This window comes from Granulicella rosea (assembly GCF_900188085.1).
In the GTDB taxonomy this organism is placed as follows: Bacteria; Acidobacteriota; Terriglobia; order Terriglobales; family Acidobacteriaceae; genus Edaphobacter; species Edaphobacter rosea.
The window spans coordinates 1-57,671 of sequence record NZ_FZOU01000004.1 but is presented as its reverse complement, the minus strand read 5'-3'; the positions used below and the strand labels follow the sequence as shown (position 1 = coordinate 57,671).

The following is a 57,671-nucleotide window of genomic DNA, read 5'->3' as shown; positions in this document are numbered from 1 at the left end:
ATAGACTTAACGGAAGCCTATGCACGATGTCGCCTACAAGCCCCACGAAGAGCAACATTTCGAGTCGACCGAGACCGTCCGTGACATCGTTATCGGGCTCTCGGATGGACTGACGGTTCCGTTCGCCCTGGCGGCCGGACTTTCGGGCGCGGTGGCGAATGGACGCCTCGTGGTCCTGGCCGGATTGGCGGAGATCGCCGCCGGGTCGATCGCGATGGGGCTGGGCGGATATCTCGCCGCGCGAGGCGACGCCGAGCACTACGCCTCCGAGTTGCGGCGGGAGCGGGAAGAGGTCGTTTCACGCCCGCAGGACGAGGCCGAAGAGATCTACGAGATCTTCGAGCAGTACGGCGTCTCGCGGGAAGAGGCGACCCCGGTGCTCCAGGCGCTCGAGCGCAATCCGCCCGCTTACGTCGACTTCATGATGCGGTTCGAACTCGGTTTGGAGAAGCCGGCGGAGAATCGCGCGCACCGTTCCGCGCTCACGATTGCGGGCAGTTATATCGCCGGAGGCATGGTTCCGCTGCTGCCCTACATGCTGGTCGATGACAACGCTGGCGCGCTCCGGCTTTCGGTGTGGATCACGCTGCTGGCGCTGGCCGTCTTCGGCGCCCTGAAGGGCCGTCTGGTGGGAACCGGAGCGTTGCGCAGCGCGGTGCAGACGACGCTGATCGGCGGCGTTGCAGCCGGCGCTGCCTATGGCCTTGCGCGGCTGCTGAACCACGGATCGTAAGCTATTTCGCGATGACGATTTCCAGGTACTCGCTGGGGAGCACCATCGTGCCGTCATGCGCGACGTTCAGCGAGGCGACGAGCTCCATCAGGTCGGCGGTCAGGGCGGCCTGGCCTGCCGCGTCCAGTGCGGCGAAGGTCCGGTTCATCGGGCCGTAGTAGGCCTTGAAGACCTCCAGCCAGTTCTCGGGCGAGGGCGAGCGGAAGTGGAAGTTCTTCGTCGTGGCTTCGATGGAACGGGCCCCCGGAAACAGCTCCTTCAGCCGCGCCTCCGTACCCCAGAGCGACGGCGGGTTGAGCCCTGCCGGTGGCGGCACGTACTTGCCGATGCGCTTGAAGATCTGACCGACGAAGCCAGCCGGCGTCCAGCAGGCGAGGCCGATCCTGCCGCCCGGCCGGACGACGCGGAACATCTCGGCGGCGGCGGCTGTCTGGTTCGGCGCGAACATGACCCCGACGGTCGACAGCGCGGCGTCGAACTCGCCATCGGCAAACGGCAGGTTCTCGGCGTCGGCGACCTGGAAGTCCATGGTCAGGCCCTCCGCCGCCGCGCGCAGTTTGCCGCGTTCGAGCAGGCTGGGGACGTAGTCGGTCGACGTGACGAGGCAGCCGCGCCGCGCCGCCGCGAGCGAGGCGTTGCCGCTGCCGGCGGCCACGTCGAGCACGCGCCATCCGCTGCGCACGTCCATCGTTTCGCAGAGCAACTCGGCCATCAGGACGATCGCCGTGCCGACGACGGCATAGTCGCCCGTGGCCCATGCGGCCTGCTGGCGTACTTTGATGGCGTTGAAGTCGGGCGTTGGACTTGGCGTTGTGCTCATGGTGACGCTCCGTTCGCGGGTTTGGTGAATCCGCAGATTCCGCAGAAGATGCCGGTTCAAAAAGGGAAGCGGATCGCGACCTTTATATCATTCAAAAGTTTCTCCCCTTCTGTCGTGTCGCCGTGGCAAACTAATCCATCGCGAAATCGCTTGACGCATCCAAAGCATCAGACCTTTTGCAGAAGTGAAAAGGGAGAGGATTTCAAAGGCATGCCGACCCAAACCAGCGTCTCCAATACCGTTGCCGCCGATCTGCTCGACCGCTTTCGCGCGGTCCGCGCCGCCACGCTTGCCTTTGCCGCGCCGCTCTCGCCCGAGGACATGATGGTGCAGTCGTGTCCGGAGGCCAGCCCAGTCAAATGGCACCTGGCCCATTCCTCGTGGTTCTTCGAAACCTTCGTCCTGGCTGACTTTGCCGCCGGTTACGAGCCCTTCCACCCCGACTTCCGCTGGCTCTTCAACTCCTACTACAACTCACTGGGCGATATGCCGGAGAAGAAGCTCCGCGCCAGCTTTTCCCGCCCTCCGCTCGACCAGATACTGGCCTTTCGCGCGCATGTCGACGCGGCCATCGAGCAGCACCTGGAGAGCAATCCTCCGGACGAAAGCCTGCGCCGCATCCGGCTCGGCCTGGAGCATGAGCAGCAGCATCTGGAGCTGATCGCCACCGACATCAAGCATGCGCTGTTTACGAATCCGCTGCACCCGGCCTACCTGCCGTTGTCTGAACGCAGCGAGGAAAAGATCGCCCCGCCGGTGGAGTACGTGAACTTCGCCGGTGGCCTGACGCAGATCGGCGTCAGCCCCGATCCGGCCGCGCTCGACCAGTTCGTCTTCGACAACGAGACGCCCCGCCACACCGTGTATCTGCAACCCTTCGCGCTGGCCTCGCGGCTGGTGACCTGCGCCGAATACCTGGCGTTCATCGAGGACCACGGCTACACCCGGCCCGAGCTGTGGCTCTCCGAGGGCTGGACGGCGATGCGCCACGAGGGCTGGCAGGCGCCGCTCTACTGGCGTCGCGACGAGCATACGAACGCGGGTTGGAGCATCTACACGCTGCATGGCTTTCAGGCGCTCGACGACCTCTCCGAGACGCCGGTCTGCCACCTGAGCTTCTTCGAGGCGGACGCCTTCGCACGCTGGGCGGGCAAGCGCCTGCCGACCGAGTTCGAGTGGGAGCATGCGGCTGCAACCTTGCCGTTGACCGGAAATATGCTGGAGTCCGGCGCGCTGCATCCGGTCGCGGCCGGCTCGGGCGAGGGCTTGCAGCAGATGACTGGCGATGTGTGGGAGTGGACGGCGTCGGGCTACACCGGCTATCCCGGATATCGCCCGCTGCCGGGCGCGCTGGGTGAGTACAACGGCAAGTTCATGTCGTCGCAGGTGATCCTGCGGGGCGGCTCGTGCGTTACGCCGGCGAGCCATATCCGCGCCAGCTATCGCAACTTCTTCGGGCCGGCGACGCGCTGGCAGTTCTCCGGGCTGCGGCTGGCGCAGGACGTCTGAGCATCCAGCCCTGCCATCCTGAGCGAATCTATCTTCGCCGGGCAACCATGAATGTTCGAGTCACCTACGCCCGGAGCCAATGTGTCGTCTTTCACTCAGGAAGTTACCGCTGTAAACGCCGCCGTCGCGCACGAAGCCTACACCGGACTGACCGCCAGCCCGAAGACCCTGACGCCGTGGCTCTTCTACGACGAGGCCGGATCGCACCTGTTCGAACAGATCACGGTGCTGCCGGAGTACTACCTCACGCGCACCGAGCGAGCGCTCTTCGCGGCGCATGCGGACGAGATTCTCGAGGCCGCGGGGGGCGTCCAGCCGGTGACGCTGGCCGAGCTGGGCGCGGGCACGGCGACCAAAACGGGCATCCTGCTTGCGGCGGCCGTGCGGCGGCAGGCGTCGGTGCTGTACCAGCCGATCGATGTCTCCGAGACCAGCGTCGAGGAGGCGCGCGAGAATATCGAACGCAACATTCCGGGCGTGGTCGTCGAGCCGCAGGTGGCGAATTACATCACCGAGCCGATCCGGATCGAGCGGCCTCACGATGCGCGGGTGCTCGCGCTCTACATCGGTTCGAGCATCGGCAACTTCGCGCCGGATGAGGCTGTGGCGATCCTGCGCAACCTGCGCGGACAGTTGCAGGTGGGCGACTCGCTGCTGCTGGGCACGGACCTCGCGCCGGGCGGAACCCACAATGGGGGCAAGTCCGTCGCCTCGCTGCTGGCCGCCTACGACGACGCGCAGGGCGTGACAGCCGCCTTCAACCGCAACGTGCTGGTGCGGCTGAACCGCGAGCTGGGAACGAACTTCGACCTCGATCGCTTCCGCCATCGCGCGCGTTGGAACCCGCTTGCCTCGCGGATCGAAATGCATCTGGAGTCGGTCGGCCCGCAGACCGTGACGCTGCCCGCTGGAGCGGAGACGCCCGCGGTGCCGATGCGATTCGCCGCGGGCGAGACGATCCATACGGAGAACAGCTACAAGTTCACTCCGGCCATGATCGCCGCAATGCTGAAGCCTGCCTGTTTTGCGACGTCGCGAACGTTTATGGATGCGCAGAATCTGTTTGCAGTGACGCTGGCGACGGCTGTTTAGTTCGGGCGATTTGCCTTCGGTGGACGCGTGGGCTTTTCGTTAGAAGTTATGCCCGTTCGACCAGTCCCGCGCGCGGTCGTAATACTGCTTATCGCGCCAGACGCCACGCGCCCAGTCATCGCCGATCGAGGCGAAGAGCTTGCGCGCGGTGCTTGCGTCCTTGTACTTATACGCCATGTAGGCGAGCACATTGGCGGTCTTGCGCGTTGCGCCGAACTGGGTCTGCAGCACCTCGGCGCCGCGCTGGATGCGTTTCCAGTCCATCTGCTCGACGGGGAATTTTCCGTTGCTCCGGCTGATGAGGGTGGAGGCGATCTGGAAGTAGAGCATGTCGCCCGCGTCGCCGCCGCGTTTATCGGCCGAGCGTTTCGCGAAGGCGGCGGCCTCGCCCGGTTTGCCGTCCCACTTGGGCAGCAGGTAGTTAGCGTACTGCTTGTACAGGTAGTAGTAATCGGGTTCGAGCTGGATGCCGCGCTCGAAGGTGTCGCGTATGCGGGCCTCGTCCCAGCTCTGCGCCAGGCCGACGGTCATCATCTCGGAGTACCACTGCGGGCACATGGCATGCAGGTTGGCGGAGTTGGTCAGCACCATCTGCGACTCGGCGATGCGCTTGTTGAAGAGCTCCCAGCCCTCGGCCGTGACCGTGTTGGCCATGCCGTTCCCGCGCGCGACCCATGCCCAGCGGTGCAGGCTGGTCGAAAGCGCGATGCGCGGCGTGATCGACTCCGGCCGCTTCAGCATCCAGTGTTCGAGGTGAGCGATATGGTCGACGCTGTCCTGGTCGGTCAGTTGCGGGGCATCGAGCGCGCCGTAGAAGACGCGGAGCTTCCACTCGCCGCCGGGCAGGCGCGTGCGGTCGCGGCGGTACTCGTCGGCCATGCGCTCCAGGTCGTCGAACTTCTCTTCGATCAGGTCGGCTTCGACCTCCTTGATCCAGCGCTTCTCCTGCTTGTTGAACGCCTGCTCGTCGGCGTCGGATGCAGGCGGCGCCGCAGCCTGCGCGCGAGCGCGGCTCGGCTGCAACAGCAGAATGGCGGCGAGTGGCAGAAGGAATCGGGCAGAACGAAGATTCAGCATGGCAGCGCTCCAGCGAACGCAACCAGCCTACGTTGGCCCCGGCAGCCAGGGCAAGCAAAATCTAGCGGCGGTAGTCGCCGCTTTTGCCGCCGCTCTTACGCAGCAGCACGACCTCGCGGATGCGGATGCTCTTGTCGAGCGCCTTGGTCATGTCGTAGACGGTGAGCGCGGCGATCGATGCGGCGACCATCGCCTCCATCTCGACGCCGGTGCCGGCCGTGGTGGCCGCGGTGGCTTCGATGGCGACGCCGCCCGCCACGACCGTGGCCTGCACGTCGACGAAGCTGAGCGCGAGCGGGTGGCACATAGGGATAAGCGTCGAGGTCTGCTTTGCGGCCTGGATGCCGGCGAAGCGCGCAACCTCGAGCGGGTTGCCCTTGGGGTTCTGCGGCAGCGCGGCGAGCACGGCGTCGGAGAGCTCGACGAAGGCGCCGGCGGTGGCCTCGCGGCGGGTGGCGGCCTTGGCGCTGACGTCGACCATGTGGGCCTGGCCGGCGTCGTCGAAGTGGGAGAGTTTGTCCATGGGTTCAGGGTAATTCAATGGCAAGACGAGATGCGGGGATCTCTCCACTGCGCTTCGCTTCGGTCGAGATGACGGCAGTTCTGGCCAGCCTGTCAGCGCAGCAGCACGCGGACGAAGTCTCCAGCGGCGTAGGTCGCGCCGGGCCGCAGCTCCACGTAGCAGTTAGCGTGGGCGTTCGCGGTCAGATCGCCCGAACCCTGCCAGCCGACGAGCCGGACGCGGGTCAGGTCCATGCGGGCCGGAAGCAGGCGGGTGAGACCGGGTTTCGCAGGCACGGCGTCCGCCAGCGTGGCGAGGGCGAAGCCCGGTCCGCGCACCTCGCCGCCGCACATCGCGCGCAGCAGCGGCTCGACGAAGCAGTGGAAGGTCACCTGGGTGGATATGGGGTTGCCGGGCAGGCCGAAGAGGTACTGCTTGCCGATCTGGCTCTCGATTTGGCCGAAGACGACGGGTTTTCCGGGCTGCATACGTACGCCGGTGAAGTGGAACGCAGCGCCGGCGGCGAGCAGAACCTCTTCGACCAGGTCGTATTCGCCCATGGAGACGCCGCCCGAGAAGACGATGAGGTCGCACTGGCGCGCGGAGTCGAGCGATGCCGCGACGGCCTGGCGGCGGTCGGGCGTGATCGGCAGCCGGACAGGTTCGCCCCCGGCTGCGGCGACCAGCGCGGCGAGGGTGTAGCTGTTGGAGTTGCGAATCTGTTGCGGGCCGGGAGCGCGATCGACCTCGACGAGCTCATCGCCGGTGGCGACGATAGCGACGCGCGGGCGGCGGAAGACTCTCAGCCTGGGGCGTCCGCAGGCCGCGGCGAGCGCGATCTCCGCCGCGCCGATGCGCACGCCGGCGGGCAAAACGGCGGCGCCGGCGCGAGCCTCGCTGCCGCGCGGGACGATGTTTTCGCCCACGGCGACGCGGCGGCCTTCGGCGGCATGCACGATCGCTTCGCCGGGTACGACGTGCTCGACCATGGCGACAGAGTCGGCGCCGGCGGGGATGGGGGCGCCGGTCATGATCTGGATGGCCTGGCGCTCGGCGAGCGGTTCGCCGGCCCATAGCTCGCCCGCGCGCAGCATGCCCACGACGGCAAGGCGCGTGCCGGAGGAGAAGGCGCCCGCGCGCACCGCGTACCCGTCGCGGGTGGAGCGGTCGAAGGGCGGCTGATCGCGATCGGCCGCGACCGGCTGGGCGAGGATTCTGCCCTGCGTCGCCAGCAGCTCCAGCTCTTCGAACTCGACCGGCGGCGTCAGGGTGCGGGCGTGCGCCTGAATCAGGGCGACCGCAGCTTCAAAGTCCAGAACGACGGAGGGGGAGGAGGTCATACGGTACTCCGGGGCAGGTACGAAAAGCGAAGCCCCGAAGCGGTCCACGCCTCGGGGCTTTTATTTAGAACATGGAAGCTACTTCTTGCCTGCCTTGTAGCTCGACTTGACCGTCTGGCCGAAGCCGGTGAGGATGTCCGAGACGTCCTTGGCGTGGGGGCCATCGGGCGCCAGTTCCAGGTACTTCTGGTAGGCCTCCATGCAGCCCGGAGGTGCGACGATTTTCTGCGTCTTCGGGTCCACCGAGGCCTTGCCGACGAGCGACTGGCCCTTGATGAAGTAGGCCTCGGCGCGCTTCGGATCGGCGGCGATCGCCTTGTCCGCCGCGACCACGGCTTCGTCCGTCTTGCCCGCGTTGAAGAGCGTGGCCGCCTCGTTGAAGTAGTACATACCGGCCTGCGTGGGCTGCGCGACGACCGCCTTCTCGTACGCCGCGGACGATTCGGCCGTCTCACCCGCCTTGCCGTAGCACTGGCCGAGCTGGTTGTACGCCACGCCGACGAGCTCCGCGTTCGGCTTCTTCGAGGCTGCGTTGGCCGCGATGCCCTTCTCATAAGAGGCTGCGGCGATCTTGAACTTCTCGACGATCGCCACGTCCATCGTCGACGTGTGCGCGTCGCGCGCGGCCTTCTGGGCTGCGTTGGCCGCGCCCAACTGCGCGTCGCCCAGCGTCACCCACAGGACGGCTTCGTCCGGCTTCTGCGCGGTCGCGTCGCTCATGGTCTTGATCGCGTTGTCGTAGTTGCCGGCCTTGTTGTCGGCGCGGGCGGAGGCGAGCGCCGCATTCAGGTTGGCGACCTTACCGTTCGCCGCCATCACCTCGGCGTTCTTCTTCTTGAACTCTTCGAGGTTCTTCTTCTCCTCGGGAGTCATCTTGTCCGTGTATTCCTTGCGGGTCTCGTCAAGGTTGATGTCCTTGTCGTCGCCGGCGGCCAGGGTGACCTCGGTGAAGTCGACCGTCTTGCCATCCACGAAGACGACCGCGACGTAGTCGCCGGGCGCGAGGCCCGTACCCTTGAAGCTGCCCTGTGCATCGAGCGGGAAGGCGTAGGGGTACTTGCGATCCTTGGGGTCGCTGGTCTTGTCCTTGGTGAAGCGGACCTCGCCGCCCACGGGAAATGCGATGCCGGCGGGGTTGCTGGCGTGTCCATGGACAGACGCGGGCGCCGGCTGAGCCAGCATGATGGAGGGCATCGCCAGCGTTGCGGCGGCTGCCAGGCTCCAGGCCTTGAATCCAGATATCTTCTTCACAGTCATTCTCCCGCGCTTTCTCTGCGCTTCTCTCTCGAAATCACTTCAAAGACAACCAAAAACGGATTAGATGCGGCCTGCTCCGGATGCGTATGGAATCGGGTCGACGCCTCCGGCCTCGCGGAACGCGCGCAGCCTGAGAGCGCAGCTCTCGCACGCTCCGCAGGCCTCTCGCTCGCCCGCGTAGCATGACCAACTTACATGGAAGGGGGCGCCCACTTCAACTCCGAGCTCCACGATCTCTTTCTTGCGCAGCGCGATCAGCGGCGTCTCGACCTGAATATCGCCCTCTTTCGTTCCCTGGCGGATGAGTTCGTTGAAGGCCGCGTAGTACGCCGGCCGGCAGTCGGGATAGCCGGAGCTATCCTGCTCGACCGCGCCGATCAGCACCTTTTTCGCGCCAATGACCTCCGCCCAGCTTACGGCGGCGGAGAGGAAGTGCGCGTTGCGGAAGGGGACGTAGGTGACGGGCACCTCGGCGCCGATCTGCGTCTCGTCCTCCGCCGCGTCGGGCACGGCGATATTCGCATCCGTCAGGGCCGACCCGCCGATGCGCCGGAAGAGGTCGATCTTCAGGTGCATGAACTCCTTCGCGCCGATCAGCCGCGCGATGTCGGTCGCCGCCCGCAGCTCGCGCGCCTCCGTCCGCTGGCCGTAGCTGAAGTGCAGCGCGTAGACCTCGTGGTCGCGCGCGGCCAGCGCGGCGCAGACACAGGAGTCCATGCCGCCCGAAAGACACAGGACCGCCTTAGGCTTCGTCGTCATTTGCCGCCTCCCACTGGTTGCCGATGCTTACCTCGCCGGCGAGCATCTCCTTTGCGGCGTCCTCGTCCGCATGGCGCACCCGCAGCCGGACGCGAAAGGCCGAGGCCAGCAGGGAGTTCGCCTGCTCGCCCTGCAGAAAGCACTCGATCCCGGCGGAGTCCAGCAGGCCCTTGGCCATGTGGGCGTCGGCGGGTTCCAGATATTTGCCCACGGTGACCAGCTCTTCGTCTATCTCGCTCATTTGGTCTCGATCGACTGCAGGTGAAAGGTGATGGTGCCCCACAACAGGCTGCCAGTCGCCCGCGCGCGGATCTGCACCGGGATGTGCCGCGCGTCGTCGGTGTACCAGATCCAGATGTTGCCGCGATTCTTGACCACGCCTTCGTCGGCCTTGGGCTGCACGCGGATGGTCTGGAAGGTTCCCGCGGGTGTCTTGATCTCTTCCTTGCCCTCGACGACCATTGTGACGGTAACCGTGCGCAGGGAATCGGCCAGAGGCAGACGAAACTGCTGGCCGACGGCGAGCTTCTGGCTGGCGACGTAAAAGATGGCCGAAAGCGAGTCCGCGACGCAGGCCGGGATGTTCGCGATCTTGGTGGTCTGGGTGTTCTTGACCATGTTGCGGTCGGTCTGGGTCTGCTTGCCGGCGGCGTAGTCGAACGCAAGCTCGGAGTTCACCTTGCGCCGGCCCTCCTGCAACTGCTTGCTGAAGCCGGTCGAGCAGCCGGTCTTCGTGTCGAAGCCAGCCTGGAACTTGTCGACCACCGGAAAGAGCATGTTGACGTTGCCGATGGTGTCCGCCGTCGCCGAGACCTTCTGCTGCGTGCCGGCCTGGTCGATCTGGAAGACGGCTGTGCCGGCGGTGAAGACGCGCCAGTCGACCGAGTAGGTGAGCGTCTGGTGCTGGGGAAAGACGTAGTCCGCGGGCGGCGGCTGCAGCGTGGGGATCACCACCGGGACGGCCGGTCTGCCCAGTCCGAGTAGCTGGGCGCGGGCCGTAGCGGGGAGCGTCAGGATGGGCAGGAGAGCGAGAAGGCTCAGGTTCCAGCGTTTCAGCAAGTTGGGCGCCGTCCAGTACGTAGATTTTGGGTGCTGCTCCGATGCCCCGGGACGCTCATCGCGGACCTGCAACGCCGGCGATGAAGGCGTGCTTCTCCCATAGGAGCCGGATAACCAGCGCGAAATAGATCGCGCCGGCGCCCATGGAAGCATTGTACTCGCGGTGGTGGAGGTAGAGTTTGCGGGAGAAACTGCCGCGCTCGGCCGTGGTGGGCGCGGGCGTCAGGCGGGGCAGCAGACGCGGAACCTTTGCGGCGTATTCGTCGAAGTTGGCAAAGTGCGCGCGGAGATAGCCCTCCTCACCCTGGATCGTTGGAATATAGATAGCCGCGAAAAGCAGCGCGAGCGAGCCCAGGATCCACCAGCTCGCCGCCGCCCCGGCGAAGCCGAAGGCGATCAGCATCGACCCAAGGTAGAGCGGGTTGCGCGTGTGGGCGTACGGCCCGGTGGTCGTAAGCTCTGCGTTTTTGCGCACATAGCCCGCCGCATACCCGCGCAGCCAAAGCCCGGCCAGCACCGGCAGCAGGCTAAGCCCGAGCGTCTTGCCGGTAGGCCGCGCCAGCCAGAGAAACACCGCCGCAAAGACGAACCCCATGGGCACGCGAATCCGTTTTGCAACCTTCTGCCAGCCTGTCCGCTCCGCCAATCCACACTCCAGTCTCTGTATTGTCGCTGTTGCTTCTCTTGTTTGTCATTCCCGCAGGGAATCTGCTTCTGTCTTTTCGTCAACGCACCAGCAACTCCAGCGCCGCGCCCAGCACCTCGTCGACGCCGATCTTCGCCAGCCCCTCCTCCGTCGCGCGATGCCTGCGGTGGTCGGTGATGCTGCCGGGGTGCCGCAGCGTCCGGGCGCGTTCGCCCAGCGGACCGGTCCGCGCCGGATCGGTCGGGCCGAAGAGAGAAAGCACGGGCCGGCCCAGCGCGGCGGCGACGTGGATCGGGCCGGAGTCGCCGCCGATGACTAGGCTCGCGTGCCGCAGCAGCGAGACCATATGCGGCAGGTTGCAGACGGCGATCTTCGCCACGCCGCCGAGCGCGATCGAGTCCGGCACGCCCATCTTGCCGGGCACGGCGTTCACCACCACCGACAGCCCGGCGGCCCCCAGCGCGGCGGCCAGCTTGCGGTAGCGTTCGGCGGGCCACTCCTTCGCCCCCCAGCCCGCCGTGGGGGCCAGCACGACGTAGGGCTGGCTCTTCAACTCGAACTCCAGAAAGGACTTGGCCCATAGCTCGGCACGCGCCTCGCGGGGAAATTCGACCGTCGCGGGCTTGAGCGGCAGACCGGCAGCCGCGCCCAGCAGCTCGCACGCCTGCTCGATCACATGGGCGGACGACGTGGCGAAAGGCGTCCCGTAGAGCCAGCGGGCCTGCTTTTCGCGCGGCGCCTCCGGTCCGAAGAAGCGCTGCGCCCCGGCCAGCCAACCGACGATCGAAGACCGGATCGACCCCTGCAGGTCGACGCACAGGTCGTAGCGCTCGGCCAGCATCTCGCGCCGCAGGGTGACGATCTCGCGCAGGGTGGCAAGGGAGACGGGGCGCTGCTTCCAGGCGCGGGTCGGCACCGGGTGGACGCGGTCCACGAGGGGCTTCTCCGGGCCGCGCGGCGCGCCGGGCATGCTGCGCCGAGTCTCCAGCAACTCGCTCCAGCGCGGCTCGATGGCCCAGCCGAGATGGCAATCCGGCAGCGCGCGACGCAGCGCCGCCACCGCCGGCAGCGCGTGGACGACGTCGCCCATCGCGCCAATCCGAACGATCAGGACGCGCAGAGTCCGGTCTGGAGTGGGAATTCCCAAGTGGTCATCTTCTCACGAGGTGGTACGAAGAAGTCGCAGCACTGGTTCCAGCGCGGTCTCCGCGTCCAGCAGCTCGACCTCCAGCCGGGCGACGGCGACCGGCCCCACCTTCGCCAGCCGCGCGAGATCGAGCTTGACCGCATCCTTCGCGGTGGTGATGAAGCCGTTGGCGTGGCTCGCGCGGGCGAGGTTGACGAGGCGGGTGAGGTCGTCCTCGTCATAGATGTGGTGGTCGGGCAGGGCCTCGCGGCCGACGACGGGGCAGCCGGCCTCGCGAAGCATGGCGAAGAAGCTCTCCGGCCGGGCGATGCCGCAGAAGGCGAGCGGCCGCGTGGGCCTGTCTGGCGGCAGGCGCAGGCGGCGACGGACGACCCATACCGCTGCGCCCGAGGCCGCGGCCAGCCCGGCGAGATCTTCTTCCTCGCGGACGACGACGATCTTCGCCCGCTTGAGCGCCGAGAGCGGCTCGCGCAGGTTGCCGCCGGGCAGGAGGTGATCCTCGATGTCCGCGCGGGTGAGCAGGACGATGTCCAGGTCGCGGGCGAGCTTGCGGTGCTGGAAGCCGTCGTCGAGCAGGTGGATGGTTTGGAGGCTCGTGGATTCGGCCAGCGTCCCGGCGGCGAATCGGTCCGAGCCGACGAAGACGCGGAGACCAGCTTGTGCCATCTCGGTCGGTTCATCTCCGAAGCGGGCCGCGTCGAGGCCGTCGTTCGCCAGTTCGACCGGCAGGACGTCTTTGGTGATGCGCCCGTAGCCGCGCGAGAGGATGCCGACTACAAAGCCTCGCTCGGTGAGCAGGCGCGCGAGCATGAGGACGACGGGGGTCTTGCCCGCGCCGCCTGCGGAGAGGCTGCCGATGGAGATGACCGGGCGTTGCAGGCGGCGCTGCTTCAGTACACCCGCGTCGAGCAGGGCGCTCTTCGTCATGAGTCCGGCGGAGTAGAGCGGGATGAGGGAGGTAAGCCAGGGGCGTCTCATGGTTTCCTCCACACGATCAGATCGACAAGAATTTGAGCAGTTTTTGGAGTTGCACCGCTGTGTGTTTTATAGACAGCCTGCCCCCGCTCTCCGACTCTTCTGGCATCCTCGGTGTCCGACAGGAGGTCGGCGAAAGCTTCTTCGACACCGGCGATATCGTCGGTGACGATCTCGCGAAGGCCGTCCTCCGACGACATGAGATGAACGATCTCACGGAAGTTCTGGTGGAAAGGACCCATTGTGACGGGAACTCCGAATCGCGCAGGCTCCAGTGGATTGTGCCCTCCGCGTGGGATGAGGCTGCCGCCGACGAATGCGATGTCTGCGATGCGGTAGACATCTGCCAGATCGCCGATGGTGTTGAGCAGAATGATTTCAAGCCGGTCGGGGTGGCCGGGAAGGATAATGCGTGGGGACTTGCCGTCGGTGCGGCTCCAGTCGCTGACCCGCAGATAGTGGAACTCAGAGAGAGCGGACTCTACGACCGCAAATCGCTGGGTGTGCCGGGGAGCAATGACAAGTAATGCTCCGAATTTCTCGCGTGGGGCGCGTTGCCAGGCTTCGAGCAGCATCGTCTCTTCGTCGGCGCTGCTTTCCGTGCCGCAGGTGCTGCCTGCGACGATGATCGGCCTTCCATCGGCCAGTTCGCGAATTCTGTCCGCAACTTTGCTGGGTGCAGCCGGTTGGAGGTCGAACTTCAGATTTCCGGCCACGCGTACTCGTTGTGGGGGCGCCCCAATCATCCGCAGCCGCTCGGCCGTCTCCTCGCCCTGCGCAAGGAAAAGGGTCACCTTCGCCATCAGGGGCTTCCACAGCCTGCGGAGCTTCATATAACGCGGGAACGACCGGTCGGAGATGCGGGCGTTCACGACCGCGACCGGGATCTTGCGGCGTTCGCACTCGACCAGCAGCCGGGGCCACAGCTCGCTCTCCATCAGGACCAGCAGCTTCGGGCGCAGAACGTTGAGATAGCGGCGGACGATGAACGCCAGATCGAGCGGCATGTAGAAGACCGGCGTGCCGGGGAGCTTCTGGCGGGCGATCTCCTGCCCGGTCTGCGTCGTGGTGGAGACGGCGACGACGTATCCGGGCAGCGCGGCCTGCAGTTCGGCGATCAGGCGCGCGGCGCCGAGCACCTCGCCGACCGAAACGCAGTGGACCCAAACCACGTCTTTACCGGCAACAGCAGCCTTCAGTCCGGCGGGGACGACGCCCAGCCGGCCGGAGAGACCGGCGCGGTAGCGTCCGCTGGTCGCCATCCGCCACAGCCACCAGGGCGACCCCAGGACGAGGACCGCCGTCAGCAGCGCGCTATAGAGGATCATGAACATGCTGCCTGGCCGGACCTCGCCTTTTTAGTGTGCATCAGCGAAGATGATAATCAAGCCAGCATGATGACGTATTCCTCAACCCGATTTCGTTCCACAAGGCTGGGCGCCCCATGTCTCGCAGCCGCGCTCCTTTTCACGCCAGGCGCCCAGGCCAAGGACAAGCCCCGGACCGCCCCTGTCCCAAAGCCGGCCGGTCAGTATCCCGCCTTCGACCGGCACGAGACCGAGAAGGTGACCGTCGCGGCCGAGCCCTGCAGCGATCCGGAGAAGTGCAAGTTCTTCCGGCTGGAGTATGTCCAGCACGGCTTCGTGCCGGTCTGGGTCATCATCACGAACGACCGCGACCAGGCCCTGACGCTCGACGAGGTGCGGATCCAATATCTGCCGAGCGAGGGCGACAAGATTCCCGCCGCGACCGACGAGGACCTGAACCGGCGGCTGTTCCAGGGCAAGAACGCGATCGACAAGCGGCTGCCGATCATCCCGATTCCGATCAAGCACACGCCGGTCGACCAGAAGATTACGGCGGACGACAACGACTTCGGCTTCAAATCGCTGGTGGTCGCGCCGCATACGACCGCCGCCGGATACTTGTTCTACGATGTGCGCGGCGTGGACGACCCGGTGTTGAAGCACGCCGAGCTCTACCTGCGCAAGATTCTGACCACCGATGCGAAGGGCGACAAGGTGGAGCTCTTCGGCTTCACGATACCCTTCGACAAGTGGCTGGCAGTTCAATCCAAGAAAAGCGATTCAGAGAAGAAAGAGAGCCGATGAGCATCGTCGACCCCGCCCACCCGTTGAACATCCGCCTGGCGACCCCGCAGGACGTGCCGCTGATGCTGGAGCTGATCCACGAGCTTGCGACCTACGAGCGCGAGCCGGAGGCCGTGCTGGCCACGCCGACCGACCTGCACCGCGATGGCTTCGGCCCGGTGCCGCGCTTCCACTGCCTGATCGCGGAGTGGCTGGGCCAGCCTGCCGGGTTCGCGCTCTACTTTTTGAACTACAGCACGTGGCGCGGACACCACGGCATTCACCTGGAAGACCTGTTCGTGCGCCCGGAGTTTCGCGGCAAGGGCATTGGGAAGATGCTGCTCTCGCGCGTGGCGGGTGTGGCGGTCGTCGAAGGCTGCCCGCGGCTGGAGTGGAACGTGCTCGACTGGAACACGCCGGCGATCGACTTCTACAACAGCATGGGCGCGGAGATGAGCACGGACTGGCGGATTATGCGGGTTTCGGGCGATGCGCTTTGCGCGCTTTCGATGCGGTGCGATTGAATGCCTGCCTGCTGCGAAATGATGGCGCGTCAGTTGCAATGGAAGTGTGATCTCCATAACCGCATTTGGGATTGCCCGGATGCACTGGTCGCCAAGCTTAAGCGTAGCTATGGCTTGATCGTCCACGATGGGGGCGAGTCTTCTATCGAGATCGCATACTGCCCGTGGTGCGGTACGCCTCTGAAGTGACCGGCCTTCGATTTAGTGTGATCGAGAGATGGCCACGACTTCAATGACGAGATTCGATAGTTTGACCGATGCTCTGCTAACCTCAACACATGCAGGTGATGGTCGAAATCCCGGACCGGTTTCTCGCGCATCTCGTCCCGGCGGGTGGAGATGCGGCGCGTGTGCTCCTGGAGGAGGCGGTTGCCAGCGCATATCGTGATCGCCGGCTGACCATGGAGCAGGTTCGTCAACTGCTGGGTTTCGAGACACGTATGCAGGTGGATGTCTTTTTGCAACGGCATGAGATCTACGACTACACTCCGGACGATCTGGAGAAGGATTTCGCTACGCTGAGTCGTCTATTCCCTTTGAGCGCAGAGCGAATCAAAGCGTGATCGTCGTTGCCGGTACAACAGCGCTCAACTAAAGATAGATCGAACAAAGTGGATTTTCTGAATAACCGATGGCAGTACGCTTTGCGATGTAAAGTGAAAATTGCCACAATGGAATGCTGGAGTTCAAACGATGATCTTCTTCGACTACCGGCCGCTGGTCCCACCGCTGATTTGTCTCACTGTCCTAATCGTCAGTATTCTCATCTTCCGTGTGGTCAAGAAAAGTAGATCGCTAATTCGATGGCCGAGTCAGACCTTATCCGTGTTGCTGATCGGGCTAAGTGGTTTTCTCTTATTCCTGTTCGGATTCTTCCTTCTATTTTTCTCAGAAACGACCGCTTCTGCGCCAGTTTTTTCGCCTGATGGGAAACGAGCTTTTCGTGTGCTCGATCACGATGGCGGCGCGCTGGGAGGAGATACGGACGTTACGGTGTATTCGCACCACGGACTCTATTCCCACGTCATCTTCAGTGGCAGGTGGAAGCAGGCAGAGTCTTCAAATGTGCACTGGCAGGGAAACTCCGCTGTCTCGGTCGGATACGATACAGGTTACGGTGCCAATTCATTTTGGTGCGGCGGCGGACAAGGAGTCGAGGTGACTTGCGCACCGCTCCCGAGCCGAGAGAGATAAGCAGAACCATGAAGCCTCACATCAAGATCATCGGCGGCGGCCTTGCGGGCCCGGAAGCCGCGCTCCAGGCCGCTTCGCGCGGTTGCACGGTCACGCTTTACGAGATGCGTCCCACGCGGTCGACCGAGGCGCACCAGACGGCGGACTTCGCCGAACTCGTCTGTTCGAACTCGCTCAAGTCGGAGTCCGAGAATACCGCGCCCTGGCTGCTGAAGCAGGAGATGCGGCGTGCGGGGTCGTTTCTGCTCAAGGATGCCGACGCAACGGCAGTTCCTGCGGGCCATGCGCTGGCGGTCGACCGGGTGGCGTTCTCGGCGAAGGTTGCCGAGCGGCTGGAGTCTCATCCCGACATCAAGATCGTCCGTGAAGAGGTGACGAGCATCGACGAGGCCGGCGCGGACCTGACGATTCTGGCCTCCGGTCCGCTGTCTTCGCCTGCGTTGACGGCGGATTTGCAGCGGCTGACCGGCTCGGAGCATCTGGCGTTCTACGACTCCATCTCGCCCATCGTCGACGCGACGACCATCGACATGGAGAAGGTTTACTTCGCCGCGCGCTGGGACAAGGGAACGGCCGACTATATCAACTGCCCGTTCACCAAGGAGGAGTACGACGCCTTCATCGACGCGCTGGCCGCGGCGGAGAACGTCGAGAGCAAGGAGTGGGAGAAGCTCCAGTACTTCGAGGGCTGCCTTCCGATCGAGGAGACGGCGCGGCGCGGGCGCGATACGCTGCGTTTCGGACCGATGAAGCCCGCCGGGCTGACCAATCCGAAGACCGGCCGCTGGCCCTATGCCGCCGTTCAGCTTCGGCAGGAGAATCTGCGGGCGGATAGCTACAACCTCGTCGGCTTTCAGAACCACCTGAAGTTCGGCGAGCAGAATAAGGTCCTGCGGATGATTCCGGGGCTCGAGAACGCGACCTTCCTGCGCTATGGCCAGATTCATCGCAACACGTACATCCACGCGCCGAGTCTGCTGACGGAGACGCTGCAACTGCGCGCTCATCCGACCGTGATGATCGCGGGCCAGCTCTCGGGCGTGGAGGGGTATACGGAGTCGATTGCGAGCGGGATGCTGGCGGGTATCTTCGCGGCGGAGATCGCGCAGGGGCGGGCGCCGCAGGCGGCTCCGCGCGGGTCGGCCCACGGCTCGCTGATGCACTACATCACGCACGCGGATACGAAGAAGTTCCAGCCGGCGAACATCACCTTCGACCTGCTGCCGCCGCTCGAAGAAGAGCTGCGCAAGAAGATCCGGGACAAGAAGGAGCGGCACCGGATTCAGTGTGAGCGGGCGTTTGCGGCCTGGACGGAGTGGCTGCGCTAAACGTTCCGCCATAGCGTCCGCCGTAACTCTGAGGTACTCTGTCCTTCACGACGCAGAGGGAACCGACACGCATGCAGCGGCTCAATGCAATCGACGCGATCACTCCGGCTATGAACCACACACAGAGGCTGCTGGGCGGGCCGCGCAACTGGCGCGTCTGGCTGAAGATCGGCGCGGTCGCCTTCTTTGCGCAGATGGGCGGCTGCAGCTCCAGCTTCAATGTTCCGCGCGGACACCATCAGGGGCTGCCGCCCGCGTTTGCGGCGGTGCTTGTGGCGATCGGAGTCGTCATCGCGGTGATCGCGCTGATTCTCGGGCTGGCGTTCTTTTATCTTTCGTCCCGGCTTCAGTTCGTGCTGTTCGACATGGTGCTGCGCCGGGATACGCGGGTCGCGCCCATCTGGCGGCGCTACGACAGGGCCACCTGGTACTGGATGGGGTTGAAGGTCCTGTTCTTCCTGGCCGTGCTCCTCTTCCTTGCCCCCGTGCTCGTGCCGACGATTCTTCACTTCATTCACAGCATGCCCGACGGACCGGCGCTGCCCAGGGAGAGAATGCCGGAACTCCTTGGCGCGATGTTTGGATTCCTCGGCGCGATCTTCCTGGTGATCCTTTTCATTGGACTGCTCTATGCGCTGCTGGCGGACTTCGGCCTGCCGTCCATGGCGCTCGAAGGCACATCGCTGGCGGATACGTTGCGCCGGATTGTGTGGCTGGTGCGCGCGGAGCCGGGGCAGGTGCTGGTCTACCTCATCCTGCGCTTTTTGCTGAGCTTTGCCGCGGCCATCGGCTGCTACATCGCGCTGGCCGTCTTTGCGCTCGTCCTGGCGATTCCGTTTGGAGGCTGCGGCTTCGCGCTCTGGATGGCGCTGCGGCATGCAGGAACGGGGGGACAGTTTGTGCTGATCGCAGGTTCCGTGGTGCTGATCGCGGCGATCCTCGTGCCGCTGGTCGTCGCGGCCATCCTGCTCTTCGGCGTCAGCTCCACCTTTCTGCGGGCTTACTCGCTCTTCTTCCTTGGCGGTCGATATCCCCTGCTGGGCAGCATTCTGGAGCCGGACCCAGGCTCGCCCTTCACTCCGCCGCCGCCCTTTCCTTCGCCGGACGAACGAAGCGACGACGGTGGCCCGCCGTTTCCGATGGACCCCGTGATCGCGTGATGGCGGATGCTGCTTAACCTCCTGAACCGATTGGAGTAAAGTGTCCTCATGTCTTTCTCTCGGATGAGTTTCTTCTCGCGTGTGGCGGCGGTGTGTCTTCTCTCGACCGTGGCGCAACCGGTCCTCTCCTTCGCCCAGCAGGACTGCATGGCCGGTATGGGCAAAGGCCAGATGGAGCATATGAAGCCGATTCCGCCGCCGGCGGAGCTGCCCGTACCGATCAAGTTGACGGGCATCGGCAACAGCCACATCGCCATCACGGCGACCCCCGAGGCGCAGGCCTGGTTCGACCAGGGGTTGAACCTGCTGCACGACTTCTGGGACTTCGAGGCGAACAAGGCCTTCGAGCAGGGGGTGCGCGTCGACCCCAACTGCGCGATGTGTTACTGGGGACTTTGGCAGACGGGCGGCTCTTTCCATGGCCCGAACAAGGTCTACGGGGAGAGGGCGCTGGCCGAGGCCGTGCGGCTGAAGAAGCACGTCAGCGGCGCCGAGAAGCTCTATATCGAGGCGGCCGAAGCGGACGCGGCGAAGAATGACAAGGAGTCCGTCGAGACACTGCGCAAGCTGGTGAAGAAGAACCCGAAGGATCCGCAGGCGAGGATCTTCCTCGCGAATGCGGTCAACGACGGCTTCGACGACAAGGGCGAGCCGAAGGCCGGGACGAAGGAGTCGATCGCCATCCTCGAAGGCGTATTGCGCGACGCTCCGAACGACTCCGCCGCGAACCACTACTGGATTCATGCGATGGAGCCGGGCAATCATCCGGAGCGGGCCATTCCGAGCGCGAAGCTGCTGGCGAGCCTTGCGCCGACCAGCGGCCACATGGTCCACATGCCCGGCCACATCTTCTACCGCACGGGCGACTACAAGGACGCGCAGGTGTGGTTCGAGGCCTCGACGGTCGCCGACGAGAAGTACATGCGAGAGCAGAAGGTCGATCGAGACGACGACTGGAACTACGTCCACAACATGATGTATTCGATCGCGAACCTGATGGAGATGGGCCGACTGAAGGATGCGGATGCGCTCTCGGACCGGCTCGCAGGCGCGCAGGGGCAGACGCCGGCGACGCTCTACACGCACTCGCTGCGCGACCAGCTCTCGCGCGTCAACTATCGGCTGCCGGTGGCGCTGCGCACGGCGGACTGGGACACGGTGCTCGCGCTGCTCGACGCCCAGACGCTGGCCGAGAAGGACAACAACGTCAACCTGCGCTTTCTGTCGACCGAACTGCACGACTTCGCGGTTGGCATGCGGGCGCTCGATCTCGGCGATCTGGCTGCGGCGCAGGCTGCGTCGGCACGCCTGGACGCCGGCCTGTGGCGCATGCATGCGGATGAAGATGCGGCCAGGGCAGCGAAGAACGGAGACAAGAAGGACGAGGCAAAGAAGGACGCGCCGCCCATGATGCCCATCATGCCGGATGCGATGGCCGGGCCGCTCGAAAAGTCGCTTGGCATCGCCTCGCTGGAGCTGCGCGCGGGCGCACTGATTCAGCAGGGCAAGCTGAACCCGGCGAAGAAGCTGTATGAAGAGGCCGCGAAGGAAGAGAAGGCGCTGGGCTATCGCGAGCCGCCGGCGTACATCCGGCCGGTGCATGAGACCGAGGCCGCGGCGCTGCTGAAGGCAAAGGACTACACCGGCGCGAAGACCGCCTATGACGCTGCGCTGGCCGAACGGCCGGAGTCCGGCTTCGAGCTCTACGGCGTGGCTTACGCGAAGGAACTTTCAGGCGATCAAGCGGGCGCGCGCGCCGGGTATCAGGCGCTGCTGAAGGCCTGGCCGACGGCGGATAGCAGTCTTCCCGAGCTTGTCCACGCGCATCGGGTGCTGGGGGATGCGGCGGTGGCGTCGAAGTGATGAAAGGCGGAGATCGAGAGCTGTCAGCTGAATCGCTGTAAGCTGACAGCTCTCAAAGACATCTTTCCCTACTCCTCGACCTTCTTCTTGTTCCGCGCGCGAATCTTGAACCAGATGGGCGAGCCGATGAAGCCGAAGTTCTCGCGGATCTGGTTGGCCAGGAAGCGTTCGAAGGAGAAGTGCATCTTGACGTCCTTATCGGTGAAGAGCACGAAGGTCGGCGGAGCCACCTGCGCCTGCGTCATGTAGTAGATCTTCACGCGCTTGTTCATCGGCACCGAGGCGCGCTGGAAGTCGACCTTTTCGAGGAACTTGTTCATCTGGCCGGTCGAGACGCGCTTGCGCCGTTCGCGCGCGACCAGCTCGACCTTGGCGAAGACTTCGTTGATCGCGCGCGGCTTGTCGCCGTCGGCGGGCGCGGCGGAGATGAAGAGCAGCGGCGCGTATTCCAGATACTTCAGCGCGTCGCGCACCTGCTGGGCGTAGACCTTCTGGTCGACCGGCGGCTTGCCGTCGGTGCGCGCCGTGGTGACGAGATCCCACTTGTTGATGACGATGATGACCGAGCGGCCGCTCTCGTGCGCATAGCCGCCGATGTTGGCGTCGATGCCGGTGACGCCTTCGGTCGCGTCGATGACAAGCAACGAGACGTCCGCCGCTTCGAGGTGCTTGCGCGCCATGATGACCGAGAGCTTCTCGGCCATGAGCTTGGTCTTGCCCTTGCGGCGGATGCCGGCCGTATCGACGAAGCGGAAGAGATGGCCCTTGCGCTCGACGATCTCGTCGACCGCGTCGCGCGTGGTGCCGGCGATGGGCGAGACGATGGCGCGGTTCGTCTCGGTCAGCGCATTCAGCAGGGTGCTCTTGCCGACGTTCGGGCGGCCGATGATGGCGACCTTGGTCTCGCGCGACTCGTACTCGCCGTGCGTGCGCTGCTTGCGGATGGGCGCGGCGTCGGCCTCGGCCTCGTCGCGGGCTTCGAGCTCGTCGTAGCTGAGCGGCTCTTCCTCGACCTCGGGCCTGTCCTCGGGCAGAACCTCGTAGACCGCGTCCAGCAGGTCGCCGATGCCATGGCCGTGCTCGGCGGAGATGGTCATGACATTGCGAAAGCCGAGCCGGCGGAAGTTCTGCGCCGCGTTCTGCATCTCGACGTTGTCGATCTTGTTGACCGCGAGAAAGGTCGGCTTGCCGCCGCGAAGGAGCAGCCGGGCGAGCTCCATGTCGGGCGAGGCCAGCTCCGTGCGGCCGTCGACGACCATGACCACGGCGTCGGCCTCTTCGAGCGCGACCTGCGCCTGGCGGAAGATCTCGCTGGGGATCAGGGCCTCGTCGTCCGGCACGACGCCGCCGGTGTCGACGATGCGGACGTCGCGACCGGCCCACTCGATCTGGCCGTAGATGCGGTCGCGGGTGATGCCGGGCTCGTCGCCGACGATGGAGCGGCGGGAGTCGGTAAGGCGGTTGAAGAGCGTGCTCTTGCCCACGTTCGGCCGGCCGCAGATGGCGACCAAGGGTAGCGCCTTCGACGCCGCATGCTCGAGCGTGACCGACTGCTGCAGGGCCAGCAGCTCCGCCTCGCGCCAGTCGTCCTCGGGCGTCGCGGGCTTTACGATGCGTCCGGTGCGGGCCGTCCCACGGGGAGCCTTGGGTTCGGGAATCTTTGCCGAGTTGCGGCCTACGCCTTTTTCTTCTTCGCGGTAGGCGATGGTCTTCTTGGCTTCGAACTCCGGCGAGCGGCGGGAGACGAACTTCTTCGCGCCCTCCTCGGCTGCCTTGGTGGCGATGACTTTGCGCTTCTTGGGGGCAACGCCGCCGATGCGCGTCGCACCGGTCGTCGGCGTGGACTTCGGCGAACGACCCTTCTTCGGCCGCGTGCTCGCCTGCCGGTGCTTCTTGCCTAATCTTTTCTTATCGTCCTTCTTCACTGCCATCGAACTTCACCTGTGTGCCTCGCGCGCGACAAACGCTGCGCGGAAACTTTCCTGAACTCTTTATTATAAGAAGCTGCGGGCGTTCGTGCCGCGCTGTAGGGCGGATTCCGTAAGTATGCCCAATCTTCTGGACACGTTCGCTAAATCTTCGCGTCCCCAGCTATCATCTGTGTAGTGTCCACCGCCCCGACTGTCGCGCCGCCTATCCCGTCCAAGCTGCCTACGCTGCGTGAGTTCTTCGCGCCGGGCGGCTTGCTGTCGAAGTCGTCGCTGGCCTTCGAGCATCGCAAGGGGCAGTACGAGATGGCCCAGGCCGTTGAAGCGGCGTTCAACGATAAGCGGCACTTGATCGTGGAAGCGGGGACAGGGACGGGGAAGACCCTGGCGTATCTGCTGCCGGCGCTGCGGTTTGCGCGGGAGCGACAGCAGCGGGTGATCCTCTCGACCGGGACCAAGAACCTGCAGGAGCAGCTTTACTTCAAGGACATCCCGTTCCTGGAGTCGATCCTCGGGCCGCTGAAGGTCTGCTACATGAAGGGCCGGGCGAACTACCTGTGCAAACACAAGCTGTACGCACTCCGCGACAGTCCGCTGCTCAGCGGGCTGGAGGAGATCGACCAGTTTCATCAGATCGCGGTGTGGGAGAAGACGACCGAGACGGGCGACCGCGCGGAGTTGTCGCATCTGCCGGAGAGTTCGCCGCTTTGGTCGAAGCTGGATGCGCGGACCGAGGCTTGCCTGGGCCAGTCGTGCCCGGATTGGGAGCCTTGCTTTGTGACCGCGATGCGGCGCAAGGCGCTTGAGTCCGACCTCATCATCGTCAATCATCACCTGTTCTTCGCCGATCTGAATATCAAGCAGCAGGCCGCGGGCGCGCCGGACGCGGGCATTCTGCCGGAGGCCGCGGCGGTGGTCTTCGACGAGGCGCACGAGCTGGAGGATGTCGCGAGCAACTACTTCGGCATCGGGCTGACGAACCAGCGATTCGACGAGCTGGCCCGCGATACGGAGACGATGCTGCGGGCGAAGCAGGCCTCGTCGAGCTCCATCGAGTCGGCGACGAACATCCTGCGCGAGCGATCGCGGATGTTCTTCGCGGCGCTGCCTACTGAGGGGCAGCCGATTGGGCGGATGCCCTTCGAGCATCGCGAGTATTTCCTGGAATCCGACGGCGATGCGTATCTCGGCGCGCTGAACGCGCTGCAGCGGCTCGAAGGCGAGCTGGAGCATGTGAAGAACGTCGACGAGACCAAGGGGCTGATCAAACGCACGGCGGATATTCGTGCGCACCTGAAGTTTCTGCTGGAGTCGGACGATCCGAACACGGTCTTCTGGATCGAGCGCCGGGCGATGGGCGGCGTGCGCAACTTCGCGCGCGGAGCGACTCAGCAGGCGTACAACACGCAGTTGCAGGCGACGCCGATCGACGTGTCGGCGCTGCTGACCAGCTCGCTGTTCGACGCGTACTCGTCGGTGGTGCTGACCTCGGCGACGCTGACGGTCTCGGGCGGCTTCGACCATGTGACCAAGCGGCTGGGGCTCGCGCTGGCGCGGGAGCTGGTCGTGCCCAGCCACTTCGACTACGGCAAACAGGCGCTGCTCTACCTGCCGCCGAATATGCCCGATCCGCGCGAGCCCGACTTCGTCAACCACGCGGCCGAACGCATTCGCCGCGTGCTGGAGATTACGAAAGGCCGCGCGTTTTGTCTTTTCACCAGCTATCAGCAGATGCGCGCGATGCACGACCGTATGCTGGCCGAGCTGCCCTATCCGCTGCTGCTGCACGGGACGGCGCCGCGCCACGTGCTGCTGCAGCAGTTTCGCGATACGCCGAACGCGGTGCTCTTCGGCACGAGCAGCTTCTGGCAGGGCGTGGACGTGCAGGGCGAGCAGCTCTCGTGCGTCATCATCGACCGGCTGCCGTTCGCGGTGCCGTCGGACCCGATCGTGAAGGCTCGGATGGAGGCGATCGAGGCGGCGGGAGGCAAGCCGTTCTTCGACCTGCAGATACCATCGGCGGTCATCACGCTGAAGCAGGGCTTCGGCCGGCTGATCCGGTCGCTCGACGACCGCGGCGTGCTGATGCTGCTCGACCCGCGCATCCAGCGGCAGCGCTACGGAAAGATCTTCATGGACTCGCTGCCGCCGTACAGGATGACCCAGAGCATCGAGGATGTGGAGCGGTTCTTTGCGCCGGTGACCGGCAAGGCTTAAGGGCGGCTTCGGAGGAAAGTTCGTGCGCCGCTCCTCGAACGCAGGTCCTTCGCTTCGCTCAGGATGACAGCTCATTGGGGTCAATTTTAGTTGACACTTTGCACTGCAAAGTTTAGCTTTACATTGCAAAGTAAGTTATCAAGCCTATCGATTCGGGTAGGTAGCGCTAGTCCTGTCTTCATTCACTTTGCATTGCAAAGTAAATCACCTAAGGAGATTCCACTATGAGCAGCTTTGTCACACCTCCGCCGCCGCTGAAGTCCAACATTGTGCGTACCTTTTCGCTGGGAGGAAAGTTCTTCATTATCCTGATGCTCGCGCTGGTGATGAGCATCTCGGGTTTTTTCATCGAAAGCCTCACCACCGAACGCGCCAGCATTCATGGGGTACAGCAGGCGTCGGAGAGCGCGCCCGCGCAGCCGGAGAGGCTCTTCGGGGTGGAGCTTGCGGACTCCTACCGGGCGATCCATCGCTCGCTGCACTACATTACGCTGTTCCTCGGGCTGGTCTTTCTGACATATTTTCTCTTCGAGGTGATGACCGGCAGGAGCGTCCACCCGGCGCAGTACGCGCTGGTGGGGGTGGCGCAGACGATCTTCTATTTGCTGCTGCTTTCATTTGCCGAACACCTGGGCTTCGACCTCAGCTTTCTGATCGCCGGCGGCTGCACGGTGGGGTTGTTCGCGATTAATACGCATTGGCTCTTCCATAGCCGGAAGCTCGGGATGCGGGCGCTGGGGGTGTTTACGCTGCTATACGCGTTTATCTACGTGCTGCTGAGGGTGGAGGCGTACGCGCTGCTGGTGGGGGCGGTGGCGAGCTTCTTCGCGGTCGCGGCGGCGATGTACGTCACGCGGAATGTGGATTGGTATGGCGAAGGGGCTCCGGTCGCTGCCGCCACGGCCGCAGGCGGGCGCGACTCGTGGCTGGATTGATTGTTGTGCGCCCCGCCGCGCGCGATGGAAGGCGCGGCGGGCTGCACCTTCCAACGTGCCTCTTTTCAGACCGGGCCGATTCGGTTGTTATCGCAGCGACGCCATGACCGGCCTTTTCTCGGGCAGCGCGAGAGTCAGGGCCATGGCTGCCCAGTTGGTGGCGGCGGCGGAGATGAACTGGTCGTACTTGTGGGGGAAGCCGGCGTCGGACCAGGGCTGGAAGCCGAGTGCCCGGGTCTGAACGTACCAGGATCCGTCGGGCTGCTGGTGGCTGAGCAGCCACTTCATCCCGCGCTGGTAGGCGGGGTCGGAGACGGCCATGCCCGCGGTGTGCAGGGCGACCAGGCTCTTGCCGGTGGCGTAGGCGGAGCTGTCCATGGAAGGCAGATCGGACCAGCCGCCATCGGGCTTCTGGGCGGACTTCAGCTCCTGCACGGCGCGCAGCAGCGCGGGCTTGTTGGTGCCGGCCCAGGCCAGGCCGGAGACGCGCCAACTGCGGTCGTCGTTGTTGTAGGACTTGGCGGTCGCGAGCCACGCCGCGCCCAGGGCGATGGATTTGCGATAGACGGCGGCATCGGTCTTCGGCGCGTAGAGCTGCAGCCCGCGCAGCGAGAGCGCGGTCTGGCCGGTGTAGTTGAGGCAGAGGGGCTGGCGACCGTCGCCATGCGGCTGCTGCCACTCGCCGTTGGGCTTCTGCCTCCAGAGGATGTGCATCGCAGCGGCGTCGGTGTCGAGGTTGGGCTTGTAGCCCTCGGCGTCCAGACCGAGGAGGATATAGGCCATCACGTTTTCGCTGAAGTTGTCTTCGACGGGCAACAGGAAGCCCTGATGCAGGATGTCGCGCGCCTTGGCGAGGGCATCGGCGTTCACGTGGAGCTGGCTTGCGGCTGTCTGCTCGTCCACGGCGAAGCCCTGTTTGCGGGCCAGGGACATGGTCATGGCGGTCAGGTTGTTGTTGTGGCAGGAGACGCAGCCGGAGTTCTTGGCGAAGTTGGCGTCGGCGCGCTGCAGCAGAGGCAGGCTACTCTGGACGGCGGGGCGCAGCTCGCTGGTGAAGCGCGCGGGCAGCACAGCCGCGTGGGGCTGGCCGGGCTTCGCGCCGATGGAGACGAGGTAGTCGACGATGGGGGTGTGCCCATGCTGCATCGCCATGTCGAGGACGGTCATGCCGGAGTCGCCGGAGTGCTCGTGCAGGCTGTGTGCGTTTACGTCCGAGCCGCCCGCGACCAGGAGCTTGATCGCATCGAGCGACAGGACGTCCGAGGCGGCGGCGTAGAGCAGAGCGGTGCGACCGGAGCCATCCGGGAGCTTCGGGTCCGCTCCATGCGCGAGCAGCAGCCTGATCGATGCGGCGTCGTCGAGGAAGGCGGTGTCCTGGAGCGTGCTGGTGTAGATGCCCTTGTCTTCGAAGGTCTTATCGGCGGCCTTCAAACCGTCGAGCTTCGCGACCGTGAGATCGACGCAGCGGCGGCACTCCATGATGATGTTCATCACGAGGATGGGTTCGGCGTCGCCGCGTAGCTTCGCGCCGCGGTCGAGCAGAAGTTCGAAGCTGGCCGCATCGCCGGCGGTCGCGGCTTCGAGCAGGGCGGAGGATTGGCCGCCAGGCCGTTCGTTGCGGTTCGGATCGGCGCCGTGGTCGAGCAGCAGTTTGACTGTCGCGACGGCTCCGGGCCGCCGGGCGGCGATCATCAGCGGCGTGCGGAAGTCGGCCGAACGCGCGTTCACGTCGGCTCCGTGGGCGACGAGCACGGCGGTCTTGTCGAACTCGTGCGCGGCCCACATGAGCGCGGTCGCGTCCTCGTCGTTGCGCAGATTCGGATCGGCGCCCAGCTTCAGCAGTTGGTCGAGCGTCGCGGCGCCGGTGTAGAGGACGGCGTACATGAAGGGCGTCGAGCCCTCTGGACCGCGCGCGTTCAGCAGGGCAGGCGTGGCCGAGACGAGTTTCAGGAAGGCGGGCAGTTGGTTGTCGCGCAGCAGATCGACGGCGGCGATCGCATCGGGGTTGAGGGGCTTCGGTTCGGCCTCGTTCGAAAGGCTGTCGGGCCAGTCGGCGCCCTGGTCGATCCAGCGCCTGAGCAGGTCGACCTGCTCGGCGGTCAGGGGCTTGTCGGGCGGCATCGGCGGTCCGAACTGGCTGTCGCTGACGCGATGAAAGAGCATGCTGTTGGCGCTGTTTCCGGGCACGACGCGGCGGGTGAACGCTTTCATCGCCGAACTCTTGCGGTCGAGCCTCATGCCGCCGCTCTGCTTGGTCGCACCGTGGCAGCGAACGCAGTTCTGCCGCAGAATCGGCTGGATGTCGTGGGCGAAGTCGATCTTCTCCGTCGTCTGCTCGCTCGCGGACCGCGCGCTGGCCGGGGTGACGAAGCGGCTCCAGCAGCTTGCAAGGCCCAGCGCCAATACGGTGGAGAGGGAGAGGACGGACGTCAACTCGAAGCGTTTCTTCATGGGAACCCCTACGATGAATCCGCGGCAGCGGCTACCGCCATGCTCTTCGGCGGTCTCTTCGAAAGCAGTCTGGATCGGGGCCCGATGGTGACCAAAGACTAGCGGCTCGCTCTGGGGGTGTCAATCGATTCTGTAACTTACCTCTCAAATGGGTGCGCCGCTCCAAAGGCCGCGCAGGACCGGTAGAATAGAGCAGAGTTCATGGGACGCAACCTTTACATACTCGCCGGCACGCTGTTTCTCTTTGCTCTGGTGGCCTTTGGGCTGTCGGTGTCGAACGTTGCGCAGCAGCCTGGGTCGCCGGGCGACGCTTCGCTGTGGCGGACGATGGGCCTTGGGTTCTTCGTGCTTTCGATGGTGATTGCGCTGGGCGGCATCTTTTCAACGCTGTTCGAGCAGGCGGAGCGGCGGGCGGAAGAGGCCCGTGCGGCGCGCCGTCGCAAGCCCTGAATCCTTCCTGCCGCGACCCGGCCCGGCCGAAACCGCTACAATAGAGGTTTAGCTGGCAGCAGAAGGGAAGCAGCACGCAATGTTCGAAGTCACCGTCCAGGCCGGGTTCAGCTCGGGACACTATCTCCGCAACTATCGCGGCAAGTGCGAGAATCCGCACGGCCACAACTACAAGGTCTTCGTGACGCTGGTCGGCGAGGAGCTGGACGCGACCGGTCTGCTGCTCGACTTCAAACTGCTGAAGCAGGTGATGAAGCCGACGGTCGAATACCTGGACCATTTCATGATCAACGATCTGAAGCCGTTCGACGAGGAGATCAACCCGAGCGCCGAGAATCTGGCGAAGTATTTCTACCAGCAGACGGCGCAGCAGATGATCGAGATGACCGGCGGCCGCGTTCGCGTGAAGGACTGCACGCTGTACGAGACCGACACGAGCTTCGCGCGGTACTACGAGTAAACCGCCTTATACTGTCGTGGAGGTGAGACGATGCAGATTGAATTGAGCGAAGATCTTCGACCTGCCTTGGAGAAGAAGGCAGCCGATGCAGGAATGAGCGTCGCCAGCTATGCGAATCTCATCATGCAGGAGCAGATTCTTCTCGACGCCGACGCCAGTTCACGGCGTATCGCGACGATAGACGCCTGGATTCAGCAGATGAAATCGAATGAAGCGACCTCCGGCAGAGGCGCGCAGGAATGGCGCTCCTTCATTCACGAAGGGCACGCCTATTGAGTTTCGTGCTCGACAGTTCGGTAGCGCTTAGCTGGTGCTTCAAGGATGAGCAGACTCCGGAGACCGTTGGGGTTCTGAGCATGGCGAAGACGAGGGCAATCTTCGTTCCGCCTATCTGGCATGTGGAAATGTCGAATATCCTTGGGATGGCTTTGCGAAAGGGACGACTGAATAAGGCCGAGGTGTTGGGCGCGATAGGCTTGTTCGCTGCTCTGGAGCTTCACACGGACTCAACCGTGCGTCCAACCGGTCCCGGCACGCTGGTGCCGCTTATGCAACTCCACCGTTTAACTGCGTACGATGCGGCTTATCTTGAATTGGCGCTTCGCCTCAACTTGCCTTTAGCCACACTCGATAAGCAACTCGCCGCAGCGGCTTCGAATGCGGGTGTGGCGCTTATCCTGCCGAGTTCATAGACTTATGCATTTGATCGAACTGTATAAATCCGTCCAGGGGGAGTCGAGCTTCACCGGGCTGCCGTGCATCTTCGTGCGTCTGGCGGGGTGCAACCTGCGCTGCGCGTGGTGCGACTCGGAGTACACCTTTACCGGCGGCAAGCCGTTTACGGCCGACGAGATCGTTGCGCAGATCGAAGCGCTGGCGCCGTGCAGGCTGGTCGAGTTTACCGGCGGCGAGCCGATGCTGCAGGCGCGCGAACTGCTGCCGCTGATGGAGCGTCTGCTGGCGGCGGGCTACACGCTGATGATGGAGACCTCGGGCGAGCGGGCTTTGGCGGATGTGCCGAAGGCTGTCCACAAGATCGTGGATGTGAAGTGTCCCGGCGCGGGGGCGGCTGCGTACAGTTTCCGGATGGAGAATCTCGACGCGCTGACGAAGGGCGACGAGGTGAAGTTCGTGCTGAGCCATCGCGCGGACTATGAGTTCGCGCGCGCATTTATTGCCGAGCACAGGTTGAACGAGAGAGCTGGCGGCGTGCTGCTGAGCCCTGCTTTCAGCAAGAATCCCAGCCCGCTGCGGACGGTCGAGAATGCGACGCTGGACCCGAGGACGCTGGTCGAGTGGATGATGGAAGACGGCGTGGACGCGCGGTTGAGCCTGCAGATTCACAAGTTCATCTGGGAACCGATGAAGAAGGGCGTTTAGCGGTAGCAGTGGCCCGGAAAAGAGAAGCAGATCCTTCGGCTGCGCTGCGCTCCGCTCAGGATGACAGGTGTTTGTGGCTCAGGATGACACGCGTTTGTGGCGGCTCTTTCCAGTCCATTCGAAGTGTTGTCATCCTGAGCGAAGCGAAGGATCTCCGTTTTCTTTCCATTCTGCGCTAACATCGCTCATGCGCCTTCTCTCTGCCGTTTTCCTGCTCGCTGTGTCTACGTGCGCCTTTGCGCAGGCTCCCAAGCCGATCGAGATCAAGGTTGTTATCGTCAGCATGTTCGAGCGCGGCGAGGACGCGGGCGATGTTCCGGGCGAGTTTCAGTTCTGGGTCGAGCGCCAGCATCTGGATACGGTGCTGCCGGACCCGGCGGGCTATCACCAGTTCCGGCTGAATCCGAAGACCGGCGTGCTGGGCATGGTGACGGGTATGGGCACGGCGCATGCCGCGGCCTCGATCATGGCGCTGGGGTTGGACCCGCGCTTCGACCTGACCCATGCCTACTTTCTGGTGGCGGGCATCGGCGGCATCGATCCGGCGAAGGGCTCGCTGGGTTCGGCGGTGTGGTCGGACTATATCGTGGACGGCGATCTGGCGCATGAGATCGATCCGCGCGAGGCGCCGGCGGGCTGGACGACGGGCTATCTTCCGCTGGGCAAGAAGGTTCCGTACGAGCAGCCGCGCGAAGAGCGCAATCCGGGCGACGATGGCGTGGTCTACAAGCTGAATCCGGGGCTCGTCGGCTGGGCGTTCAACCTGACGAAGGACACGCCGCTGGCCGACACCGACGGCATTCGCGAGAAGCGCATGCAATACATGCCGGATGATGCTGCGGCTCCGGCGCACCGTCCGCCGTTCGTACTTCGCGGGGACAATCTATCGGCTTCGACCTACTGGCATGGCAAGCTGATGAACCAGTGGGCGCGCGACTGGGTGAAGTACCAGACGGACGGCAAGGGCAGCTATGCGATCTGCGGGATGGAGGACACGGGCACGATGCAGTCGCTCACCTATCTCGGCAAGGCGCACAAGGTGGACATCCACCGCGTGCTGGTGCTGCGGACGGCGAGCAACTTCGACCAGCAGCCTGCGGGCATGACCGCGTCGCAGAGCCTGAGCGGGGAGAAGCTGGCGAAGTACTCGGCTTACATCCCGGCGCTCAACGCGGCGTATGGGGTGGGGCACGTAGTGGTGGATAAGCTGGTGGCGGATTGGGCGGTGACGCGGGAGCATGTGCCGGGGCAGTGAGCTTGCCGGAAACGCCTACTCCTTGGCGTAGGCGCGGTCCTTCCAGGAGACCTTGCCGCCGGTGAGCTTGCGCAGCAGCGCGTACCACTGAACGGCAAGCAGCAGGACGATGCCGATGGGGTGCAGGAATGCGCTGAGCCAGCTCTGGCGGAAGCGCGAGGCCGCGAGGATGCGGGTCAGCCATGCGGCGAAGACGCCGATCAGCGCCGCCACGATGACGAACGTGCCTGCCGGTGTGATTCCGAGGATATACATGCGGTGTTGCAGGAGGAAGAGTAAGTTCGGCGCCGCGATGAGCGCGCCGAGCGCCAACGCTCCGATGTAAAGAAACGGCACAACCTGTCCCAGCAGCAACAGGAGCGTTACCGGCACGATGCGGTTCGGGGCGGCGAGGCCTTCGGTGGCGTTCTTCGCCAGCCCCTGCCAGACCTGCGCGGCGCTGGTATACATGCGGCATTGCGCGAGCGGCGTCAGGTCGGCGAGGTCGGTGCGGTATCCGTGGTGGCGGAAGAGGCGGGGCAGCAGCAGGCCGTCGTGCATCGTCTCCTTGATCTGGGAGTGGCCGCCGGTGAAGAAGTAGTCCTCCTTCCACGCCATCAGGAACTGGCCGCAGCCGGCGGCGAGCGCGGGGTCGACGCTCGAGCGCATGCGTGCGACGGGCAGGAAGCCGAGCAGGACGAAATGGATCAGCGGCAGCAGCAGCCGTTCGAGCCACGTGCCGGTGATCTGGCGGGGGAAGCCGCTGACGAGGCCGAGCGGCTTGGTCTGGTCGGCGGAGGAGAGAAACGCGGCCATGCGGGCGACGCACTCCGGTTCGAGCCGCACGTCGGCGTCGACGAAGCAGAGGACAGGGTACGCGGCGGCGCGGGCGAGGTTCCAGCAGGCGTGCTGCTTGCCGTTCCAGCCCGCCGGCAGGATGGGGGCGCGTTCGAGGCGGACGCGCGGGTCTTCGCGGATGAGCGCCGCGACGAGGTCGCCCGTGCCGTCGGTCGAGGCGTCGTCCATGACGATGACCTCAAGTTCGACTCCGGTGCTGGCCAGCACGGAGCGTACGCAGGCCACGATGCCCGCCGCTTCGTTCCGCGCCGGGATGAGGACGGAGACGGCCGGCAGTTCGGCGTCGCCCGCGGGCGGGGGCGGCACATACAGCCGCAGGTTCACCGCGAAGAGGATCGCGGGGATGAGCGCGCAGACCAGGGCCGCGAGTGCGAGGGTGACGAGCATCATTCGGGCGCCTCGGGCAGCGGGGTGTGTTCGGCGATGTAGGGGCGCCGGCCGAGCAGCGCGGCGAGGCGTTTGCCGAGGGCGTAGAAGCCGCCTGCGCCGGCGCTGCCCTGGCGGAGCGTGGTGAAGGCGCGCGGATCGCGGGCGATGGCAACGGTCTTGAGCTCGTCCATTGCGACCAGCAAGGCGGATTCGAGCTTCAGTTGGATGTCCTGCTCGCCGGGTGCGACGTGGACGGGTTCGCCGAAGTGGAGCAGCGTCTCGGGCAGGCGCTCATCCCAGAATGGGTATTCGATGGCGAGCGGCAGCAGGGTGCAGCCGCCCTCGACCTTTGCGGCCAGGGCGGCGAGGCCGGGTTTGAAGTCGAGCGGACGCTGGCGCGGATCGGCGAAGCGCCCCTGCGGGGTGACCCAGAGGACTCCGCCGGATTCGAGGATCGCCTTACCGGTGCGGAGGAACTGGGCGGCGCCGCGCGCGGTGTGCATCTCGACCGGGAAGATGCCGATGCTCCGGAGGATGACGTAACGCTTCAGGGCGTCGGCGTCCATCGGCGCGTAGTGCCGGCGTTCGCTCATGCGTTCGGCCGCGAGCAGGACCGAGACCATGGGATCCCACCAGGAGCCGTGGTTGGCGTAGACGATGAGCGGGCGGCCGGGATGGGTGAAGCGTTCGAGGTTGCGGGCGCGGACGGCGTGGAACTGGCGGCGAAAGTATCGGCGCGCGGTGCTGCGAAAGAAGGCCAGGATGGGCCTCGAGATCGCGGGCACGGGTTGTCGGGGCGCGGCCATGGGCGGATGAGGCAAGCGTACCTTAAAGAACTCCTGCAAAGACAGATTAGAGCAGGGAGAAAGACAAACGCAGAAGCAGATTCCCTGCGGGAATGACAAACAAGGATTTGCTAGGCGTTCGCGTCCTGGTCGAGGGAGTCGGCGGCGATCCAGCCGGACATCATGACCATGGGCATGCCGGGGCCGGGGTGGGCTGCGCCGCCCGCGAGGTAGAGGCCGGGCATCTCCTTGCTGCGGTTGGCGGGTTTGAAGGCGCCGTTGAAGACGCCGTGGCTGGAGATGCCGTAGATGGCGCCGTTCAGCACGCGGTAGCGGTCGTGGATGTCCTGCGGGGTCAGGGCGGACTCGTAGACGATGCGGTCCTCGATGTCGGGCATGCCGCCTGTGCGCTTCAGCTTGTCGAGAATCACCTGGCGATAGGCCGGGAACATCTGCTTCCAGTCGTGGTGCGGACGCAGGTAGGGCGTGTGGACGAGGACGTAGAGCGCTTCGCCGCCCTCCGGGGCGCTGCTCGGGTCTGTCTGCGACGTCGCCGCGAGGTAGCAGGTGGGGTCGGGCGCGGGTTCGCCCTTGTCGTAGATGGCGTGGAACTCCTCGTGCGGGTCGCGGGAGAAGACGAAGTCGTGGTGGGCGAGGTGGTCGTAGCGCTTGTTGAGTCCGAGGTAGAGGACGACGCCGGAGCAGGCGGCCTCGTAGCTGCGTTTGTGCTCGAACTCGCGGGCGACCGGGCCGCCGATCAACTCCCGATGCGTGCGGACGGCGTCGGAGTTCGAGACGACCGCGTCGAACGTGTGGACGACGCCGCGTGTGGTGACGAGGCCGGTGACCTTGCCGCCGTGGCCGGTCAGGGGCGAGCCGTCCGAGAGGATCTTCGCCACGTCGGCGCCGGTGTGGAAGGTGACGCCGAGTTCGGTAGCGAGTTTGACCAGGCCTTCGGGCACGGCGCGTGTGCCGCCCATCGGGTACCAGATGCCTTCTTCCATCTGCATGTGGCCGATGGCGCAGAGGATGGCGGGCGAGGCGTCGGGGCTGGAGCCGACGTACTGGACGAAGTGGTCGAGCATCTGCGCGGTGTTGGCGTCGGGGATGTTCTCGCGGATGACCTCGGAGACGGTCTTGCCGAGACGCATCCGCATGACGTCCCTGAGGACGTTGAGGTCGAAGGCGCCCTTGACGTCCATGGTGTCGCGCATGGAGCCGATCGACCGCCAGAAGAAGAAGCGGTCGGAGATGGAGTGGAGCTGCTCGGACTGTTCGAGGAACCTGAGGTAACCGGCGCCCATCTTCGGCCAGATGGCTTCGAGCGATGCAGCCATCTCGCGGGCGTTGTCGCGCAGGTCGATGACCTTGCCGTCCTCGAAGAAGCAGCGCCACTGCGGGTCCAGCCGGACCATGGGGACATAGTCCTCCATCTTCCTGCCGGCCTCTTCAAAGACCTTGCGCAGGACAGAAGGCTGGATGAGGATGGTCGGACCCATGTCGAAGCGGAAGCCCTTCTCGCGGAGCTGCGCGGCCTTGCCGCCGAGCCAGGGGTTCTTCTCGAAGACCGTGACCTTATGGCCGCGCGCGGCGAGGGTACATGCCGCTGCCAGACCCGCCAGACCGCTTCCGATGACGCCTACGTTCTTGTTGCTCTGCATGTTGCTCCTTGTGTTGTGTGGCTAAACAGTGCGAAGGCCCAGGGCTGAAGCCCTGTTCACGTCCGGAGTTTATTCCTGGGCTTAAGCCCCAGGCTTCCACCGAAGGCTCTCACCTGAGCTTTCGGGCCGCGTCGATCATGCGGCGCAGGCCGGCCCAGCGCTCGGCGCGGGTGGGGGCGTGGCTCATCTGGATGACGCCTTCGAACATCCCGGCGTGGGTCTTCGTGGTGGGCGCGTAGTGTTGGAGGCTCTTGCCGCGGCGGGTGAGTACGCTCTTCGCGGCGGTCATTTCGAGCAGGCCCTCTGGGCCCCGCGTGACGCCGTAGCCGCTCGCGCGCCGCCCGCCGAAGGGGATGCGCGGGTCGGCGGTGGGTACGATGAGGTCGTTGATCAGGATCGTACCCGCGGTAAGCCTCTCACTCAGCCTGAGCGCGGCGGCCTCTTCGCCGAAGATCGCGGCCGTGAGGCCGAAGGGGCAGGCCTGCTGGGCTTCGAGGACGGCCTGCTCGTCGGGGCAGGGGATGACGGTGAGGATCGGGGCGAAGATGTCGGTGCGCGCGACGCGCATGGCGGGCGTGCCGTTCAGTATAAGGATGGGGCGGAGGAAGATGGCGTCGGCGTCTCGCTGTGCCTCTCCTTGCCAGACCTCGGCGCCGTGGAGCTTTGCGTCGGCGAGGAGGTCGCGCAGAAGCTGGCGTTTGGCCGGGTCGGTGTAGGGGATGCCTTCGATCTTGGCGAACTCGGTGCGGATCGCGGCGAGCAGAGGCTCGTGCTGACTCCTCTCGGGAGAGCCGACGAGCAGGAGGCGGCGCGGCGCCATGCAGGTCTCGGAGCCGTTGAGGCGCATGCCGAAGGCCAGCGCCTGGGCGAGGCGGGCGGGGTCGGCGGTGGGCAGGGCGATGACGGCGTCCGAGCCGGACGCCTCGACGATGCAGGGGGTGAGGGTCTCGGCGGCGGCGGCCAGCACGCTGCGGGCGGCCTGGGCGGAGCCGGTGAAGACGATCTTGTCCGGGCTGGCGGCGAGTTCCTGCAGCGAGGCTTCGACGGCCTCGTCCGTGACGCGGAGCAGGCCCTCGGGCAGACCGGCGTGTTCGAGCGTGGCGGCGAAGACCTCGGCGACGGCCCGTCCGCCGCGTCCGGGCTTCCAGACGACGGCGTTTCCGGCGGCGAGCGCCTGCAGCGCCTGAACGCCGGGGAGGAAGAGCGGGTAGTTCGCCGGGCCGATGATCAGGACGACGCCGAAGGGCGCGCGGTAGACCTCGCTCGAGACGCCGGCGAGCCAGAAGGGCAGGCCGGCTCGGCCGAGTCTCTTTGGTTTCAAGAGCCGGGCGGCGTTCGATTCCAGAAACCTGCAGCCGGCAAGCAGCGGTAGCACCTCTGCGGCGAGCGTGTCCGCCTGGGTTCGGGCGAGCGTGGCGGGGATGGCCTCGACGAGGTTTGCGGTATTCCGTGCGAACAGGCCCCGTGCGATCTTCAGCACACGCAGGCGGTGCGAGACAGGCAGCGCGGCCCACGAGCGCTGCGCGAGGCGCGCGTGGGCATTGAGGTCGACCTCGGTACAGTCCGTCGTTATGGTGGCGGAGTTCATCTCGATGCGGCGGTCTCCGAAGTACTCTCTGCCGGGCGGTAACCCATGACGGACATCTGTCTCAAGAGGCTGCTCCAACCAGGGAGATGCCCCGCATCGGGTTGCTCTGCGGCTCCCACTGGGGCTCTATCTCCAGGTCTTCGAGCAGCAGGCGCGAGGTGATGCGTGCGCTCTCGAAGATGACCGGAAGACCGGAGCCGGGGTGCGTGCCGCCGCCGACGAGGTACATCTGGTCAATGTCCTCGAAGCGGTTGTGCGGGCGAAGGTGCAGCATCTGGTCGAGCGAGTGCGCCATCGAAAACGTCGCGCCCTTATAGAGATCGAAGTCGGCAGCCCAGCCCGACGGGGTAAGAATCTTCTCCGTGCGGATACGGCCTTCGAGGCCGGTGATGCCGATCTTCTCCATCTGCCGGATGGCGAGCTCGCGGAAGCGTGGCGTCTCCCTGGCCCAGTCGACCTTGTCGGATTCATGCGTGACGGGCAGCAGGACGTAGAGCGTGCTCTGCCCGGCGGGCGCCAGCGTCGGGTCGGTGACGCTGGCGTTCTGGACATAGAACGACGGTTCGGCCGAGAGCTCGTGCAGCTCCTCGATATCGCGCAGGTTCTGTTTGTAGTTCTTTTCGAGATAGATGGTGTGGTGCGAGACGTCGTCGTAGCGGCCGTCGATGCCGAGGTACATCATGAAGGTCGAGCAGGAGTACTTCTTCTTCGCCAGCCGCTCGTCGGTCCATTTGCGACGGGCGGAGTTCGGCACCATGCGGCGCATGGCTCCGGCGAAGTCCGCGTTGACGACCACGGCGTCGGCGGACAGGGTGTGGTTCGCGGTCTTGACGCCGACGGCCTTGCCGCGTTCGACCATGACGCGCTCGACCGGCTCGTCGAGCAGGAATTCGACGCCCAGCTCCTCGGCGATGCGCGCCATCGCCCGCGTCACCGAGCCGCAGCCGCCGGTGGGGTGAAAGACGCCGTGCTCGTACTCCAGGAAGGACAGGATCGAAAAGAGGCTGGGACAGCGGAACGGACTCATGCCGAGGTACTTCGACTGGAAGCTGAAGCCGAGGCGGATGCGTTCGTCCTGAAAATGCGTCTGCAGGTCGCCGTCGAGCGACTTCCAGGGCGCGAGCAGCGGCAGCAGCTTCAGCATGTCGGGCTTGGCCAGGTCGCGCCAGCTCTCGAAGGGGCTTTGCAGGAAGGGCAGAAATTTGGCGAGCTTGTTGCGATTGTGGTTCAGAAACTGGTGAAAGCGGCGTGCGTCCTCGGGCGAGATGGCGGCAATGGCCTGCTCCATGCGTTCGACATTGGGCGTGGCGAGCAGCTCGCCGCCGGCGCCGAAGACCAGCCGGTACTGCGGGTCGAGCCGCGTCATGGGAACCTCGCGGTCCAGGTCGTAGCCCGCTGCGGCGAAGATCTCCTTCAGCACCTGCGGATAGAGGAAGAAGGTTGGCCCGGTATCGAACTTGAAGCCGTCCCGTTCGATGGTGGAGGTGCGTCCACCGACCTGGCCGCGTTTTTCGACGACCGTCACCTTTACGCCCGATTTGGCGAGCAGCACGGCGGCCGCCAGCCCGCCGGGACCTGCCCCTACAATGACCGCACGACGATCCTGCTTCTTCATCAAAACGTTACGCCCCCGCAACCGACAGTTCCAACTTAGCTGAATCTAGATGAAGAGATGCCGGATCGCGCCTCCGAGTTGAGGCGCTCTTCCGTCCGGTCAATCTTCGAACGGTACAACTTGGGTTGACTCAATCTACGCGAAAAAAAACCGGTTCGCAGCAGGTAAAGCGGGCAGGCGGTATTCTTAGTCGTCTGGAGTGCATACCGTTTTGAACCTGCTCGTACTTTCGTCCCACCGCGGCGACGCCGCTTTTTCGCTTGGACTCGCGATGCCGCAGTGGCTGGCGTCGCGGCATCGCGTCACCGTCCTGAACGTGTTTACCCGCAGCCTCCATGCACCTTACTCGGATGCGGATACGGTCCACGAGAACGACCGGCTGGCCTATATATCGTCCATCCGCCGGAAGGAAGACGAGCAGCTTTTGAAGGCGATTCCCGGCCTCGCGATGGTCGACTTGAATATGAAGGATGCTCCGATCCGGCTGCACTGCGAGGGCGGGCTCGTTCATTCCATGGAGTCGAGCGCGGAGGACACCGCCATACCGAAGATTCGAAAGGCGCTGGCGAAGCTGGCCGCCGAGCCGCGCGCGTTCCACGCGGTTCTGCTGCCGCTGGCGCTGGGCAACCACGTCGACCACCGCGTGGTGCGCGATGCGGGGCTGGCGTATCTCGCCGAGAGCCAGCCGGGGCTGGCCTATGCGCTCTACGAAAATCTTCCGGCGTCTTCGGAGGACCGGGTTGAGGCCTCCGACGGTCTGACGCCCGTGGTGTATCCCGGCAAGGCCAGTGACGCGGCCGAGTGGAAGCGGCGCGTGTCGCAGCTTTACGCTTCGCAGATCGAGGCGGCGGACGCGGAGGCGATCGCCGCGCGCGCCGTTCGTCTGGGCGGAGAGCGGGTGTGGGGGAACGCGGCGTGGACGGCGGCAGGACTCTAGCGGCTGGCTTATCGTCGTACGCAAAAAAACGGCGTCGGCTTTTTCCGAGGCCGACATTCGCGGGAAAAACGGCGAATTCTGTCCTGAGGCGTACCCCGGAAGCTAATGGCATCGTGGGGAATCCCACAAAAGGTGTGGATGAGTTTCCTACTCTTTCGTCACCCGCGCTGCTAGCCTTTGTCCAGTTGGATACGTTGGACGCTTTGTAAGCTGATACACGGGCGGGCTGCATTTTGCCGCCGCGGGTTCAGAAAGCGACGCCGGCGGGGAAGTCTGGGCTTGGCACACACGATGGATAGTAACGACAATCCGGAGCAGGCGGGCTTCACCCCGCTCTCGACGCCGCCGCTGCAGGGACAGGGAAATACGGCGACTCGCGCGGTGGTGGAGGCGGTCTTCCGTCATCGCCGGGCGATCGAGTGGACGGCTGGCGCGGTCATGGCCGTCACGCTGCTCTATGTGCTCTTCTGCCCGCGGGCCTATCAGTCCGAGATGAACATCCTGGTGCGCAATGCGCGGCCGGACTACCTGCTCTCGCCTGAGCGGAACACCAATAACACCGCGCCGCCCGAGGTCACCGAGGAGAAGATCAACTCCGAGATCGAGGTGCTGAAGTCGAAGGATGTGGCCGACGCGGTGGTCGACCCGAACTGGCCGTCGAAGCCGCTGGCCGAGCGCACGCCGTCCGAGATCAAGGCGCATGAGAAGGCCGTGCTGAGCTATGGCAAGCACCTGGCGGTCGAGGCGCTGCGCAAGTCGAACGTCATCCACGTCAGCTTCACGGCGTCTTCGCCCGCAGTCGCGACCGAGACCGTCAACCGGCTGCTAGGCGCCTTCCTCGCCAAGCAGCGCGAGATCGAGCGGTCGACCGGCGCGTCGCGCTTCTTCGACACTGAGGCCCAGCGCTACAAATCCGAACTGGACGAGGCGCAGCGGCAGCTCGCCGGATACCAGCAGGCGAACCAGATGGTCTCGCTGACGGACAAGGAAAACACGCTGCAGCAGCAGATTACAGGGCTCGAGGAGGCGGTTCGCTCGACCCAGGTGCAGATCGACGAGGCGACCAACCGGCTGGCGAACGGCAACGGCCAGTTGAAGTCGATGCCGTCGCGCATGAGCACCACCGAGCGCAGCATCCCGAACACCTACTCGGTCGAGCAACTGACGACGCTGCTGGCGAACCTGCAGAATCAGCGGACCGCGTTGCTGGTGAAGTTTCTGCCCACTGACCGGCTGGTCGAGGAGCTGAACAAGCAGATCGCCGACACGAAGGCCGCGCTGCAGACCGCCACCGATGCCAAGGGCGCCGAGAACACCACCGACGTCAATCCGGTCTACCAGCAGGTGAAGTCGTCGGTGACGGCGACCAGCACGGAGCTGCGCGCGCTGCGCGGACGGCTGGTGGATCAGACCGCACAGCTCGACCGGTTGAAGGCGACGCTGGTGAATATCGAAGGCTCGACCGTCGACTACACGACGCTGCAGGCCAAGGTGACCGAGCTGCAGGGCAACTACCAGCTCTACTCCCAGAAGCGCAACGAGGCCGAGATCGCCGACGCGATGGACCAGCAGAACCTGGTCAACGTCGCGGTGGCCGAGCGGCCGACGTACCAGGCGAAGGCCTATCGGCCGGAGCCTCTGCTGAACCTTGCGCTGGGCACATTCACCGCGATCTTCCTGGCTGCCTGCGTGGCGTTCTTCGCCGAGATGGGACGCGATACCGTCGCCGCTCCGTACGAGCTGGAGATGCTGACGCGGATTCCGGTGCTCGCGACCGTGCCGTTCGTCGCTGCGGAGAGCTATGGGCATTACCCCCCGTCGCGCCCGTCGCCGGCGCCTTTTGACGGAGGCCCGGGAGGCGGGTCTGGCGGCGGGTTTCCGCACCTCTCCGACTTGTCGGGCGCGCGACCGGCCTTTGCTGCTGGCTTCGGTCTTCAGATGTCCAGCGATGTTCCTGCAGCTCCGGAGCCCGCTCTTACGACCGAGGATGTCGCGGTCGAGACGGATCGGATCGAGGCGGCTGTCCCTTTCGTGCATGTTCCCGAGCCTGAGTTGCAATCTCCGAAGGAGTCCCCGATGCTCGATTTCCTGAAGCCGAAGCCGGCGCCATCCATCGTCCCCGAACCGGTCGCCGAACGAGGCGCGACCTTCGCCCCGATCGAGCCGATGGAGCCGGTCGCACACAGCGCCGCGCCGCTGCGGTCGTCGATCCGGACCGCGAACGACACGCGTCCCGCGTTGCCGATGGCCCGTATGGTCGCGGTGGAAGAGCCGGTCGTGGAATCGATCGCCATTCAGGCTGTGCCGGCAGTTCAGCCTGCGCCATTCCTCGCGCCGATCGAGCCGCGCGAGCCGGTGGCTCATTCCGCCGCTCCGCTGCGCGCCGAGGTTCTGTCGGCGTTGCAGGCGGCGCCCGAGGTTGCTCCGGCCGTCATCGCCGCGCCGGTTGTCGCCGCGCCTGTGCTTCCGCCCGTCGAGGAGGACAAGTACCCGGAGATTCACTTTGTCGCTACGCCTCGTCCCGCTCTACGGGAGGAGACAGCGGATTCGGCCGCCTCGGAGAGCGAGCCGCGCCATCGCACCGGGCGTCTGGCCGCGGCGCGGGAGAGCGTGCTGGGCGACCGTGCGCGGCTTTCGCCGTCGCAGCGCGCCCAGCGGACGCGTCCCGAGACGACGCGCGACCGGTACGGCCGCCTGACCTATGTGACGTACACCGCCGATGGTCTGGAGCGGCGCGAGCAGTCGAAGCATGAGTAAGGGTTGTTGAGTAAGGCCGTTCGGATAGGCCAAGGCTGCAGCCTTGGCGCTCAGGCTGGCGGATGAGCGGGCTTTAGCCCCTGGGGTATGTATCCGATCGGATAGAAGTGCAGACGCAGATCCTCTACGAGGATGACAAACGAGAAGTGACGGCAAGCAAGAGATGCAGGAAAGGAGGAGGCCTTGATCGCGACGCAAAGCAATACGGTTCCAGCTTATGAGGGCCTTCTCTACACGGTCTTCCAGCAGCTTCGGCAGAATGCGCGCCACGGGCTTGTGGTGGCGCTGACCTCCGCCAATCCGGGCGAGGGCGTGACGCACTCGATTCAGGCGCTGACCGCGGGGCTGGGCAAGGACTCGCTCGCACGGACGCTGTCGGTCGACTCGCGCCGTCTGCGGGCGCTGACAGCCGATCCCGGGTCGCTGGTCGATCTGTGCGAGCCGATCGGGCCCTCGATCTTCGAGCTGGTCAGGACCTCGGCGCGGTCCGGCCCGCATTCGTGGGAGTCCTGGCAGTATCGGCAGGATTGCGTGCAGCAGCTTCGCGCGGCATTCGACTATGTGCTGATCGACTGCCCGTCGCTGCGCGAGGCCGGCGACGCGCTCTCGCTTGCGCCGTTCGTCGACGGCGTGATCATGGTCGTCGAGGCGGACAAGACCCGGCGGGACCAGATTCTGCACGCGGAGAAGACGATCGAGTTCGCCCGGGGAAATCTGATCGGGCACATCTTGAATAAGCGGAATTACCTGGTGCCGGATTGGATTTATCGGCGGTTGTAGAACTTCTTGAAACAAGCAACGGCAACAACAGATACGGGGTTCCTTCCTCTTCGGCAAGCTCAGGGTCAGGTTGACGAGCTTGACGGGGGTCCCGGCGAAAACGATCCGACTATGAACGTCAAACGACTCCCAATCCGGCTGCTTCTAATTCTCCTGCTGACTCTCGCCGGAATGCGGGCGTTCGCGCAGACGCCCGACCTCACGCTGCAGACGCGTCCGCGCTATGCCCTGCGCGCGGGCGACACCGTCACCTTCGACTATCGCTACACACCGGAGTACAACCAGACCGTGACGATTCAGCCGGATGGCTTCGTCAACCTGAACATCGTCGGCGATATGCGGCTGGCCGGAATGACGCTCGACCAGGTGCATGCGCTGGTGGTGGAGCGGGCGAGCGCGCGGCTGAACAAGCCCGAGGTCACGGTGACGCTGAAGGAGTTCGAGCATCCGTACATCGTCGTGGCCGGCGAGGTCGACAAGCCGGGCCGCTTCGACTTCTATGAGAAGACGACCGCGATGCAGGCGGTTCTGCTGGCTGGCGGCTTCAAGGAAGAGGCGCAGCAGTCCGATATCTACGTCTTCCGGCGGGTGAACGGCGACCTGGCCGAGGTGCATAAGATCAACCTGCACAAGCTGCGGACCAGCAAGGATCTGGAGCGCGATCTGACGCTCGAACCGGGCGACATGGTGCTGGTGCCGCCGAACAAGCTGGCGCACATCTCCCGCTTCATCAAGGCGACAAATCTGTCGCTTTACTTCGACCCCTTAGCGTACACTCTGCGGTAGGCCGCGAATCTCCGCAAACTCCCTGCAGCGCGCCGAGAGGGCCCGTGAGCGAGAATCCGACATCCAGGCCTGCGAGACGCCTTCCATTCTCAGGCGATGACTGGCAGCCCAGACGGCTTCGCTCGCTTTCGGGTATCGTCAGCCAGGCAAGCGACATCATCATCCTGGGCACGGTCTTCTTCGGCATCATCCTGCTGCCGTACTTCCGTCATAGCTCTTCCAATCTCAGCTTCACGGAGTTTCTGGAGCTGCGGGTCTCGCTGCGCAATGTGCTGGTCGCGGTGGTGACGCTCAGCGCGTGGCGGCTGATCCTGTGGTCGTCCGGGGTGTATGGGCCGCGCCGGGTAAGGTCGCTGTGGGCCTTCGCGCTGCGTTGCCTGCTGGGTTTGAACGGCTGCGCGGCGCTGGTGGGGCTGGTGCTGCTGACCGTCCGGTCGGGCCTGCCGCTGTGGGGGACGGTCGAGCTCTTCTGGGGTCTGTGCTTCCTCTTCATGACGATCCTGCGGGTGGTGCTCGCGCTTTACGACATCTATCTCCGGCCACGTTTTCGCGAGCAGCGCAACTTCATCATCGTCGGCAGCGGCCCGCGCGCGGCCAGGGTGTATGCGGAGTGCCTGGCGAATGTCGAGTGGGACTACCGTCTGACGGGCTTCGTGGACTCCGAGCCGCAGGGTGGCTATGTGCCGGCGGATATGATCCTCGGCGGGCTGAACGACCTTGAAAACATCCTGATGCGGACCGTCGTCGACGAGGTGCTGATCGCGCTGCCGATGAAGTCGCAGTACGAACTGGTCGGCTATGCGATCGAGGTCTGCCAGCGGCTGGGCATTCAGAGTCAATACTTTACGGACTACTTCGGCACCTCGCTGACCAAGCGGCGGTCGAGCGCGGGGGCCAACAGCGGACGGCTCGTGCTGGACGTCGTCCACACCGATACGCGGCTGATTCTGAAGCGAGTGATCGACTTTACCCTGTCGCTGATCGGGCTGGTCCTGCTTTCGCCGGTGATGCTGGCGACGGCGATCGCGGTCAAGTTGACCAGCCGCGGCCCGATCTTCTTCCACCAGGAGCGCTTCGGGCTGAACAAGCGGACCTTCTATATGCACAAGTTCCGCTCCATGTGCGTGGATGCCGAGTCGCGGCAGGCGGCGATCGAACATCTGAACGAGACCTCCGGGCCGGCGTTCAAGATCAAGAACGACCCGCGCGTGACGCCGATCGGCAACTTCATCCGCAAGATGTCGATCGACGAGCTGCCGCAATTATGGAACGTCTTTGTGGGCGAGATGTCGCTCGTCGGGCCACGTCCGCTGCCGCTGCGCGACGTGAACCGCTTCTCCGAGGCGTGGTTGATGCGGCGGTTTTCGGTGAAGCCGGGGGTGACGTGCCTTTGGCAGATCGGCGGGCGCTCGAACACGGACTTCGATCGCTGGATCGCGCTGGATCTCCAATACATCGACGAGTGGTCGCTGACGCTCGACCTGAAGATTCTGGCGAAGACGCTGCCCGCGGTCTTCACCAGCCGGGGCGCCTCCTGACGATGAGGATTGCGGTCTTTCACGATAATTTCTGCCAGGCCGGCGGTGCGGAGCTGGTCGCCACCGAGCTGCATAAAGCGTTGCCCGGCGCCCAGATGCACACGACGCTGCTGGCCGAGGAGCGGCTGACGCCGTACCTCCAGCAACTGAAGATTCAGACGACCTGGATGCAGCGGCTGCCGGCGCGAGCGAAGCTCTTTCGAGCCTACTTTCTGCTGTATCCGTTCGCCGTCGACCATGCGGACCTGGGCGCCTACGACCTGATCGTGACGAGCTGCTTCGGCTATGCGAAGGGCGTGCGGCGCGGGCCGGGCGCGCTGCATATTTGTTATTGCCACACGCCGATGCGGTGGGTCTGGCGGACGGAGGACTATCTGGCGCGCGAGCGTGGCTCGCAGTGGAAGAATCTGCTGCTCGCCCTGCCGCTGCGCTGGCTGAAGCGCTGGGAGATGCGCGCGGCGAAGCGCCCGGACGTCTACATCGCCAACTCGCAGGTGGTGGCGAAGCGGCTGCGCCACGCCTTCGGGGTGGAGGCGACGGTGATTCCGCCGCCGATCGATACGGCTCGTTTCGCGCCGCCGCCGGGCGCGCCGGAGACGCCGCCGGAGGACTTCTACCTGCTGCTGTCGCGGCTGGTGCCGTATAAGCGCTTCGACCTGGCCGTGCAGGCGTGCGTCGATCTGGGGCGGCGGCTGGTGGTTATCGGCGACGGGCCGGACCGCGCGCGGCTGGAGTCGCTCGCCGCCGGGCATGGCAATATCCAATTCCTGGGCCGCGCGCCGAATGAGGTGGTCGTCGACCACGCGCGGCGGTGCCGGGCGCTGCTGTTTCCCGGAGAAGAGGACTTCGGGATGACGCCGCTGGAGGTCAACGCGGCTGGCCGTCCGGTGGTGGCGTTTCGCGGCGGCGGCGCGACGGAGACGGTCGTTCCGGGCCTGAACGGCGTCTTCTTCGACGAGCCGACGCCTGCGTCGCTGGCCGCGGGGATCGTGCAGTTGGAAGGCATGTCGTGGGATGCGGCGGCGATCCGGGCGCATGCGGCTGGGTATGACGAGGCTGTGTTTCGGGCGCGGGTGAAGGCGTTTGTGGATGAGGCTCTGGAGCGGAAGGGTTGAAAGCAGAAGTGCGGGGTTCTCCACTACGCTTCGGTCGAGAGAACGAAGCGTAGTGGAGAGGGTGAGCTTACGCGATCGCGGCCGAGACCAGCTCCTGCGCCTCGCCCTGGATGCGCTTGAGGTGATCGGCGCCCTTGAAGCTCTCGGCGTAGATCTTGTAGACGTCCTCGGTGCCGCTGGGTCGGGCGGCGAACCAGCCTTCGTCGGTCGTGACCTTCAGGCCGCCGATGCTGGCGTGGTTGCCGGGCGCCTCGGTCAGGATGGCGGTGATCTTGTCGCCGGCCAACTCGGTTGCCGTGACCTGGCTGGGCGAGAGCTTGCCGAGCTTGGCCTTCTGCTCCTTGGTGGCGGCGGCGTCGATCCGCTGGTAGACGGGGCTGCCGTACTTGGCGGTCAGGTCGTTGTAGAGCTGGCCGGGGTCCTTGCCGGTGCGCGCGGTCATCTCGGCGGCGACGAGGCCGAGGATCAGGCCGTCCTTGTCGGTCGTCCAGACCTTGCCGTTGCGGCGGAGGAAGGTCGCGCCGGCGCTCTCTTCGCCCACGAAGCCAAGCGAGCCGTCGATCAGGCCGTCGACGAACCACTTGAAGCCGACCGGCACTTCGAGCATCGGGCGGCCCAGACCCTTCGCCACGCGGTCGATGATCGACGACGAGACGAGCGTTTTGCCGATGGCGGTCTGCGCGCCCCACTCCGGGCGATTGGTGAAGAGGTACTGAATGCAGACGGCGAGGTAGTGGTTCGGGTTCAGCAGGCCGGTCGACTTAGTGACGATGCCGTGGCGGTCGTGGTCGGTGTCGCAGGCCCAGGCGACGTCGAACTTGTCTTTATTGGCGATCATCGAGGCCATGGCGTTGGGGCTGGAGCAGTCCATTCGAACCTTGCCGTCCCAGTCGCAGGTCATGAAGCGGAAGGTCGGATCGATGTACGGGTTCAGGATCTCGACCGAAAGACCGTACTGCTCGACGATGCGCGGCCAGTAGTGGACGCCCGCGCCGCCGAGCGGATCGACCGCCAGCTTGAGCGTCGAGCCCTTGAGCACGTCGAAGTCGATGACGTTGCGCAGGTCGTCGACGTAGGCTGTGATGTAGTCGTGGCGATGGGTGGTGGGCGCGTTCAGGGCTTTGGCGTAGACGATTCGCTTCACGCCGGTAAGGCCAGCAGCGACAAGCTCGTTCGCGCGGTTCTCGATCCACTTCGTGGCGGTCGTATCGGCCGGGCCGCCGTTGGGTGGGTTGTACTTGAAGCCGCCGTCCTCGGGCGGGTTGTGCGAGGGCGTGATCACGATGCCGTCGGCGAGGTTGCCGATCCGGTCCGCGTTGTACTGCAGGATGGCGTGCGAGAGCGCGGGCGTCGGCGTGTAGCCGAGCGTGACGTCGATCATGGTCGTGATCTCGTTGGCGGCGAGGACTTCGAGCGCGGTGGCGAAGGCGGGGTCCGAGAGCGCGTGCGTATCCTGCGCGAGGAAGATCGGTCCGGTAATGCCCTGGCCCTTGCGGTACTCGACGATGGCCTGCGTGATGGCGGCGATATGGTCGTCGTTGAACGAGGTGTGGAAGGCGTTGCCGCGATGGCCGGAGGTGCCGAAGGCGACGCGCTGCGCGGGGACGGCGGCGTCCGGATGCAGGCTGTAGTACGCGGTGATCAGGCGGGGTGTGTTGACGAGCGAGTCGAGGGTAGGGTGCTGGCCGGGCTGGTTGGGCATTTGGATCGGACCTTTGCGTCGTGCACGAGATTTTTAGTCAGCCTAAGAACTATAAGGCATCCGCGAGCTTTGCGAACTGCCACGTACGGGCCACCGGCGGCGGCGCGCGTCAAGCGGAAATTGCTTGCGGAATTCCCGCTTCTGCACTCAAATGAGAGCACTCCCCGCACGCTTTCGTTGTACCGCAGCAAAGACTCAAACCGGTGGGCGATATGCTATCCGGCAACGCGCAAACAGAGTAGTGACCGTTGGTTCGAGTATCCGCCATAGACGCCAGAACGGGCGATCGCCCGTGGCCGCCGCATCCCCTTGCCGGGAGGTGGAGCGGACTGCTGGCCGGCATCTTCCTGCTGCTCTTTGCGACGCGCGCGCATGCCGCCGAAGCCGCGCTGATTGCGGACGCGCACGTCAACAGCGCACGGCCGGCGGTGAACAGCGGAGCGATCTCGAACGTGGCCGTCGGCGCGGGGTATACCGGGCTGCTGCAGTTCGATCTGGGCATGCTTCCGGCAGGCACGACGGCCAGCCAGATCTCGCGCGCCGTGCTGCGAATCTACGTCAACCGGGTGGATGTGGCGGGCTCGGCGACGCTTCAGCCACTGACCGGCGCGTGGGGCGAGTACAGCGTGACGTACGCGACGATTCCCAATATGGGAACCCCCGCGCAGACATTTTCGGTCACGCAGGCGGGCAGCTTTATCACGCTGGACGTGACCGCGCTGGTGCAGGGCTGGGTGGCTTCGCCCGCCACGAACAACGGTGTGGCGCTGACTTCCGCTGCCGCCTCGTTTCAGATCGACAGCAAGGAGAACGACCTGACGGCGCATCCGGCGGCGCTCGATATCGGCATCGTTTCGCAGGGACCACAAGGCGCGCAGGGACCGGCTGGGCCACAGGGTGTACAGGGAGCGCAAGGTCTGCAGGGATTTCCGGGCGCCGTGGGGGCGGTGGGTCCTGCCGGCGCCGCGGGCTCTCCGGGGGCGACCGGTCCGGTGGGGCCTGCCGGTCCGGCGGGAGCTATGGGCGCGGCTGGACCGCAAGGGCCCCAGGGACCAGCCGGGGCTTCTGGGCTGGGCTACACCGGTCCTTACGACTCGACTCATAACTATGCTCTGGGCGACGTGGCGACCTTTCAGGGGTCGACGTGGATCTCGCTTTACGCGAGCAACCACGGCAATACGCCGGGGCTGGTTCCGAACGCGTGGGCGGTGCTGGCGGCGGCGGGTGTGGGTACGACCGGAGCGACGGGCGCCACGGGGCCGCAGGGTCCGGCTGGACCGCAGGGGCCGACGGGGGCTCAGGGACCGGCGGGAACGAATGGCGTGAACGGCAGTCAGGGGCTTCCGGGGCTGGTCTACCAGGGGACCTATGCCTCGACCACGAACTATGCTCTGGGCGACGTGGTGCTGTGGGATGGTTCGAGCTATGCGTCGCTGATCGCGAGCAACCACGGCAATACGCCGTCGTTCAGCCCGGCGCAGTGGGGTTTGTTGACGGCGCAGGGTCCGGCTGGCCCGACCGGCGCCCAGGGACCTGTGGGCGCGACGGGCGCGGCTGGTCCCGCCGGCTCCGTCGGGCCGCCGGGAGAGAAGGGCGACCAGGGCGCGCAGGGCATTGCGGGTCAGGCAGGCGCGCAGGGTTTGACGGGCGCGCAGGGGCCGCAGGGGCTGAGCGGTCCGGCCGGTCCGCAGGGCGTGGCGGGGCCGGTGGGGCTGAACTATCAGGGGGCGTACTCTTCGACCGTGAACTACGCGCTGGCCGACGGCGTCACCTGGAACGGCGCGAGCTACGTGTCGCTGATCGCTTCGAATCATGGGAATACTCCGGACCAAAGTCCGCAGCAGTGGGGGTTGATCGCGGCGGCCGGCGCGGCTGGAATGCAGGGTCCGGCGGGTCCTGCGGGCGCTGCCGGAGCGCCGGGAGCCACGGGGGCGACGGGCGCTACCGGACCGGCTGGTCCGACGGGCGCCACGGGCGCTGCGGGAACGCCGGGGCTGGTCTACCAGGGGAGCTATGCTTCGACGACGAACTATGCGCTGGGCGATGTGGTGCTGTGGCAGGGGTCGAGCTATGCGTCGCTGATCGCGGGCAACCACGGCAATACCCCGTCGCTGAGCCCGTCGCAGTGGGGCCTGCTGACCGCGCAGGGGCCGGCGGGCGCGACTGGCGCGCAGGGGGCGACGGGCGCCGCCGGACCGCAGGGCGTGGCCGGGCCGGTTGGACCGCAGGGAAGCGCGGGGCCGCAGGGTGTGCAGGGGCCGGAGGGTCCGGCTGGCGCACAGGGGTTGACCGGGGCTGCCGGACCGAAGGGAGATACCGGAGCCGCTGGACCGCAGGGCGTCGCTGGGCAGGCCGGGGCGCAAGGGGTGGCGGGCGTGGCTGGTCCGCAGGGCGCGACTGGCCCGGCTGGGCCGCAGGGTGCGACCGGGGCCGTTGGGTTGAACTTTCAGGGCGCGTACTCGTCCGTGACGAACTATGCGGTGGGCGATGGAGTCTCGTACGGCGGTGCGGGCTATGTGTCGCTGATTGCATCGAACCACGGCAATACGCCGGATCAGAGTCCGCAGGCGTGGGCGCTCTTTGCATCGGCTGGCGCGAACGGCGCCGCCGGGCCCGCAGGGCTGAACGGCGCTCAGGGGCCTGAGGGTCCGGCTGGCGTTGCGGGCGCGACGGGTCCGGCTGGACCGGCGGGGGCGACCGGCGCGACGGGCGCCGCGGGGCTGGTCTACCAGGGAGCGTATGCGTCCACCGCGAACTATGCGCTGGGCGATGTGGTGGTCTGGGAGGGCGCGAGTTATGCGTCGCTGGTCACAAGCAACCATGGCAACACGCCTTCGCTGAGCCCTGCGCAGTGGGGCTTGCTGGCGGCGCAGGGTGGGGTGGGCGCGGCTGGACCGCAGGGCGAAACGGGCGCTGCCGGTCCGGCGGGCGCTGCGGGTGCGATCGGTCCGCAGGGGCCGGTGGGCGCGGCTGGCTCGCAGGGAGTTGCCGGTCCGCAGGGGCCGGCTGGAGCGCAGGGCCTGACCGGGCCTGCGGGCGCGAAGGGCGACACCGGAGCGGCCGGTCCACAGGGTGTGGCGGGACAGGCTGGAGCACAGGGTGTTCCCGGCGCGACGGGACCTGCGGGCGCGACCGGCGCAAGCGGTCCCGCCGGTCCAGTGGGTGCGACCGGCCCGGCCGGAGCTGCGGGCGCGGTGGGTCCGGCGGGGTCGCCGGGGCTGGTCTATCAGGGAGCATACGATTCGACGGCGAACTACGCGCTGGGCGATGTGGTGGCGTGGCAGAGCGCAAGCTACGTGTCGCTCGCGGGTTCGAACCACGGGAATACGCCCTCGCTGAGCCCGTCCCAGTGGAACCTGCTGGCGGCTCAGGGTGGGGCTGGCCCGGCCGGACCGGCTGGCGCGACGGGCGCCACTGGCGCGTCGGGCGTGGCTGGTCCGACCGGACCGCAGGGCAGTGCTGGTCCGCAGGGCGTTGCCGGTCCGCAAGGGCCAGCCGGGGCGCAGGGGCTGACCGGCGCGACCGGCGCCAAGGGCGACACCGGCGCGGCGGGGCCGCAGGGGATCGCCGGGCAGGCTGGCGCGCAGGGGCTGACCGGACCGGCTGGTCCGCAGGGAGTTGCCGGGCCGACCGGTCCGCAGGGCGTGGCGGGTGCGGTCGGGCTGAACTTCCAGGGGACGTACGCGTCCACGGCGAACTACGGTGTGGGCGATGGGGTTCTGTACGGCGGTTCGGGGTATGTTTCGCTGATCGCGTCGAATCATGGCAATACGCCGGACCAGAGTCCACAGGCGTGGTCGCTCTTCGCCGCCGCCGGGGCTGCGGGCGCGGCTGGACCTGCGGGCGCGAACGGGGCGCAGGGACCGGCTGGTCCGGCTGGAGTCGCGGGAGCTGCTGGCCCGGCTGGCCCGGCTGGCGCCACCGGCGCGACGGGCGCTCCGGGGTTGGTGTATCAGGGGCCGTATGCGTCCACTACGAACTATGCCCTGGGCGACGTGGTGCTGTGGGAAGGGTCGAGCTATGCGTCGCTGGTGGACGCGAATCATGGCAATACGCCTTCGCTCAGCCCGGCGCAGTGGGGTGTGCTGACGGCGCAGGGGCCAGCGGGCGCGACCGGCGCGGCTGGTCCTCAGGGGCCGGCTGGCGTCGCTGGTCCGCAGGGGCCGACTGGCTTGACGGGGCCGGCGGGTGTGGCCGGGCCACAGGGTTTGCAGGGGCCTGCCGGGGCTCAGGGTTTGACTGGTCCGACTGGCGCGCAGGGCGAAAAGGGCGATCAGGGGCCGCAGGGCGTCGCCGGACAGGCAGGGGCGCAGGGAGTTGCCGGTGTGGCTGGTCCGGCTGGCGCAACCGGTGCTGCCGGACCGCAGGGGCCGCAGGGCGTGGCCGGTCCAACCGGCGCGACCGGGGCGGTGGGTCCGCAGGGCGCGGCGGGGCTGAACTATCTGGGCGCCTATGATCCGACGGCCAGCTATGGGGTTGCGGACGCGGTGAGCTTCGGCGGGTCGAGCTATGTGTCGCTGATTGCCGCGAACCATGGCAATACGCCGGGGCAGAGCGCGGCCTGGGCGGTGCTGGCGGCGCAGGGCGCGACCGGCGCGGCGGGTCCGCAGGGTGTGGCTGGAGCTACGGGCGCGGTCGGCGCCGCGGGGGCTACGGGCGCGACCGGTCCGCAGGGGCCGCCGGTACACTTCGTCGGCGGCTGGTCGACCGATGCGAGCTACGCGGTGGGCGACGCGGTCAGTTATGGCGGTTCGAGCTACATTGCGCTGACGGCAAACTCCGGCCGCGAGCCCGACCTGACGCCGCAGTTCTGGGGCGTGCTGGCGGCTGTGGGCACGGCTGGGCCCGCCGGTCCCACGGGCGCAACGGGTCTGCAGGGGCCGACCGGCTACGCGGGCCAGACCGGAGCGACGGGCGCGACCGGCCCGGCGGGTCCGGTGGGGCTTACCGGGGCTACCGGAGCGGCGGGGCCGGCTGGACCCGTTGGACCGGCTGGTCCGGCGGGCGCGACCGGTCTGACGGGGCTGACCTGGCGCGGGGCATATGCCTCGACGACGAACTACGCGGCAAACGATGCGGTCAGCTACGGCGGGGCGAGCTACCTTTCGCTGGCGAACGGGAACGCGGGCAATACGCCGGACGCCTCGCCGAGCCTGTGGAGCCTGCTGGCGGCCCAGGGCGCGGTGGGGCCCGCGGGCGCGGCTGGGGCGAACGGCTCGAATGGCGCTCCGGGTGCGACCGGCGCCGCGGGTCCGGCCGGCCCAGCCGGCGCGACGGGAGCAGCCGGGGCGAACGGCGCTCCGGGGCTGGTCTACCAGGGGACGTACGCCTCGTCGGTGAACTATGCGTTGAACGACGCGGTTACGTTTGGCGGCTCAAGCTATCTTTCGCTGGTCGCGGGGAATCACGGCAACACACCGAGTGCAAGCCCTGCGCAGTGGGCGGTGCTGGCGCAGCAGGGCGACACGGGCGCGACCGGGGCTGCCGGCGCCCAGGGAGTCGCCGGTCCTGCAGGCGCAACCGGGGCGGCTGGTCCTGCGGGAGCGACCGGAGCCTCGGGCGCTCCCGGTCCGGCTGGCCCTGCCGGTGTCGCCGGCCCTGCTGGGCCGGCGGGTGCAACCGGCGCTGCTGGGATCAACTTTCGCGGCGCGTGGGTCGCGGTCACGGGGTATGCGGCGAACGATGCGGTGACGTATGGCGGGTCGACCTACCTGGCGCAGGGCGCGAATGCTTCGGTCGAGCCAGATCTGAATCCCACGGTGTGGACGGTGCTGGCCTCGGCGGGCGCCGCCGGGCCGACCGGCTCGGCCGGCGCGGCGGCGAGTGTGCAGGTGGGTACGGTGACGACGGGCGCGGCGGGGTCGGCGGCCAGTGTGACGAACTCCGGCACGGCGGCGAACGCGGTGCTGAACTTCACCATTCCGCAGGGCGCCAACGGCGCGGATGGGACTGGCGGGACGGGCGCGGGCGGCGGCAGCGGGATTCCGTTCATGTCGGTCTATCACCCGGTCTCGTTCAGCACGACGTACTACTCGGTGAATACGTCGGCGGCGAGTGCGTCCGAGAGCGGCGCGGTCATCACCTGGCTACCTGTGGCCTGCACGGCGACGAAGCTGATGGTCTTCTCCCAGCAGGGCAATGCGGTGACGGTGACGGTGCGCGCCGGGCCGCCGGGCGCCATCGCGGCGACCGCGCTGAGCTGTACGGCGGCGAGCGGCGGAAGCTGCACGAGCACGGGTTCCGTGCCGATCGCGGCCGGCAGCTTTGTGGACCTGATCGTGTCCGGAGCGAATGGGACCTCGGCGGGGGTTTGGACGGCGCTGGCTTGTAACTAGATTCCGCGGGCAAAGGCTTCTTCGAAAGCTGTAAGTCCTAGGGGTGCTCTGATTAAGTCCGCAACCCATATCCCAGGGGCTAAAGCCCCACTGACTCTGCGGGGCTTATTGTCCGGGCTAAAGCCCGGACCTATCTTAATCAGAGGTTCCCTAGAGCGGATTACCTTTTGCTGGCGAGCAGCCCCAAATGCCTGTCATCCTGAGCGTAGCCGAAGGACCTGCTTTTGTTCTTGCTGTTGCTTGTCTTCCGCTCTGACTAGAGCATGAACAGGCAACGACAAAAGCCTGAAGCAGGTCCTTCACTTCGTTCAGGATGACAAGCATTGCGGGCTGCTGCTCGAGACCTGAAGGTAATCCGCTCTAAGCGATACAGCCGACAGCTTGGGCCCTCGGTTGCCGGAAGGTGACGCTTTCCGCCGGATCGCTCGCGTGGCGTGGCTTTCGCGCGATATGCTGGTTTGCGGCAAGCGAGATAGCGTAAGGGAGATACGAATGAGGTTGGCGGCGGCGTTCCTGATGGCAGCATGTGTGGTGGAAGCATCCGCCCAGAAGACTCTTTCTCCCGCGCAGCAGATGGCGGCGACCGTGATCCGTCAGTGGCCGGATGGTTCGATCGCGACCAACAAGAATCCCGACGCGTGGACGTACGAGAAGGGTACGCTGCTGGACGGCATGGCGGCCGAGTGGCAGCAGACCGGCGATGGCGCGGACTTCAAATACATCAAGGCGGCGGTGGATAAGCTCGTCCAGCCGGATGGCTCGATCAAGGGCTTCAAGGCCGGCAAGACGCTCGACGAGATCGAGATGGGTCGCGCGGTGCTGCTGGTCTATCGCGTGACGCTGGATGCGAAGTACTACAAGGCGGCGAAGATGCTGCACGAGTTGCTGGAGCAGCAGCCGCGCACGGCCAGCGGCGGCTACTGGCACAAGGAGATCTACCCCAACCAGATGTGGCTGGACGGGGCGTTCATGGCGGAGCCGTTCCGCGCGGCGTATGCGAAGCAATTTCAGCTTCCGGGCGAGTTCGACGACATCGTCAAGCAACTGCTGCTGATGGACCAGCACATGCGCGACCCGAAGACGGGCCTGCTGATGCATGGCTGGGACGAGTCGAAGCAGATGGAGTGGGCGAACAAGACGACCGGACTTTCGCCCGAGGTATGGGGCCGCGCGATGGGTTGGTACACGGTCGCGCTGGTCGATACGTTGGACTGGATTCCGCTCGACCATCCGCAGCGGCCCGCGGTGATCGACGCGCTGAAGCGCACGATGGCGCAGGTCGCCAACCTGCAGGATAAGGAGACCGGCCTGTGGTGGCAGGTGGCGAACAAGGGCGGCCAGAAGGGCAACTACCGCGAGCAGTCGGCGTCGTCGATGTTCGTCTATGCGCTGGCCAAGGGCGTGCGCAAGGGATACCTGCCGCAGAGCCTGGAGGCCAACGCGGTGCGCGGCTGGGCGGGGATTCAGAAGGAGTTCTTCAAGGTGGGCGCGGATGGCAACGTCGTGCTTTCGGGCACGGTGAAGGTCAGCGGGCTGGGCGGCAAGCCGTACCGGTCAGGCACGTACGACTACTACATCCACGAGCCGGTGGGGGATAACGATGCCAAGGGCGTGGGCGTGTTTCTGCTGGCTGGGTCGGAGATGGAGCAGGCGAAGACCGAGGCGCTGGACCGGAACAAGACCGTGCTGATGGACGGCTACTTCAACTCGCAGACGCACCTGAACGCCGCCGGGCAGACGGAGCGCTTTCACTACAAGTGGGACGACGACTCGAACAACGGCTTCTCGCTGGTCGGGCATGTGTTTGAGAAGTACGGCGCAAAGCTGGCCGAGGTGAAGGCGAAGCCGACGCTGGCGGAGCTGTCGAAGGGGCAGATTTACTTCATCGTCTCGCCCGATATTCCGAGCAAGAACCCGACGCCGAACTACATGGACAAGCAGGCCGGCGACGCGATCGAGGCGTGGGTGAAGCAGGGCGGCGTGCTGATCCTGATGATGAACGACAAGAACAACACGGAGTTCGAGCACTTCAACACATTGAGCGACAGGTTCGGCATCCACTTCAACCCGGTCGACCGCAATCTGGTGACGGGCGACGAGTTCGACATGGGCGCGCTCGAGATTCCGGCGACGACGGGCGTCTTCGCGCATGCGCATAATGCGTACATGAAGGAGATCTGCACCATCACGACCAGCGGCCCGGCGAAGCCGGTTTACACCGACAAAGGCGATACGCTGATCGCCGTCGCGAAGGTCGGCAAGGGGACGGTGCTGGCGATCCCCGATCCGTGGCTTTACAACGAGTACAACGATGGGCGGCGGCTGCCGGTGGCCTACGACACTTATTCGACCACGGTGGATCTGGTGGAGTGGGCGCTGAAGACGGCGAAGTAGCGGAGGCTCGGATGGTGGAGGCCTACATGCGACCGGCTATGAAGTTCTTACTGCAGGGGATAGGCTCGTTGCTGCTTGTGATTGCGGGGCTTTCTTTTTTCTGGGGAGGCCGCGCGCTCCACGAGTTTCTTGGAGTGGATCGGCTGCTGGCTGAGCTTGGCGGGCTAACCCTGGCTGCCGTCGCGGGTTTGCTGGGGATGCTCGCCAAGGGTGCGGGCGATACGCTTTAGGGATTCTCTGAACAAGTATCCAGCGGATCGGTCGCGGCAAGATTCTGACCGATTTTGGCTACCTGGTGTTGTTTGTGGGACATTTCTGATG

At 65.7% G+C, this 57,671-nt stretch carries 48 protein-coding genes; 28 read left to right on the top strand and 20 right to left on the bottom strand.

Going from position 1 to position 57,671, the window contains the following annotated elements; translation table 11 throughout:
* The first annotated feature begins 19 nt into the window (after positions 1-19).
* Entirely contained in the window at positions 20-733 is a 714-nt protein-coding gene (locus CHB87_RS12115) for a VIT1/CCC1 transporter family protein (RefSeq protein ID WP_089408720.1), read from the top strand.
* A gap of 1 nt (position 734) precedes the next feature.
* Here the strand turns inward: CHB87_RS12115 and CHB87_RS12110 are convergent, their stop codons facing one another.
* Complete coding sequence (locus tag CHB87_RS12110) at positions 735-1,553, bottom strand: class I SAM-dependent methyltransferase (protein WP_089409076.1); 819 nt, start codon at positions 1,551-1,553, stop codon at positions 735-737.
* Between the two features lie 210 nt (positions 1,554-1,763).
* On the opposite strand from CHB87_RS12110, the gene egtB reads away from it, so the two are divergent.
* Both egtB and egtD read left to right on the top strand, forming a co-directional pair.
* Entirely contained in the window at positions 1,764-3,062 is a 1,299-nt protein-coding gene (gene egtB / locus CHB87_RS12105) for an ergothioneine biosynthesis protein EgtB (RefSeq protein WP_089408719.1), read from the top strand.
* 81 nt (positions 3,063-3,143) lie between these two features.
* Positions 3,144-4,154 carry an L-histidine N(alpha)-methyltransferase gene (egtD, locus tag CHB87_RS12100; RefSeq protein WP_245817963.1) on the top strand — a complete coding sequence of 337 codons (1,011 nt, stop codon included), beginning with the start codon at positions 3,144-3,146 and terminating at the stop codon, positions 4,152-4,154.
* 39 nt (positions 4,155-4,193) lie between these two features.
* Here the strand turns inward: egtD and CHB87_RS12095 are convergent, their stop codons facing one another.
* From CHB87_RS12095 to CHB87_RS12045, 11 genes are all read right to left on the bottom strand, one after another.
* Positions 4,194-5,231, bottom strand: a complete 1,038-nt coding sequence (locus CHB87_RS12095; protein WP_089408717.1) for a DUF4034 domain-containing protein — start codon at positions 5,229-5,231, stop codon at positions 4,194-4,196.
* A 61-nt stretch (positions 5,232-5,292) separates the two neighbouring features.
* Positions 5,293-5,754 (bottom strand): cyclic pyranopterin monophosphate synthase MoaC, encoded by a 462-nt coding sequence (moaC, locus tag CHB87_RS12090; RefSeq protein ID WP_089408716.1) that lies wholly within the window; start codon positions 5,752-5,754, stop codon positions 5,293-5,295.
* A 92-nt stretch (positions 5,755-5,846) separates the two neighbouring features.
* Positions 5,847-7,073 (bottom strand): molybdopterin molybdotransferase MoeA, encoded by a 1,227-nt coding sequence (locus tag CHB87_RS12085; protein ID WP_089408715.1) that lies wholly within the window; start codon positions 7,071-7,073, stop codon positions 5,847-5,849.
* A gap of 78 nt (positions 7,074-7,151) precedes the next feature.
* Positions 7,152-8,324 carry a hypothetical protein gene (locus CHB87_RS12080; protein WP_245817962.1) on the bottom strand — a complete coding sequence of 391 codons (1,173 nt, stop codon included), beginning with the start codon at positions 8,322-8,324 and terminating at the stop codon, positions 7,152-7,154.
* A gap of 66 nt (positions 8,325-8,390) precedes the next feature.
* The gene (gene queC, locus CHB87_RS12075) at positions 8,391-9,089 is read right to left on the bottom strand and encodes a 7-cyano-7-deazaguanine synthase QueC (RefSeq protein ID WP_089408713.1); all 699 of its coding nucleotides are present in this window, start codon (positions 9,087-9,089) and stop codon (positions 8,391-8,393) included.
* On the bottom strand, positions 9,073-9,330 hold the full coding sequence (locus tag CHB87_RS12070) for a putative signal transducing protein (protein WP_089408712.1): 258 nt from the start codon (positions 9,328-9,330) through the stop codon (positions 9,073-9,075). The genes queC and CHB87_RS12070 overlap by 17 nt, the downstream gene beginning before the upstream one ends.
* Positions 9,327-10,148, bottom strand: a complete 822-nt coding sequence (locus tag CHB87_RS12065) for a DUF3108 domain-containing protein (protein ID WP_245817961.1) — start codon at positions 10,146-10,148, stop codon at positions 9,327-9,329. The genes CHB87_RS12070 and CHB87_RS12065 overlap by 4 nt, the downstream gene beginning before the upstream one ends.
* A 55-nt stretch (positions 10,149-10,203) precedes the next feature.
* Entirely contained in the window at positions 10,204-10,794 is a 591-nt protein-coding gene (locus CHB87_RS12060) for a methyltransferase family protein (protein ID WP_089408710.1), read from the bottom strand.
* Positions 10,795-10,873: 79 nt separating this feature from the next.
* The gene (locus tag CHB87_RS12055) at positions 10,874-11,941 is read right to left on the bottom strand and encodes a glycosyltransferase family 9 protein (protein ID WP_245817960.1); all 1,068 of its coding nucleotides are present in this window, start codon (positions 11,939-11,941) and stop codon (positions 10,874-10,876) included.
* 12 nt (positions 11,942-11,953) lie between these two features.
* Positions 11,954-12,919 (bottom strand): tetraacyldisaccharide 4'-kinase, encoded by a 966-nt coding sequence (lpxK, locus tag CHB87_RS12050; RefSeq protein ID WP_089408708.1) that lies wholly within the window; start codon positions 12,917-12,919, stop codon positions 11,954-11,956.
* Positions 12,916-14,244 (bottom strand): 3-deoxy-D-manno-octulosonic acid transferase, encoded by a 1,329-nt coding sequence (locus tag CHB87_RS12045; RefSeq protein ID WP_089409075.1) that lies wholly within the window; start codon positions 14,242-14,244, stop codon positions 12,916-12,918. The genes lpxK and CHB87_RS12045 overlap by 4 nt, the downstream gene beginning before the upstream one ends.
* A gap of 66 nt (positions 14,245-14,310) precedes the next feature.
* Between CHB87_RS12045 and CHB87_RS12040 the strand changes: the two genes are divergently transcribed.
* From CHB87_RS12040 to CHB87_RS12010, 8 genes are all read left to right on the top strand, one after another.
* Positions 14,311-15,027, top strand: a complete 717-nt coding sequence (locus tag CHB87_RS12040; protein WP_245817959.1) for a hypothetical protein — start codon at positions 14,311-14,313, stop codon at positions 15,025-15,027.
* Entirely contained in the window at positions 15,024-15,530 is a 507-nt protein-coding gene (locus CHB87_RS12035) for a GNAT family N-acetyltransferase (RefSeq protein ID WP_089408707.1), read from the top strand. Before CHB87_RS12040 ends, CHB87_RS12035 begins: the two co-directional genes overlap by 4 nt.
* Entirely contained in the window at positions 15,531-15,719 is a 189-nt protein-coding gene (locus CHB87_RS22880; protein WP_089408706.1) for a DUF6980 family protein, read from the top strand.
* Positions 15,720-15,817: 98 nt separating this feature from the next.
* Positions 15,818-16,093 carry a UPF0175 family protein gene (locus tag CHB87_RS12025; RefSeq protein WP_176441719.1) on the top strand — a complete coding sequence of 92 codons (276 nt, stop codon included), beginning with the start codon at positions 15,818-15,820 and terminating at the stop codon, positions 16,091-16,093.
* 130 nt (positions 16,094-16,223) lie between these two features.
* A complete protein-coding gene (locus CHB87_RS21935) occupies positions 16,224-16,724 on the top strand; it encodes a hypothetical protein (RefSeq protein ID WP_142988323.1) in 501 nt (166 codons plus the stop codon).
* An 8-nt stretch (positions 16,725-16,732) separates the two neighbouring features.
* Positions 16,733-18,052 (top strand): methylenetetrahydrofolate--tRNA-(uracil(54)-C(5))-methyltransferase (FADH(2)-oxidizing) TrmFO, encoded by a 1,320-nt coding sequence (trmFO, locus tag CHB87_RS12020; RefSeq protein WP_089408704.1) that lies wholly within the window; start codon positions 16,733-16,735, stop codon positions 18,050-18,052.
* A 71-nt stretch (positions 18,053-18,123) separates the two neighbouring features.
* Positions 18,124-19,212, top strand: coding sequence for a DUF7544 domain-containing protein (locus CHB87_RS12015; protein WP_089408703.1), 1,089 nt, complete (start codon positions 18,124-18,126; stop codon positions 19,210-19,212).
* A 48-nt stretch (positions 19,213-19,260) separates the two neighbouring features.
* Complete coding sequence (locus tag CHB87_RS12010; protein ID WP_142988322.1) at positions 19,261-21,075, top strand: tetratricopeptide repeat protein; 1,815 nt, start codon at positions 19,261-19,263, stop codon at positions 21,073-21,075.
* Positions 21,076-21,143: 68 nt separating this feature from the next.
* Here the strand turns inward: CHB87_RS12010 and der are convergent, their stop codons facing one another.
* The gene (gene der, locus CHB87_RS12005; RefSeq protein ID WP_089408701.1) at positions 21,144-23,006 is read right to left on the bottom strand and encodes a ribosome biogenesis GTPase Der; all 1,863 of its coding nucleotides are present in this window, start codon (positions 23,004-23,006) and stop codon (positions 21,144-21,146) included.
* Positions 23,007-23,180: 174 nt separating this feature from the next.
* Between der and yoaA the strand changes: the two genes are divergently transcribed.
* Positions 23,181-25,220, top strand: a complete 2,040-nt coding sequence (gene yoaA / locus CHB87_RS12000; protein WP_089408700.1) for a DNA repair helicase YoaA — start codon at positions 23,181-23,183, stop codon at positions 25,218-25,220.
* A 224-nt stretch (positions 25,221-25,444) separates the two neighbouring features.
* Positions 25,445-26,155 (top strand): inner membrane CreD family protein, encoded by a 711-nt coding sequence (locus tag CHB87_RS11995; protein ID WP_089408699.1) that lies wholly within the window; start codon positions 25,445-25,447, stop codon positions 26,153-26,155.
* 87 nt (positions 26,156-26,242) lie between these two features.
* Here CHB87_RS11995 and CHB87_RS11990 read toward each other — a convergent pair whose 3' ends face one another.
* Entirely contained in the window at positions 26,243-28,606 is a 2,364-nt protein-coding gene (locus CHB87_RS11990; protein WP_089408698.1) for an ankyrin repeat domain-containing protein, read from the bottom strand.
* 201 nt (positions 28,607-28,807) lie between these two features.
* Between CHB87_RS11990 and CHB87_RS11985 the strand changes: the two genes are divergently transcribed.
* From CHB87_RS11985 to CHB87_RS11960, 6 genes are all read left to right on the top strand, one after another.
* A complete protein-coding gene (locus CHB87_RS11985) occupies positions 28,808-29,056 on the top strand; it encodes a hypothetical protein (protein WP_089408697.1) in 249 nt (82 codons plus the stop codon).
* 79 nt (positions 29,057-29,135) lie between these two features.
* Entirely contained in the window at positions 29,136-29,516 is a 381-nt protein-coding gene (gene queD / locus CHB87_RS11980) for a 6-carboxytetrahydropterin synthase QueD (protein ID WP_089408696.1), read from the top strand.
* Between the two features lie 30 nt (positions 29,517-29,546).
* Positions 29,547-29,792, top strand: a complete 246-nt coding sequence (locus tag CHB87_RS11975; RefSeq protein ID WP_089408695.1) for a hypothetical protein — start codon at positions 29,547-29,549, stop codon at positions 29,790-29,792.
* Positions 29,793-29,797: 5 nt separating this feature from the next.
* Positions 29,798-30,208: a type II toxin-antitoxin system VapC family toxin gene (locus tag CHB87_RS11970; protein WP_245817993.1), complete on the top strand. Its 411-nt coding sequence runs from the start codon at positions 29,798-29,800 to the stop codon at positions 30,206-30,208.
* 4 nt (positions 30,209-30,212) lie between these two features.
* Positions 30,213-30,896, top strand: coding sequence for a 7-carboxy-7-deazaguanine synthase QueE (locus CHB87_RS11965; protein WP_089408693.1), 684 nt, complete (start codon positions 30,213-30,215; stop codon positions 30,894-30,896).
* A 187-nt stretch (positions 30,897-31,083) separates the two neighbouring features.
* Positions 31,084-32,151, top strand: coding sequence for a purine nucleoside permease (locus CHB87_RS11960; RefSeq protein ID WP_089408692.1), 1,068 nt, complete (start codon positions 31,084-31,086; stop codon positions 32,149-32,151).
* 15 nt (positions 32,152-32,166) lie between these two features.
* Here the strand turns inward: CHB87_RS11960 and CHB87_RS11955 are convergent, their stop codons facing one another.
* The 5 genes from CHB87_RS11955 to crtI all read right to left on the bottom strand — a co-directional run bounded on the left by CHB87_RS11955 (position 32,167) and on the right by crtI (position 39,006).
* Positions 32,167-33,378 carry a glycosyltransferase family 2 protein gene (locus tag CHB87_RS11955; RefSeq protein WP_245817958.1) on the bottom strand — a complete coding sequence of 404 codons (1,212 nt, stop codon included), beginning with the start codon at positions 33,376-33,378 and terminating at the stop codon, positions 32,167-32,169.
* Complete coding sequence (locus CHB87_RS11950; protein WP_217897042.1) at positions 33,375-34,142, bottom strand: lysophospholipid acyltransferase family protein; 768 nt, start codon at positions 34,140-34,142, stop codon at positions 33,375-33,377. Before CHB87_RS11950 ends, CHB87_RS11955 begins: the two co-directional genes overlap by 4 nt.
* A 131-nt stretch (positions 34,143-34,273) precedes the next feature.
* Positions 34,274-35,803, bottom strand: coding sequence for a phytoene desaturase family protein (locus CHB87_RS11945; protein WP_089408690.1), 1,530 nt, complete (start codon positions 35,801-35,803; stop codon positions 34,274-34,276).
* A 109-nt stretch (positions 35,804-35,912) separates the two neighbouring features.
* Positions 35,913-37,391: an aldehyde dehydrogenase family protein gene (locus CHB87_RS11940; RefSeq protein WP_089408689.1), complete on the bottom strand. Its 1,479-nt coding sequence runs from the start codon at positions 37,389-37,391 to the stop codon at positions 35,913-35,915.
* A 61-nt stretch (positions 37,392-37,452) separates the two neighbouring features.
* Positions 37,453-39,006 carry a phytoene desaturase family protein gene (gene crtI / locus CHB87_RS11935; RefSeq protein ID WP_089408688.1) on the bottom strand — a complete coding sequence of 518 codons (1,554 nt, stop codon included), beginning with the start codon at positions 39,004-39,006 and terminating at the stop codon, positions 37,453-37,455.
* A 211-nt stretch (positions 39,007-39,217) separates the two neighbouring features.
* Here crtI and CHB87_RS11930 point away from each other — a divergent pair, with 211 nt between their 5' ends.
* From CHB87_RS11930 to CHB87_RS11905, 6 genes are all read left to right on the top strand, one after another.
* A complete protein-coding gene (locus tag CHB87_RS11930) occupies positions 39,218-39,943 on the top strand; it encodes a PIG-L family deacetylase (RefSeq protein WP_176441718.1) in 726 nt (241 codons plus the stop codon).
* A gap of 279 nt (positions 39,944-40,222) precedes the next feature.
* Positions 40,223-42,700, top strand: a complete 2,478-nt coding sequence (locus CHB87_RS11925) for a GumC family protein (RefSeq protein ID WP_142988319.1) — start codon at positions 40,223-40,225, stop codon at positions 42,698-42,700.
* 183 nt (positions 42,701-42,883) lie between these two features.
* The gene (locus CHB87_RS11920; RefSeq protein WP_089408685.1) at positions 42,884-43,480 is read left to right on the top strand and encodes a P-loop NTPase family protein; all 597 of its coding nucleotides are present in this window, start codon (positions 42,884-42,886) and stop codon (positions 43,478-43,480) included.
* Positions 43,481-43,591: 111 nt separating this feature from the next.
* On the top strand, positions 43,592-44,266 hold the full coding sequence (locus tag CHB87_RS11915; RefSeq protein ID WP_089408684.1) for a polysaccharide biosynthesis/export family protein: 675 nt from the start codon (positions 43,592-43,594) through the stop codon (positions 44,264-44,266).
* 44 nt (positions 44,267-44,310) lie between these two features.
* Positions 44,311-45,804, top strand: coding sequence for a sugar transferase (locus CHB87_RS11910; RefSeq protein ID WP_089408683.1), 1,494 nt, complete (start codon positions 44,311-44,313; stop codon positions 45,802-45,804).
* Positions 45,805-45,806: 2 nt separating this feature from the next.
* Positions 45,807-46,919, top strand: coding sequence for a glycosyltransferase (locus CHB87_RS11905; protein ID WP_089408682.1), 1,113 nt, complete (start codon positions 45,807-45,809; stop codon positions 46,917-46,919).
* Between the two features lie 67 nt (positions 46,920-46,986).
* Here CHB87_RS11905 and pgm read toward each other — a convergent pair whose 3' ends face one another.
* Positions 46,987-48,621: a phosphoglucomutase (alpha-D-glucose-1,6-bisphosphate-dependent) gene (gene pgm / locus CHB87_RS11900; protein ID WP_089408681.1), complete on the bottom strand. Its 1,635-nt coding sequence runs from the start codon at positions 48,619-48,621 to the stop codon at positions 46,987-46,989.
* Positions 48,622-48,869: 248 nt separating this feature from the next.
* Between pgm and CHB87_RS22270 the strand changes: the two genes are divergently transcribed.
* The 3 genes from CHB87_RS22270 (at position 48,870) to CHB87_RS11885 (ending at position 57,580) form a co-directional block, all read left to right on the top strand.
* A complete protein-coding gene (locus tag CHB87_RS22270; RefSeq protein WP_089408680.1) occupies positions 48,870-54,956 on the top strand; it encodes a DNRLRE domain-containing protein in 6,087 nt (2,028 codons plus the stop codon).
* Positions 54,957-55,448: 492 nt separating this feature from the next.
* Positions 55,449-57,350, top strand: a complete 1,902-nt coding sequence (locus tag CHB87_RS11890; RefSeq protein ID WP_245817957.1) for a glycoside hydrolase family 88 protein — start codon at positions 55,449-55,451, stop codon at positions 57,348-57,350.
* 26 nt (positions 57,351-57,376) lie between these two features.
* A complete protein-coding gene (locus CHB87_RS11885; RefSeq protein ID WP_142988318.1) occupies positions 57,377-57,580 on the top strand; it encodes a hypothetical protein in 204 nt (67 codons plus the stop codon).
* Positions 57,581-57,671 lie beyond the last annotated feature (91 nt).

What these genes read in the sequence shown, in the direction of transcription:
- CHB87_RS12015 (WP_089408703.1), top strand. Translation starts at nt 18,124, where the DNA reads ATGCAGCGGCTCAATGCAATCGACGCGATCACTCCGGCTATGAACCAC.
- lpxK (WP_089408708.1), bottom strand. Translation starts at nt 12,919, where the DNA reads ATGAGACGCCCCTGGCTTACCTCCCTCATCCCGCTCTACTCCGCCGGA.
- CHB87_RS12110 (WP_089409076.1), bottom strand. Translation starts at nt 1,553, where the DNA reads ATGAGCACAACGCCAAGTCCAACGCCCGACTTCAACGCCATCAAAGTA.
- CHB87_RS11905 (WP_089408682.1), top strand. Translation starts at nt 45,807, where the DNA reads ATGAGGATTGCGGTCTTTCACGATAATTTCTGCCAGGCCGGCGGTGCG.
- CHB87_RS11890 (WP_245817957.1), top strand. Translation starts at nt 55,449, where the DNA reads ATGAGGTTGGCGGCGGCGTTCCTGATGGCAGCATGTGTGGTGGAAGCA.
- CHB87_RS12010 (WP_142988322.1), top strand. Translation starts at nt 19,261, where the DNA reads ATGTCTTTCTCTCGGATGAGTTTCTTCTCGCGTGTGGCGGCGGTGTGT.
- CHB87_RS11975 (WP_089408695.1), top strand. Translation starts at nt 29,547, where the DNA reads ATGCAGATTGAATTGAGCGAAGATCTTCGACCTGCCTTGGAGAAGAAG.
- CHB87_RS12040 (WP_245817959.1), top strand. Translation starts at nt 14,311, where the DNA reads ATGATGACGTATTCCTCAACCCGATTTCGTTCCACAAGGCTGGGCGCC.
- CHB87_RS22880 (WP_089408706.1), top strand. Translation starts at nt 15,531, where the DNA reads ATGCCTGCCTGCTGCGAAATGATGGCGCGTCAGTTGCAATGGAAGTGT.
- CHB87_RS12045 (WP_089409075.1), bottom strand. Translation starts at nt 14,244, where the DNA reads ATGATCCTCTATAGCGCGCTGCTGACGGCGGTCCTCGTCCTGGGGTCG.
- queC (WP_089408713.1), bottom strand. Translation starts at nt 9,089, where the DNA reads ATGACGACGAAGCCTAAGGCGGTCCTGTGTCTTTCGGGCGGCATGGAC.
- CHB87_RS11940 (WP_089408689.1), bottom strand. Translation starts at nt 37,391, where the DNA reads ATGAACTCCGCCACCATAACGACGGACTGTACCGAGGTCGACCTCAAT.
- CHB87_RS12025 (WP_176441719.1), top strand. Translation starts at nt 15,818, where the DNA reads ATGGTCGAAATCCCGGACCGGTTTCTCGCGCATCTCGTCCCGGCGGGT.
- moaC (WP_089408716.1), bottom strand. Translation starts at nt 5,754, where the DNA reads ATGGACAAACTCTCCCACTTCGACGACGCCGGCCAGGCCCACATGGTC.
- CHB87_RS11945 (WP_089408690.1), bottom strand. Translation starts at nt 35,803, where the DNA reads ATGCAGAGCAACAAGAACGTAGGCGTCATCGGAAGCGGTCTGGCGGGT.
- CHB87_RS21935 (WP_142988323.1), top strand. Translation starts at nt 16,224, where the DNA reads ATGATCTTCTTCGACTACCGGCCGCTGGTCCCACCGCTGATTTGTCTC.
- CHB87_RS11960 (WP_089408692.1), top strand. Translation starts at nt 31,084, where the DNA reads ATGCGCCTTCTCTCTGCCGTTTTCCTGCTCGCTGTGTCTACGTGCGCC.
- queD (WP_089408696.1), top strand. Translation starts at nt 29,136, where the DNA reads ATGTTCGAAGTCACCGTCCAGGCCGGGTTCAGCTCGGGACACTATCTC.
- CHB87_RS11985 (WP_089408697.1), top strand. Translation starts at nt 28,808, where the DNA reads ATGGGACGCAACCTTTACATACTCGCCGGCACGCTGTTTCTCTTTGCT.
- CHB87_RS12085 (WP_089408715.1), bottom strand. Translation starts at nt 7,073, where the DNA reads ATGACCTCCTCCCCCTCCGTCGTTCTGGACTTTGAAGCTGCGGTCGCC.
- CHB87_RS12095 (WP_089408717.1), bottom strand. Translation starts at nt 5,231, where the DNA reads ATGCTGAATCTTCGTTCTGCCCGATTCCTTCTGCCACTCGCCGCCATT.
- pgm (WP_089408681.1), bottom strand. Translation starts at nt 48,621, where the DNA reads ATGCCCAACCAGCCCGGCCAGCACCCTACCCTCGACTCGCTCGTCAAC.
- CHB87_RS11915 (WP_089408684.1), top strand. Translation starts at nt 43,592, where the DNA reads ATGAACGTCAAACGACTCCCAATCCGGCTGCTTCTAATTCTCCTGCTG.
- crtI (WP_089408688.1), bottom strand. Translation starts at nt 39,006, where the DNA reads ATGAAGAAGCAGGATCGTCGTGCGGTCATTGTAGGGGCAGGTCCCGGC.
- CHB87_RS11995 (WP_089408699.1), top strand. Translation starts at nt 25,445, where the DNA reads ATGAGCAGCTTTGTCACACCTCCGCCGCCGCTGAAGTCCAACATTGTG.
- trmFO (WP_089408704.1), top strand. Translation starts at nt 16,733, where the DNA reads ATGAAGCCTCACATCAAGATCATCGGCGGCGGCCTTGCGGGCCCGGAA.
- CHB87_RS12115 (WP_089408720.1), top strand. Translation starts at nt 20, where the DNA reads ATGCACGATGTCGCCTACAAGCCCCACGAAGAGCAACATTTCGAGTCG.
- CHB87_RS12035 (WP_089408707.1), top strand. Translation starts at nt 15,024, where the DNA reads ATGAGCATCGTCGACCCCGCCCACCCGTTGAACATCCGCCTGGCGACC.
- der (WP_089408701.1), bottom strand. Translation starts at nt 23,006, where the DNA reads ATGGCAGTGAAGAAGGACGATAAGAAAAGATTAGGCAAGAAGCACCGG.
- CHB87_RS11955 (WP_245817958.1), bottom strand. Translation starts at nt 33,378, where the DNA reads ATGATGCTCGTCACCCTCGCACTCGCGGCCCTGGTCTGCGCGCTCATC.
- CHB87_RS11965 (WP_089408693.1), top strand. Translation starts at nt 30,213, where the DNA reads ATGCATTTGATCGAACTGTATAAATCCGTCCAGGGGGAGTCGAGCTTC.
- CHB87_RS11885 (WP_142988318.1), top strand. Translation starts at nt 57,377, where the DNA reads ATGCGACCGGCTATGAAGTTCTTACTGCAGGGGATAGGCTCGTTGCTG.
- CHB87_RS12070 (WP_089408712.1), bottom strand. Translation starts at nt 9,330, where the DNA reads ATGAGCGAGATAGACGAAGAGCTGGTCACCGTGGGCAAATATCTGGAA.
- egtB (WP_089408719.1), top strand. Translation starts at nt 1,764, where the DNA reads ATGCCGACCCAAACCAGCGTCTCCAATACCGTTGCCGCCGATCTGCTC.
- CHB87_RS11990 (WP_089408698.1), bottom strand. Translation starts at nt 28,606, where the DNA reads ATGAAGAAACGCTTCGAGTTGACGTCCGTCCTCTCCCTCTCCACCGTA.